Below are 56,509 nucleotides of genomic sequence, written 5' to 3' on the forward strand. Positions count from 1 at the left end.
GTGCACCCGAACGTCCGAGCAAGCTGTTCCGCCTGCACCGCAGTCGGATAGAAGCGGTACTTGAACGCCCGCTTCACCACCCTCCCCGCCATAACTCAGACACTAGCCACACGGTCCGACAAAACCAGGTCGGCTGTCCCGGACCTGAAGGACTGGGTATGCGCCGATAGATTCACGGATCAATCGAGGACGTGCGCGCCGCCGGTGTCGGTGATCCACTCGGCGGCAAGGGCGTCCAGCGTCCCGTCGGCGTAGAGGGAATCGACGGCCGCCGAGACGCACGCGGTGAGCGGACTGTTCTTCTCCAGCACGAGGCCGAAGAATTCGGTGACGGCGTTCGGGCGCGGGAACTGCCCGACGAGGACACTGTCCTTCACCTCGTTGGCGGTGATCTGAAATCCGGTCGGGATGTCCACCACCAACGCGTCGATGGCGCCCGCCGCCAGGGCGGCTTTGGCGTCGTCGGTGGTGGTGAAACTGACCGGCGCCTGGCGGGGCTGCACGGTCTGGGTGATGGCGTCGAAACTCGTGGACCCCACCTGCGCCCCGAGGCGGAACGGCGCGAGGTCGGCGAGCGATTTGGCTCTCGCAGCGGGAGAGTTCTTCAGCGCCAGCACCGACTGCGTGACGGCGTAGTAGGGCGAACTGAAATCGACCGTCTCGCGCCGGGTGTCGACGATAGTGAACTGGTCGATGGCGAAATCGAAGTTCTTCCCACCGGCCGCGAGCGCGTCGTTGAACGCGACGGTTTCGAATTGCACCTGGTCCGGACCGTATCCCAGCTTCTCGACCACTTCCCGGGCGACGGCGCCCTCGTAGCCCTTGCCGTTGGACGGGTCACCGCCGACGAACCACGGCTGGTACGACGGACTGTCGGTGGCGATGGTGACCACGCCGTCTTGCGCGGTGACGCCGCTGCCGGGAGCGCAGTCGCCGACTGCGCGGGTGGACGGAAGTTTGGTGAACGCTTCGGGAATCGTCGTGGCTTCGGCCTGTGCGTCGACCTCCGATGGGGTGTCGGTGGAGCAGGATCCGGCGAGCAATGTCAGTGCAGCGGATATGGCGGCGACGGCTGTCTTAGGTCCTCGGTGCACCCCGCCATCTTGCCTGGCGGGTAGCGATCCGGCCAGCGAAGCGGCCGCGCGGCGCACAATATGTATGTATTGGCGGAGGGAGGCGCGCGTGGCCACTGTGGGAACTCGGCAACTGACGGTCGACGGACATCGCCTGTCCCTGACCAATCTCGGCAAGGTCCTCTACCCGGAGTCGGGCACGACGAAGGGAGAGGTGATCGACTACTACACGCGGATCGCGCCCGCCATGCTCCCGCACGTCGTCGACCGTCCCGCCACCCGCAAACGCTGGCCCAACGGGGTGGACAGCGAGCCGTTCTTCGAGAAGAACCTCGCGGCCTCCGCACCGGGGTGGTTGGAGCGCCGCGCACTCGAGCACTCGGATCGGTCCGTGCACTATCCGCTCCTGAACTCGGTCGCGGCCCTTGTGTGGGCGGGGCAGCAGGCAGCACTCGAACTGCACGTGCCGCAGTGGCGGTTCGACGGCTCACATCGGGGTCCCGCCACCCGGATCGTCTTCGACCTCGACCCCGGTCCCGGTGTGGGCCTGGCCGAATGCGCGGAGGTGGCACGAGCCGTGCGCGATCTGGTCGCGAACCTCGGCTGGACCGCGTATCCGGTCACCAGCGGCAGCAAGGGTATTCACCTGTACGTGCCGCTCGACCGGAAGCTGGACGGTTCGGGCGCGTCGACCGTCGCGAAGCAGGTGGCGACGGGATTGGAGAAGCTCCGGCCCGAACTTGTCACCGCCACCATGGCCAAGGCGGTGCGCGCGGGAAAGGTGTTCGTCGACTGGAGCCAGAACAATCCGTCCAAGACCACCATCGCACCGTATTCGCTGCGGGGGCGCTCCCAGCCGTATGTCGCGGCGCCGCGGAGCTGGGACGAACTCGACGACCCCGACCTACGACAGCTGCGGTTCGAGGAAGTACTCGAACGGTGGGAGTCGGACGGCGACCTGCTCGCCGGACTCGATCCGCCGATCGAGGACGACGCAGCCCTCGCCGAGTACCGCCGTAAGCGTGATCCCGGACGGACACCCGAGCCGATGCCGGACACGGTGCAGCCGGGGGAGGGCAACAGTTTCGTCATCCAGGAACACCACGCTCGGCGCCTCCACTACGACCTGCGGCTCGAACGCGACGGGGTGCTCGTGTCGTGGGCGGTGCCGAAGAACGTGCCGACGACGACGGGGGAGAACCGGCTCGCCGTGCACACCGAGGATCACCCGCTCGAATACCTCACATTCTCCGGGACCATCCCGAAGGGCGAGTACGGCGGCGGCGAGATGACCATCTGGGACAGGGGAACGTACGACACCGAGAAGTGGCGCGACGACGAGGTGATCGTCCAAATTCACGGCGAGCAGGTGGAGGGCCGGTTCGCGCTGATCCGCACGAAGGGCGACCAGTGGCTGATGCACCTGATGAAGGACCAGACACCGGGTGGGTCGCACACCTCCGAACTGCCGCGCGGACTGTCGCCGATGCTCGCGAGCCCCGGCACCCTCGACGGACTGGACGCCGACGAGTGGGCCTTCGAAGGGAAGTGGGACGGGATCAGGGTGATCGCCGAGATCAGTGGCGGCGAGCTGAAGCTGACGAGCCGGGCGGGCAACGACAAGACACGCGACTATGCTCGATTGGGTTGGCTGGCAGACTCTCTCGGCGACCATGAGGTGGTCCTCGACGGTGAAGTGGTCGCGTTCGACGACCGGGGTGTCGCGAACTTCGGCCTGCTGCAGCAGGGCAACGATCCGCACTTTCTCGCGTTCGATGTGCTGTACCTCGACGGAGTGTCGTTGTTACGCAAGAAGTACACCGACCGGCGCCGCGTCCTCGAAGCCCTGGCGGCCAAGGTGGACGACTTGGTCGTTCCCCCGCAACTGCACGGGTCCGCGCAGGACGCTCTGGACGAGAGCCGCGGCAAGGGCTGGGAAGGTGTCGTGGCGAAACGCCGCGAATCCGTGTACCTGCCGGGCAAGCGGGGGTCGAGCTGGATCAAGGTGAAGAACTGGCGCACACAGGAAGCCGTGATCGGCGGGTGGCGCCGCGGTCAAGGGGGGCGGTCCACGGGAATCGGGTCGGTACTGCTCGGCGTCCCCGAGGACGGCGGACTGCGCTACATCGGGCGCGTCGGAACCGGCTTCACCGAACGGGATCTGCAGGAACTCGCGTCCACCCTGGGCCCGCTCGAAACCGACACCAGCCCGTTCGTCGAAGACCTGCCCACCGCCGACCGCAAGGGGGCCGTGTGGGTCACCCCGACACTGGTCGCGGAGGTGCGGTTCATGGATTGGACCGGCTCGAAGAGATTGCGGCACCCCAGCTGGCGGGGACTCAGGGACGACAAGGCACCCGAGGATGTCGAAGTGGAGGTCTCGTGATGACCGCTATCCGATTCCAATCGACCCCGGAGAACGAGATCCCCGTCTCCGTGCCGGTCGATACCGTGCTGGCCCGCACCGAGTCGCTCGTGCTGTGGCTGACCGACGTTCACGTGTACAGCTGTGGTGTCGAATTCACGATCCAGGCACGCAGGCCCGAGTCCACGGTGCTGCTCGACATGTTCGGATTCGGCAAACCCGCGTCGCCGAAGAGCAGCGGACCGTTTCTGTTCGGAATCGAGTACGCGGACGGCAGGGTGTTCACGAACCTTCCCGGCGCCCGCATGACCGACGGCCTGCACGGCGGGGCAGGGCGCGGCGGACCACTGACCGCTGACAAGACGTATTTTCTCCAGCCGCTCCCGCCGCCGAAACGCTGGTCGATGATCACGGCGTGGCCCTACTTCGGTGTCCCCGAGTCTCGGACCGACCTCGATTCCGCCGTGTTCGCCGAAGCCGCGGAGCGGGTGGAAACTCTGTGGCCGGAACCGGTCCACGCGCTCGTCGAGGCACCGGACGGTCGAGAGCAGCCGCCGGCGCTCGAGTTACCGCCAGGGGGCTGGTTCGAATGGGCCGGCCGACGCGGTGTCGAATGATCCGGGCGGTTCCTGTGTCGGGGTGCGCAGCGCCGGGGGCGTGAAGACCGGCAGGGGTGCGGACGTCGTGTCCTCCTCCTGGTGCTGCTCGGAGACACTCACGTCGGCGATCGGTGACGCCGTGCCGTTGGCGACGGCGATCCCGGCGGCGCCGACGACCGAGAGGACGAAGGCCGCGCCCGAGCCGATCGCGATGCGGGTCTTGGTGTGGGACATGATGTGAATTTCCTCCGGTGATCAGGGACCGACGACGGTTCCGCCGTCGACGGGGCCGACTCCGCCGGGCGTCTGCGGGGCCGCGGGCGGGGCAGGCTTCGGGCCGCCGCCGACGGGGAAGGGATTGGTTTCGGGTTCGAGAACGCCCGGCTCGACCTGGCCCGGTCCTTCGAACGGACCCTTCGGCGGGTGAACGGGGTCGACCACGACGGGCGGATCGACCACGACGGGCGGGTCCACCACGACGGGCGGCTGGGCGTGGGGCTGGGCGATGGGCTGCTGGGCAACCGGCGGCTGGGCGATCGGTGCCCGGACGATGGGCGGTGCCGCCACGATGGGCGGAACGACACCCGGTCCCGGCGCCGCCGTTTCGGTGTCGGCCGAATAGCCGGGCTCCGCCGAGTATCCGGGATTCACTGAATAGCCGGGGTCTGCGACGACGATCCGACTCGGGGTCGGCGCGATCGCCGGAGCCGGCTGCTGCTGCGAGACGGCCCCCTCCGAGCTCGGGGTCGGAGCACCCTCGGTATGTCCACCGGCAATAACGATCACGGCGGCTCCTGCGAGGGAGAACGTGAGGGCGGCGGTTGCGCCGATCGCGATGCGGGTTGCGGTGTGGACGATGGGGTGCCTCCGATGGATTGGGGTGTCTAGCTGGGCTGATAAACCAAGCTTGCGCCGGACGCGAGCCTTTCGACAGGCACCCCAGGGTGCCCATCTCCCACCCCGCGGCGGAACCGCGGGCAAACCTGCACAGAATCTTCACAAGCTCTGACGGGGATCCGCACGTGCGCGCAATACAGTCGGGGAATGAGCCAGCGAAGAGTGCTCGTCGTCGACGACGAGGCGACGATCTGCGACGCGGTCGCGGCACGGTTGCGTGCGGAAGGCTTCGACGTCGTGACAGCGTCGGACGGTCCCTCCGCCGTCGCGGAGTGCGAGGCCTCGTCACCCGACGTGCTGGTACTGGACGTGATGCTGCCGGGATTCGACGGCCTCGAGGTGTGCCGGCGCGTCCAGGCGTCGCGGCCCGTGCCGGTGCTGATGCTCACCGCGCGCGCCGACGAAACGGACATGCTGATCGGTCTCGGCGTGGGCGCCGACGACTACCTGAGTAAGCCGTTCAGCATGCGGGTGCTGGTGGCGCGGGTGCACGCGCTGCTGCGGCGGGCCGATCGTGCCACCGAGACCGTGCCGGCCGAGCGGGACGGACTGTCCGTCGGCGACATCGAGGTGGACCTCGTGGAGCGTTGCGTCCGGCGCGGCGCCGACGAAATTCATCTGACACGAACCGAATTCGACCTTCTGGCCTATTTCGCCTCCCGACCGCGCGCGGCGATCGCACGGGAGTCGCTCCTCGCGGAGGTGTGGGGGTGGGGTGACGGGGCGGGTAGCCGGACCGTCGACAGTCACGTCAAGGCGCTGCGCCGAAAACTCGGCGGCGACCTGATCCGCACCGTGCACGGAGTCGGCTACGCGCTGGACGTGCAGCGGTGAGCGCGGGCCGGATCCTGGACCGGATGCCCCGACCTCTCGATCCGCTGCGATCGTTCAAGGTGAAGACCGGTCTTCTCGTGGTGGCAGCGCTGTTCTTCGCTTCGCTGACGTTCTGGGTCACCGCTCGCTGGCCCTTCCGATACGCACTGGTCCTGGCGTTGCTGGTGTCGTTGGCCGTGACCCAGATCCTCGCGCACGGCATGACGTCTCCGCTCCGCGCGATGACCGCCGCGGCCCGTGCGATGGCGACCGGCGACTATTCACGCCGGGTGCGCTCGACTTCGCGGGACGAGATCGGGGAACTGGCTCGCGCGTTCAACCAGATGGCCGAGGACCTCGAGGCCGCCGACCGGTATCGCCGCGAACTCATCGGCAACGTATCGCACGAACTCCGCACACCGATCTCCGCTCTGCAGGCGCTCCTCGAGAACGTCGTCGACGGGGTGGAGGAACCCGACCCCGCCCGGATGCGGGTTGCGCTCGACCAGACCGAGCGGCTCGGCCGCCTCGTCGCCGAACTGCTGGACCTGTCGAGGGTGGAAGGCGGTGCGGTGCAACTCGAACGGGAGAACTTTCCGGTCCGCGAGTTCCTGGAGGACGTGGTGCGGCAGTCGGAGGATCCGCGGCGGCCACGGCGGGTGAACATCGACGTGCAGCCGCCGCACCTACGCGCCGACGCGGACACCGCACGGTTCCACCAGGTGGTGACGAATCTGGTGGACAACGCGTTCCGGCACGGCCCCGCGCGCACCCGGGTGGTCGTCCGTGCCAGACCGGACGCCGACGGCGTGATCATCGAGGTGGAGGACGACGGCCCCGGTATCGCGCCCGGCGAGCGGTCGCGGGTGTTCGAGCGGTTCACCCGCGGCGGCTCCACCGACGGTGGGACCGGCCTCGGCCTCGCTATCGCCCGCTGGGCGGTCGATCTCCACGACGGCCGCATCGAGGTCGTCGACACGGCCGAAGGCTGCTGTATCCGGGTGAGCCTGCCCGCCGCCTGAGTACCGATCCACAACCGGGACGCGACGTCCCGCGATGACGCCTGCCTTCATCCGGCAGCGACAACCAGGGAGGGAACCATGACCATCGCACCCCCACAACCCGCCACACCCACGTCGGGCGACTTCTGGCCGAGACGTGTGTGGCGCCGCGACCGGACGGCGATGGCTCCACGCCCGACCGTTCTCGCGGCGTTGGCAGCAGGCGTGGTCGCGGCGCTGACGCTGCAGGTCACGGTGGTCGGTCTCGGCTACGTCGTCACCGGCGCCGCGGTGGCGGTCGCGGTGTTCGCGACACGCAGGACGATGCCGACGGCTGCGCAATCCGTCGCACTCGTCGGCGCCCTCGCCCTGCTGGCGGTGCTCAGCGTGCGCGGTGCCGGGTGGCTGGCCGCGGTCTGTGTGGCGCTGAGCTGGGTGGTCGGATCGTTCGCCCTCGTCGGCGGACGCACGTGGACGGGGTTGGCAGCCGGGTCGTTCGCGCTGTGGTTCACGCCGCTGCGGGTCGCGCGGTGGACCCGTCGAGGCGCGAGGCGGTGGCGTTCGACCGGGACGGTGCCCGTGGGCCGGGCTCTCGGTGTCGCGGCCGTGACGGCCGTGCTGCTCCTGGTCTTCGGATCGCTGTTCGCCGGCGCGGACGCGGGTTTCGCCGCCTTGCTCGGGAGGGCCGTGCCGACCGTCCACGTGTCGAATCCGTTCGGACGGTTCGTGCTCGGCGTCCTGGTGTGCGGGGGCACCCTGGGGGCCGCGTACCTGCTGAGGCGAACGCCCCGGGTCGATGCACTCGCACCCAGGCCGGGGCGCCCGGTTGCCCGGTGGGAGTGGGCGTTTCCGCTGGCACTGCTGGATCTGTTGTTCCTCGGATTCGTCGCGGTGCAGTTGACGGTGCTGTTCGGTGGCAGCACGCACGTGCTGACCACGGCAGACCTGACATATGCCGAGTATGCGCGACAGGGATTCTGGCAGTTGCTGGCGGTGACCGCGCTGACACTGGTGGTGATCGCCGTCGCGGTCCGGAAGGCGGCGCGAGTGGAGGTGGTGGATCGCGTCCTCGTGCGGGTGCTGCTCGGACTGCTATGCGTGTTGACGCTCGTCGTCGTGGCCTCGGCGATCCACCGGATGTCGCTGTACGAGAACCAGTACGGGTACACGCGGTTGCGGGTGACGGTCTTGGTGACGGAACTGTGGCTGGGGTTGGTGTTCGTGTTGCTGATCGCTGCAGGCGTGCGGTTGTCGGGGCGGTGGTTGCCGCGTGCCGTCCTGGCCTCCGCGGTGGGTGGGGTGCTCCTCCTCGCCGCGCTCGATCCGGACGCGTACGTGGCCAGGAAGAACGTGGAGCGGTTCACCGAGACCGGGCGGATCGACGTGAGCTACCTCGGTTCGCTGTCCGTCGACGCCGTCCCCGCTCTCGATCGGCTGCCCGAACCGGAACGGTCGTGCGCCCTGTACCGACTCGACCGGCAGGTCAGGGGAGAGTCGGAGTGGTACGAGTACAACGCGGCACGCAGCCGCGCGAAGGAGTTGCTGGCCGCGCATCCCGTCGGCTCGTGTGAGCAGGTGAGGTCGTAGCGGCTCCCGCGCTGTTTGCGGACGGATTTGCTGGAATCACAGGCAATTGCGCGAGAATCCGGCCAATGTCCGTGCGGCTGTGGCGCGCTGAGCGCTACCCACTCACGACAGGTCGCGGAACGTCATGACGAAGCCGGCCATTGCGGCGAGCACGGCCAGGATGTAGACCGGTACCTGCACCCAGACGGGTGCGGTGCGGTTCGCGATCATCGCCGCCGCCAGTGCGACGACGATGAGCACCACACCGTAGAACGGGGTGCGCTGAGGGTGGTCGCCTCGTGCCATACCCACCAGTGTGCACCGCGTCGGCGGCTATCCGACCGCCTCGGGCACCCGCGTCTGCGCGACCCACCGGCCGCGTTGCCGGGTGATCTCGATCGGGTGGTCGAAGCATTCGCTGATGTGCTCGGTGGTGAGAACGTCCGCGACGGGGCCCTGTGCGATCACCCGGCCGTCGCGGATGAGGACGGCGTGGGTGGTGGTGGTGGGGATTTCCTCGAGGTGGTGGGTGACGAGGATGCTGGCGAGGCTCGGGTACGTTTCGCGCAGTTCGTCGAGTGCGGTGAGGAGTTGTTCTCGCGCAGCCAGATCCAGGCCGGTGGCGGGCTCGTCGAGCAGGAGGAGTTGCGGCTCGGCCATGAGGGCCCGCGCGATCAGGGCCCGTCCGCGTTCGCCCTGGGACAGGTTGGGCCACAGGGCATCCGCATGCTTCTGCATGCCGAGGGAAGCGATGAGCTCGTCGGCCCGGGCGACCTGGCCGGCGGTCGGTGACCACCTCGGCACGAACTCGGGTGTGTTGGTGAGGCCGGTGAGCACGACGTCGCGCACGGTCAGCGGCGCGTCGATCCGGTGTCGCGGGTTCACGTGCCCGATGTGGGCGCGCAACTCGCGCATGTCGACTCGCCCCAGCTGATGGCCGAGGACGTGGACGGTGCCGTGGGTCGGGTGCGCGAAAGCGCCGAGCATGCTCAGCAGCGTGCTCTTGCCCGCACCGTTCGCGCCGAGCAGCACCCAGTGCTGTCCGCGTTCGATGCGGAGGGTGATGTCGCTGAGCAGATACCGTCCGCTCCGCACGAGGTCGACGTGGTCGGTGCTGACGACCGAGTTCGGGGTGGTCACTGATGTTCGCCTTTCCGCAGAATCGACATGGTCGGATCGAGGTTGGCGGCGGCGGCGGCGACGGCCGCCTCGGCATCGCCTGCTTCCAGCGCGCGAACCAGGTCGTCGTGTGCGCAGCTGGTGTCGGGTCTGCCGGGTTCGTGGTCGACGAGTTCGGCGAGCGCGTCGACGAGGAGCGGCCGGATCGAATCGAACAGGGCGGACAGGATCGAGTTGCCGGCGATCTCCAAGATCGCGGCGTGGAAGTCGAGGTCGGCCGCGACGAACACGGCGGTCGACTCGGTGGTGCTGTCGTGCCGGGCCGACAGCTGCTCTCGCAGTCGCCGAAGATCCTCGGGGCGTGCACGTTCCGCGGCGAGCCGGGCGGCCTCGATCTCGAGGGCGCGCCGCACCTCGTACACCTCGAGCAGGCGGGCGCGGCGCAGCAGCTTCTCGAGTCCCGCACCGCCCGTGGGTGGCCCGGCGACGAACGTGCCGACGCCGTGCCGCACGTCGAGCAGGCCGTCGCGGGCGAGCAGCCGGACCGCCTCGCGTACCGAGGAGCGGCCGACGCCGAGTTCGGTGGCCAGTTCGGCCTCGCTCGGGATGCGACTGCCGAGCGTCCACCGGCCTTCGCGGATCCACGCGGTGAGGACTTCCTCGAGCTGGGGAACCAGCGGTCCGCTGCGGAGGGTGTGACGTCCGGCCATTCGGCGACGCTAGCACAGTCCTCAGACGTCTGAGGACTGCGGTGGAGCCTATGGTGAACCGGAGAGAACCAACGCAGCAGAGGAGAGGTGCACCATGGCCATCGCCACCGCAGACCGTGTCACGCGGGAAGAGTTGCTCGAGTTCGTCCGTCCGCGCCATCGCAGCGTGCTGATCACCCGGAAGCGCTCCGGCGGTTTGCAGATCTCCCCGGTCACGTCGGGGCTCGACTCGGAAGGCCGGATCGTCGTCTCCACCTACCCGCAGCGCGCCAAGGCCGCGAACGTGCGACACGATTCCGCCGTGAACGTGTGCGTGCTCTCCGACGAGTTCAACGGCGCCTACGTGCAGATCGACGGCACGGCCGAGGTACTGGACATGCCCGACGCACTCGAGCCGCTGGTGGAGTACTTCCGCGGCATCTCCGGCGAGCATCCCGACTGGGACGAGTACCGGGACGCCATGCGGAAGCAGAACAAGAGCCTGATCCGGATCACCATCGAGGAGTGGGGACCCATCGCGACCGGTGGCTTCCCGCCGGACGCCGATCGCGGATAGGTCCCCGTCACCTACTCGACGGCACCCGCCGAGCGCAGGTGCTCGATGCCCGCCGCGTCGTAACCGGCCTGCGCGAGGATCGCATCGGTGTCCTGCCCGGGCCGCGGGGCCGGCCGGGGAACGGGCGCCGGGGTGCGGCTGAAGCGCGGTGCCGGTGCGGGCTGGCGGATGCCACCCACCTCGACGAACGTCTCCCGCTCCTTGTTGTGGGGGTGCTCGTGCGCCTCCCACGGCGAGAGGACGGGCGACACGCACGCGTCGGAATCGGCGAAGAGTGCCGCCCATTCGTCCCGCGGTCGGGTCGCGAACACCTCGGCGAGGCGCTTCTTCAGTTCCGGCGCCGCATCGAGGTCGTACTGCAACGGCAGTTCCTCGCCGCTCAACCGCAGCACGTCGAGGAGTTCACCGTAGAAGTGCGGTTCGACGCACCCGACCGCCACGTGCAGACCGTCGGCGCACTCGTAGGTGTCGTAGAACGCGGCGGCCCCGTCGAGGACGTTCTGCCCGCGACCCTCCTGCCACAGCCCGGCGGCGTTCATGCCGTGAACGAACGCCGTCAGCAGCGCCGCGCCGTCGACCATCGACGCGTCCACCACCTGTCCGCGGCCCGACCGGGAACGCTCGTGCAGCGCGGCCAGGATTCCCATCGTCAACATCAGGCCGCCACCGCCGAAGTCGCCCAACAGGTTCAGTGGCGGCACCGGCCGCTCGCCGGCGCGCCCGATGGGTTCGAGCGCGCCCGCGAGCGCGATGTAGTTGATGTCGTGCCCGGCCCGCGGTGCGAGGGGTCCGTCCTGGCCCCAGCCGGTCATGCGCCCGTAGATCAGACCGGGGTTGCGGGACAGGCAGTCGTCGGGGCCGATGCCCAAGCGTTCCGTGACGCCGGGACGGAAGCCTTCGACGAGGATGTCGGCGCCTTCGACGAGTGTCAGAACGGCCTCGAGGCCCTCCGGAGTCCGCAGGTTCGCGGCGATCGACCGTCGTCCGCGGTCGAGCACACCGGACGGCGCCATCAGCCCGGTGCCGCCGTCGCCGCCCCGCTCGACGCGGATCACGTCCGCGCCGAGGTCGGCGAGGATCATGCACCCGAACGGGGCGGGCGCGAGGCTCGCGATCTCGACGACGGTCAGCCCGCTCAGCGGTCCGCCGGTCACGACATCCCCTGCGCGTCGCGGGGCAGTCCGAGCATGCGTTCCCCGATCACGTTGAGCTGCACCTCGGTGGTGCCGCCGTAGATGGTGGTGGCGCGGCCGGCGATCAACTGCTCCATCGCCTTGTCGCTCGGCTCCCCGGGAATGCTCACGGCGCCCGCCGCCCCCAGTTCGGCGACGACGAATTCGGCGATCGACTGTCCGAGCCCCATGCCCAGCAGCTTCCCGACGCTCGACGTGGTGCTCACGTCCGCCCCCGACAGTTGCTTCAACACGATCCGTGAGCCGATCAGATCGATTGCCTGGCTCTCGGCCACCAGTTCGCCGACGCGGAAACGTGCCAGCGGGCCGAGGTCCCGGCCGCGGGCGAACTGCAGCAGATCCTTGTCGGTGGCGTAGGCCTCCATTTTCTGGCTCAGGGCCACCCGCTCGCCCGCGAGGGTCGTGCGGGCCACGTTCCAGCCGTCGTTCACGGTCCCGACCACGTTCTCGTCCGGGATGAACACGCCGTCGAGGAAGACCTCGTTGAACAGGGCCGACCCGGTCATCTCGCGCAGCGGCCGGACGGTGACCCCCGGCGTCGACATGTCCAGCACGAAGTACGTGATGCCCTCGTGTTTCGGCTTGGACGGGTCGGTGCGGGCGATCAGCATCGCCCAGTCGGAGAACTGTGCCACCGTGGTCCAGATCTTCTGGCCGGACACCGTCCAGCCGCCGTCGACCTTCTCGGCCTTCGTCGTCAGCGACGCCAGGTCGGAACCGGCCCCCGGTTCGCTGAACAGCTGGCACCACACCAGATCTCCGCGCAGCGTGGGAACGGCGAGATCCCGCTTCTGCGCGTCCGTGCCGTGGGCGACGACGGCCTGCACCGCCCAGCCGCCCATCAGCAGCTGCGGCATCGGGATGCCGGCTGCCTTGATCTCCTGGGCGATGACGATCTGCTCGAGCGGGGACGCGCTGCGCCCGTACGGTTTCGGCAGGTGTGGCTGCACCCAGCCGCCGTCGCCGAGGGCGATCAGCTGGTCGTCCTCGGCGAGGTCGACCAGCGGCGCGAGTTCCGCCCGCACCTCGGTGCGGATCGGTTCGGCATCGCCGGGCAGTTCCAGTTCGGAGGTGCGGGCGGTGCCTGCGAGGGACTGGTCGGCCACCCGAGTGGCCCGCTCCTCGCGGGTGCCGAGGAGCCCCCGGATGGCCAGCGCCCGGCGGTAGTACAGGTGCGCGTCGTGCTCCCAGGTGAATCCGATGCCGCCGTGGACCTGGATGCAGTCCTGTGCGCACTGCACCGCGGCATCGGGAACGACGACGGCGGCGATGTCCGCGGCGAAATCGGCGGTGTCGTCGCCGTTGTCGAGGGCGGAGGCGGCATCCCATAAGACGGCGCGCGCCTTCTCCAGGGCGATGCCCATGTGGGCGCATTTGTGCTTGACGCCCTGGAACTGGCCGATCGGACGCCCGAACTGCACCCGCGTCTTCGCGTACTCGGATGCGGTGGACACGCACCACGACATCACGCCGATCGCCTCGGCACCGAGGACGACGGTGGCGACGGACCGGACGCGCTGCTCGCTCAACCCGTCGAGGATCCGGTCGGCGCCCACCTGGACGGCGTCGGCGGCGATTCGTGAGGAACCGCGGAGCACGTCGATGCTGTCCTGCACCGTGACGGTGACGTCCGCGGAATCGACGACGGCCCAGCGGACGTCGTCGCCGACGGTGATCGGGAGTAGCACGATGTCGGCGTGTTCGCCGCCGAGAACGGCGTCCGCGACACCGGTGACGCGGTATCCGCCCTCGCGCGCCGACGCGTCGAGTGGTCGGCCCAACGCGACTGCGGCGGTGTGTGATCCGTCGAGGAGACCGGGCATCAGTTCGATGCCGACCTTGGAATCCGCGGCCGCCACGAGGGCGGCGGACAGCGCGGTCGGGACGAACGGGCCCGGAGCGGCCGTCCGCCCCAGCGCTTCGAGCGCCACCGCCAACGTGAGGAGCCCGGCGCCGTGACCGCCCTTGTCCTCGGGGATGTGCAGTCCCAGCAGGTCCTGGCTCACGAGTGCATCCCAGAACGGCGGGAACTTGTCCTCGCTCGTGGACTCGACCGCGGACCGGACGTGATCGGAGGTGATGGTGCGTTCGGCGAATGCGCGGACCGAGTCGGCGAGGGCCCGGTGTTCCCCGGTCAGCCCGAGCCCGAGCTCGTACGTGTTCTTGGCCACGTCGGGGCCCTTCAGCCGAGCCGGTCGGCGAGGTCGGCGACGGTCCACGGGCCGTCACTCTCGATGGTCGTGACGTCGTGCCAGCCGGCGAGCTCGGAGATGGCCCCGCCCTGCACGGCGAACACCTTGCCGGTGATCTTGCAGTTCGCGTCGGCGAGACGCGCGACGAGCGGAGAGATGTTGGCGGGGCTGAATGCGTCGAACTCGCCCTCCGGCATGTCCTCGGCGAACAGCGCGCCCATTCCCGGTGTGGCCAGCGTGAGCCGGGTGCGGGCGATCGGGGCGATCGCGTTGACCCGGACGCCGTAGCGTTCGAGCTCGTCCGCGGCGACCAGGGTGAGTGCGGCGATGCCCGCCTTCGCGGCACCGTAGTTGCCCTGGCCCGCGTTGGGCATGAACGTGCCCGACGCGGACGCGGTGTTGATCACGGACGCGTTCACGGTCTCGCCGACCTTGGTCTGTGCCTTCCAGTACGCCGCCGCGTGGTGCAGGGTGGCGGCGTGGCCCTTGAGATGCACGGCGATGACGGCGTCCCACTGGCTTTCGGTCATGCCCGCGATGAAGGCGTCCCGCAGGATGCCCGCGTTGTTGACCAGGACGTCGAGTCGGCCGAACTCGCTCACCGCTTGGTTGACGAGTCCTTCGGCGCCGTCCCAGGACGCGACGTTGTCGGTGTTCGCGACTGCCCTGCCGCCCGCGGCGACGATCTCGTCGACGACCTGCTGCGCCGGGCCCGCGTCCGCGCCGGTGCCGTCGTTCGCGCCGCCGAGGTCGTTGACGACGACGGCAGCGCCCTCACGGGCGAAGAGCAGTGCGTGCTCCCGGCCGATTCCGCGTCCGGCGCCGGTGACGATGGCCACCCGTCCGTCGAGTGTTCCCATGTGCGTACTCCTAGGTTTCTGTGTCCGCGATGACGGCGAGGCCGTCCTTGATGACCAGTTCGTCGCCGACGGTGGTCTCGTAGGCGTACGACGTTGCCCCGCCCGTGGACTCGGCGACCTGCCGGAACTGCGTGGCGATGTCCTGGCCGGGCAGGACGGGTTTCGCGAACCGCACCGCGAGTCGTCGCAGGCGTTCGACCCTGCCGTCGGTGAGTTCGGTGAGCGCCGCCCACGACGTGAACGCCATGGTGCACAGGCCGTGGTTGATGATTCCGGGAAGTCCGGACATCCGGGCGATCTCGTCGTCCAGGTGGATCGGCATCGGATCACCGGAGGCGGGCGAGTACCGGAACGTCTGGTCGTCGTCGATGTGCTGGGTGATCGACGCCACCGGGGCCTGCCCGCGTAGGGACTCGTCGAACCGGTGCGCGGGTGCCCGGTCACCGAGACCGGCCCCCGCATCGACCTTTCGGAAGAACGCGGTCATCCACTGCTCGTTGACCAGTTCACCGTCTTCCGTCGTGGTTTCGACGTAGACGACGACGGTGGAGCCGTTGTCCCGGCCCTCGAATCCGATCGGCTTCGCGCGGACCACGAGGTTGTCGCCGGGGCGGATCGGACGGTGGAAGTGGAAATCCTGCTCCCCGTGCACCAGCTTCATGAGCAGTTCGACCGGGGCGACGGACAATGCCGCCGGCGCCATCGACGTGAACGCGGGGACCACCGCGAACACCGGGGGTGCCACCTCGCCTGCGAGGTGGCGTTCGATGGGATCGTTGGTGGCCGCGGCGTATTCGGCGATGCGCTCGGCGGTGACCTCGAACCGCTGCGGATCGGTCCACTCGCCGAGGCCGCTCGTGTCGAATTCGACTGCGGGGGTAGTCATGCAGATCAGCCCACCATGTCGGCGAACCCGGCCAGGGACGTCTCCAGATCCGCCTTGGCGTTCTTGGCGACGGCCTTGCCGATGGGGCCGACGATCATCGTGCCGGTGAAGCTCGCGTCGATGATCGCCTTGGATCCGGCGCCGTCCGGCTCGACCTTCAGCGTGAATTCGACGGTCACCCCCGCCATGCCGGTGCCGGAGATCTTGACCATCTCGGGCACCTGCACCTCGGTGACGGTCCACTCGATCTTGTTGGCCATGCCCATCACGGAGACGACCTCGGTGAACTTCGATCCGAGTGCCACCTCGGCCGGGATCTCGCTCTTCCACGACTGGTGGATGGTGAGCCACTCTTCCCAGCGGGACAGGTCGGAGAGCGCGTCCCACGCCTTGTCGGGGGAGGCGGGCAGGGACGCTGCGACGGAAACGGAAGCCATGATGTACTCCTGGTGTTCGAGGTGAAAGAAATTGTGAGAGAGAAAAATCAGAGTGCGCGGTAGGCGGTGACGACGACTGCGCCACCGAGCCCGATGTTGTGCTGGAGGGCGACCGCGGCGCCGCCGACCTGACGCTTGTCGGCCGTGCCGCGGAGTTGCCAGGTGAGTTCGCTGCACTGGGCGAGTCCGGTGGCGCCGAGCGGGTGTCCCTTGGAGATGAGACCGCCGGACGGGTTGACCACCCAGCGTCCGCCGTACGTGGTGTCGTCGTTGTCGACGAGTTTGCCGCCCTCGCCCTCGCCGCACAGGCCGAGCGCCTCGTAGGTCAGCAGTTCGTTGGTGGAGAAGCAGTCGTGGAGTTCGATGACGTCGATGTCGTCCGGTCCGATGCCCGCCTGTTCGTACACGCGGGCCGCGGCGGTTCGGGTCATGTCCGCGCCGACCAGGCTGATCGCGCTCCGGTCCTCGAACGTGCTCGGGAGGTCGGTGACCATGGACTGGCCGACAATCTCCACGGCCTGCCCGGCGAGGTCGTGCTTGTCGACGAACTCCTCGCTCACGACGACGACGGCACCGGAGCCGTCCGAGGTGGGGGAGCACTGCAGTTTGGTGAGGGGCCCGTAGATCGGCTTCGAGCCGAGGATCTCGTCGAGCGTGTACTCGTCCTGGAACTGGGCGTACGGGTTGTTCTGTGAGTGGCGGTGGTTCTTCACGCCGATCTTGGCGAACTGTTCCGCCGTGGTCCCGAAGCGTTCCATGTGTTCCTTGCCCGCGGCGCCGAACATGTACGGGGCCGGCGGCATCGCGAACTCCTGAAGCTCGGCGAGGGCGAGGAGGTGGCGCATCATCGGCTGTTCTCGGTCGTCGTACGTGGACCCGAGCGAACCGGCCTGCATCTTCTCGAAGCCCAGCGCGAGTGCACAGTCGACCTGACCGCTCCGGACGGCCTGCGTGGCGAGGAAGAGCGCGGTCGACCCCGTCGAACAGTTGTTGTTGACGTTCACGATGGGAATGCCGGTGAGGCCGAGTTCGTAGACGGCCCGCTGTCCCGACGTGGACTCGCCGTACACGTATCCGACGTACGCGTGCTCCACGAGCCCGTACTCGATCCCGGCGTCCTCGAGTGCCCTGCCACCGGCCTCACGCGCCATGTCGGGGTAGTCCCACTCGCGTGCACCCGGCTTCTCGAACTTCGTCATCCCGACGCCGACGACGAACACCCTGTTACCCATTGCGGCTCCCTGAGTCCGGAGAAATGTGTGTGTAACACCCTGTCTCACCAAAGTATGTGAGACAGCGTGTCCAGTCAACAGTCGGATGGGTAACGTGTGCGTGATGCCGGACAAAGTGGAAACCGCCGCGTCGCCCCAGGGCGACGGCCGCGCCACGCGCTGGGAGGACCACAAGGCGGAACGCCGAAGCCGGATTCTCGAAGCCGCGATGGACGCCATCAACGAGGACGGTCCCGACGTGGGCGTCCAGCAGATCGCGAACCGGGCCGACGTGCCACGGTCGGTGGTCTACCGGATCTTCACCGATCGCGGCGACCTCGACGAGCAGTTGCGCGGACGCATCATCGAACGACTGATGGCAGACCTCGCGCCCACATTGACGCCGGAGGGGACCGTGGGCGAGGCGATCGCGCGCGCGGTCGAGACGTACCTGCGGTGGATCGTGGAATATCCACGGCTCCACCAGTTCCTCGGTACCGGGTCGCCGAGCAGGCGCACGACCGGCTCGCGTGTGGTGACGGGAACGAAGACCGCGATCGCGCTTCAGCTGTCGGGTCTACTCGCGACGGTCCTCGACACGGTGGCCGGCAATTCGGATCTGGCCGAGTCGCTGGCCTTCGGGTTGGTGGGACTCGTGGATGCCAGCGTCAACCGGTGGCTGAGTAACCCGCAGTCGGCGCTCGGCAGCGACGAGTTGGCCGAGTTCCTCGAGGTGTCGATCTGGCAAGTGCTGCACGGCAATCTGGCGCGAATCGGCGTCACAATCGACCCGTCGACCCCGGTGTCGGAACTGCAGTAGTCCGCTGGGCGTGGCCAGCTACCATGGCTTGCATGCCCTCCCGGCGAGGTTCACCGGCCGCTTCCGAGCAGGCCTGGGTGTCGGACACGGCGGTCGGCGACGCCGTCGCGCGCTTCGCCAGTGCCTGGGAGTCCTCGGCGTCCGCGCCCGACCTGGTGGCCTACCTGCCCGCGTCCCCCGCTCTCCGCCGGGTCACGCTCATCGAACTGGTCAAGGTCGACCTGGAAAACCGCTGGCTGCGCGGCGACCACCCGAAGCGGCTCGCCCAATACTGTGAGGAGCTGCCCGAACTGCGGCGGTGGCCGCTGCCACCGGACCTGCTGTACGAGGAATTCCATATCCGGCGGCGCAGCGGGGAGTCGGTCGAGGCGAGCGAATACACGCAGAATTTTCCGGGTCAGGCCGGTCAGCTCGACGAACTGCTCGGCACCGGCGAGTACCAGAGCACCTCGCTCCACCACGGGGAGACGACCTTGACGGTGTCTGCGGGAAGCGCAGGCACCCTCGACGATCTCGAGGTGGGCCAGCGGATCGACGACTTCGATCTGATGACCGGTCTCGGCCGGGGCGCGTTCGCGCGGGTGTTCCTCGCCCGGCAGCGGTCGCTGCAGAGGCTGGTCGCGGTGAAGATCTCCCAGGATCGCGGCACCGAGCCGCAGACCCTGGCCCAGTTCGACCACGACTACATCGTCCGGGTCTTCGATCAACGACTCCTCGCGGGCCGCGACCTGCGACTGCTGTACATGCAGTACGTGCCGGGGGGAACCCTGCTCGACGTGGTCGGGCGGGTCCGTGAGACTCCGCCGGAATCGCGCAGCGGCGCCGTGCTGCTGGACGCGATCGACCGGGCGCTGGTGGGCCGGGGCGAGATCCGGCCCAGCGAATCCGGCGTGCGTCAGGAGATCGCGACGCTGACCTGGCCCGAGACGGTGGCCTGGCTCGGCCGCCGGCTGGCGCAGGCGCTCGATTACGCCGGCAGGCACGGCGTCCTCCACCGCGACGTCAAACCGGCAAACGTGTTGCTGACGGCCGAGGGCGTCCCGAAGCTCGCCGACTTCAACATCAGTTTCAGCCGCAACGTCGCCGGGTCGAGTCCGGTCGCGTACTTCGGCGGCTCGCTGGCCTACATGTCACCCGAACAGCTCGAGGCGATCCACCCGGACCGGCCGGGCACACCCGGCGATCTCGACACCCGCAGCGACCTGTATTCGCTCGGTGTCGTTCTCTGGGAGTTGCTGACCGGCAGAAGACCTTTCGACGACAGCGACGCCGAACTACACTCCCACCCGCCCGGCGACCGCACCACTCTCGACGCGATGCTCGCGCGGCGGCGCGGACCGGACGAACCGGCCGCCGACGCGCTGCCCGCCGACTGCCCGAACGCGCTGCGGCGGGTGTTGCTGAAATCGCTGGCGCCGGAACCGAAGGATCGGTTCTCCTCCGGTGCCGAACTCGCCCAGCAACTCGACGTCTGCCTCGACGCGCATGCCCGCGATCTGGTCGATCCGCCGCCGGGAAGCTGGCGGCTGCGGATGCGGCGGTGGACGCACCTGATCATGTTCCTGGCCATCGCGGTTCCCAATCTGCTGGCGATTCTCTACAGCTACCAGCACAACAGCACCCTGATCATCAGCAAGCTGCCGCCCGCCGCGCAGGAGAGCTTCGAGCGGATCACCCGGATCGACTACACGGTCGCGTTCCTCATCGGAGCCGTGGGCACGGTGTCGATGGTGATCTACCTGACGGTGGTGGCCGGCGGCCTGCGCCGGGGGAGGGTGTACACCGGCGCCCAACTCGCCCGCGCCCGCCGGGACACCCTGCTGCTCGGTCAGCGGTGCGCACTGCTCTGCCTCGGTCTGTGGATCGTCAGCGGCCTCGTCGTGCCGATCACGTTGGAGGTGAGCGGCAGTCAGGTTCCGTGGAACACGATCGTCCACTTCACCGCCTCTCAGCTCGTCTGCGGAGCGATCGCGGTGGTCTACCCGTTCTTCTTCGTGAACTTCTACGCCGTCCGCTGCCTCTATCCGGTGTTTCTGCGGCACGGCGAGATCAGTGCGTCCGACGCCCGGATGTTGAAGCGGCTGGGGCGCCGCAGCACGTTCTTCCTCGCCGCGGCCGCCGCCGTGCCGCTGCTCGGAATCGCGGGGGCCACGTTCATTCCCCCGGAGGACCTGCCCCGGGTGATCGTCGCGCTCCGCGTGCTGTGCGTCGGCAGTGTCGTCGCGTTCGTCGGGGCCTACTGGATGTTCCGGATGCTGTCCGAGGACCTGCAGGCGCTGCACCGGGTCGTGTCCGGTGCGCCGCGGCACGAGTGATCAGGTCGAACCCGTGAACGTCAGCCACAGCAGCGACACGTTGAGCACGACGATCAGCGACGCGGCCACCCAGGCGGCGACCGTGATGGCCGTCGCGTTGCGGTGGACGCCCATCAGGTCGCGGCTCGACGTCATCCGTACGAGTGGAATCACCGCGAACGGGATGCACAGGCTGAGAACCACCTGACTGAGGACGAGCGCGAAGGTGGGATCGACGCCGATCGCCAGCACGACCAGTGCGGGGATGAGGGTGACCACCCGGCGCAGCAACAGCGGGATGCGCATCGACAGCAGGCCGTACATGATCTCGGAGCCGGCGGCGCAGCCGATCGACGTGGAGGCCAGGCCGGAAGCCAGCAGGCCGACGGCGAAGACGACGGCGACGGTGGGGCCGAGCGAACTCTGAATGGCGGCGTGTGCGCCGTCGATCGAATCGGTGCCGGGAATGCCGCGCAGGGCCGAGGCGGCGAGAAGCAGCATGCCGATGTTCACCGCGCCCGCCACGATCAGCGCACCGACCACGTCCCACTTGGTCACCCGCAGCAGTCGCGCGAGGCGGGGACCTTCCAGGTCGTTCCCGTGCCGGTCGCGGGCGAGAGCGGAATGGAGGTAGATCGCATGCGGCATCACGGTGGCACCGAGCATGCTGGCGGCGAGCAGCACCGTCTCGGTGCCCTCGAAACGCGGCACGAGACCGGTGAGCGCCTCCGTGCCCGACACGTCGGTGAACGCGAGACCGGTGAGGAACCCGACGGTGATGATCGTCAGGAGTCCCATCACTACGAACTCGAACGTCCGCTGACCGCGGCGGCTCTGGATCGACAGAATGCCCATCGACACGACGCCCGTGATCAGGCCTCCGACGAAGAGCGGGACGCCGAACAGGAGATTGAGTGCGATCGCTCCGCCGATCACCTCGGCGAGGTCGGTGGCGATCGCCATCGCCTCCGCCTGCAGCCAGAACGCGCGGCGGTTGCCGGTCCGGAGGCGGGTCCCCAGCATCTCAGGCAGTGACTTGCCGGTGACCAGCCCGAGTTTCGCGGACAGGTACTGCACCAGCACGGCCATGGCGTTGGCGAGCACGAGGACCCAGACGAGCAGGTACCCGTACTTCGCGCCCGCGGTGAGGTTGGCGGCCACGTTTCCGGGGTCGACGTACGCGATGGCCGCCACGAAGGCGGGCCCGAGGAGCGCGACCGTTCGGAGATTGCCCTTGCGGGGCGCGCGGTGCGGGAGGAGAGGGCGGGGGGCCTCGATGCTCACGGAGCTCCTGATCGTGGTCGCGTGGATCTACCTGCTGATTCGTATCTCCGCACTATAGATTTAGGTGATACGAACTTTCAAGTGTGGGGTGCGGATCGGCTCGGAATTGCCACCCCGGGGCTATATTGACTAGAACGTGTTCTACTCACGGTGGAAGGGAGTCCCGATGGGTCAGGTTCTCGACAGAATCGAAGGCGTCGCCGAGGAGATTCGCGGGCAGGCCGTCCAGTCGGAGGCGGCCTGCCGGCTCACTGACACCGCCGCCGGCCTCCTGCGCGACTCCGGGGCGATCCGGTTGCTGCAGCCCAAGCTCTACGGCGGCTACGAGGTCCACCCCCGCGAGTTCGCCGAGACCGTCATGGGAGTCGCCGCACTCGACGGTGCGAGCGGATGGGTCACCGGGATCGTCGGCGTGCACCCGTGGGAACTGGCGTTCGCCGACCCACAGGTGCAGGAGGAGATCTGGGGCGAGGACAACGACACGTGGATGGCGTCGCCGTACGCGCCCATGGGCGTCGCGACCCCGGTCGACGGCGGGTACGTCCTGAAGGGGCGGTGGTCGTTCTCGTCCGGAACCGACCACTGCCAGTGGGCCTTCCTCGGGGCGATGGTCGGCGACGGCGAGGGCGGCATCGCGATGCCGCCCTCGTCTCTGCACGTGATTCTGCCGCGCACCGACTATCAGATCGTCGAGGACACGTGGGACGTCATCGGACTGCGCGGATCGGGAAGCAAGGACCTGATCGTCGACGGTGCGTTCGTCCCGGGCTACCGGACGTTGAACGCGTCGAAGGTGATGGACGGACGCGCGCAGAAGGAGGCGGGCAGGCCGGAGCCGCTGTTCAACATGCCGTACTCGTGCATGTTCCCGCTCGGCATCACCGCCGCCGTCATCGGCATCACCGAGGGCGCGCTGGCCTGTCACATCGCGGTGCAGAAGGACCGCGTCGCGATCACGGGCCAGAAGATCAAGGAGGATCCCTACGTGCTCAGTGCGATAGGAGAGTCCGCCGCCGAGATCGATGCGTCGCGGGTCTCCCTCATCGAGACCGCCGACCGGTTCTACGACAAGGTCGACGCGGGCAAGGAGATCACGTTCGAGGAGCGTGCGATCGGACGCCGCACCCAGATCGCCGCGGCCTGGCGTGCGGTGCGTGCCGTGGACGAGATCTTCGCGCGCGCCGGCGGTGGCGCGTTGCACTACAAGACGCCGATGCAACGGTTCTGGCGGGACGCGCATGCCGGTCTGGCGCACGCGGTCCATGTTCCCGGATCCACCAACCACGCGAGCGCGCTCACCCAGCTCGGCGGCGAACCGCAGGGGATGATGCGCGCAATGATCTGACAGCGCCGGGAGACCGAGGCGCACGCCTCGGCCTCCCGGCATCGGATCAGACTGCAGCTGCGGCGAATCCGGTCTCGAGGTCGGCGAGGATGTCGTCGATCCCCTCGATGCCGACGGCGAGCCGGACCAGTCCGGGCGTCACACCGGCGGCGAGCTGCTCCTCCGGGGTGAGCTGCGAGTGCGTCGTCGACGCGGGGTGGATCACCAGCGAGCGCACGTCGCCGATGTTCGCGACGTGGCTGTGCAGGGTGAGCGCGTTGACGAACTTCTTGCCGGCATCGACACCGCCGGCCAGTTCGAACGTTACGATCGCGCCCGGACCCTTCGGGGTGAGCTCCTGTGCGCGCTCGTGCCACTGCGAGGACGGCAGACCCGCGTAGGCCACGGACGTGACCTCCGCGCGGGCCTCGAGGAACTCGGCCACCTTCTGGGCGTTGGCGACGTGCCGCTCCACGCGCAGGCTGAGGGTCTCGATGCCCTGCGCGATGAGGAATGCGTTGAACGGGGCCACCGCGGAACCGAGGTCGCGGAGCAACTGCACGCGCGCCTTCAGCGCGTAGGCCGGGGCGCCGAGGTCCGCGAAGACGACGCCGTGGTAGCTCGGGTCCGGGGTGGTGAAGTTGCCGTGGCGGCCCTGGGTCCAGTCGAACGTGCCGCCGTCGACGATGACACCGGCGATCGCCGTGCCGTGGCCGCCGAGGTACTTGGTGGCCGAGTGCACGACGATGTCGGCGCCGTGCTTCAGCGGCTGCAGCAGGTACGGGGTGGCCACCGTGTTGTCGACGATCAGCGGGATCCCGTTGTCGTGGCCGACCTTCGAGATTCCCGGGATGTCCAGGATGTGGTTCTTCGGGTTGGCGATCGTCTCACCGTAGAACGCCTTGGTGTTCGGGCGGACGGCGCTGCGCCACTGCTCGAGGTCGTCGGGGTCCCCGACGAACGAGACCTCGATGCCGAGCTTGGGCAGCGTGTAGTGGAAGAGATTGTAGGTGCCGCCGTACAGGTACGGGCTGGAGACGATGTGGTCGCCCGCCTCCGCGAGGTTCAGCACCGCAAAGGTTTCCGCGGCTTGCCCGGAGGACAGCAGCAGTGCGGCGACGCCGCCTTCGAGGGCGGCGATGCGCTGCTCGACCGCGTCCTGCGTGGGGTTCATGATGCGGGTGTAGATGTTGCCCGGTTCCGCCAGACCGAACAGTGCGGCAGCGTGATCGGTGCTGTCGAACGTGTACGAGGTGGTCTGGTAGATCGGCAACGCCCGCGCCTTGGTGGTCGCGTCGGACGTCTGCCCGGCGTGGATCTGCTTGGTCTCGAACGACCAGTTGACGGTGGGGTCGATGCTCTCGGTCACGAGTGGTGTCCTCCGGATTCGGTAGGGTGGATGTGGTGAATCAGTTGTCGCCGGCAGCTGTTTCGACGACGGTGTGGACCGGGGTCTGATTGCGGGTCAGGTCGAGGACGGGGCAGTGCGCATCCACCGCTTCCTGCAGTTCGAGGTAGCGCTCGCGCGATTCCGGACCGGTCAGCGTCACGACGACGCGCACCTCGCCGAACCCTGCACGGACGGCGTCGTCGAAGCCGAAGAACCCGCGCACGTCGAGGTCGCCCTCCGCACGCGCCGAGATGTCGTCGACGCGGACACCGAGCTTCTCGGCCCAGAAGCGGTACGTCACCACCTGGCAGGAGAGCAGCGATGCGAGGTAGTACTCCACGGGATTGGCGGCAGAGTTGTCGCCGCCGAGCGCCGGCGGCTCGTCCACCTCGACGCTGTACTTGCCGAGCGTGACGGTGCTCGCGACGGCGTCGTGCGCCAGCGCGGAGGCGCGGAAGACGACGTGGGCGTTCGCTGAATCCTGGGAAACGGCGTCGCGGGTGGCGCCAATGACGGACGTGAGGTGCGAAACGGATGCAGTGGTCATGACAGTACGAATCCTTCGAAAACGAGGGTGTGCAGGAAGAACCCGGCGTGGACGAGGTCACGCCGGGAGGGGTCCGATCAGGAGATCGGACACCTCGAGGTACACACCAGTGCGAAATCGACATGGCGACGCCGCGTCAGCAGCTGCCCTGAGTCGATCACGCCGGATTCGGTCACGGATCAGACTGTAACCGCACGACACGCATTCCGACCAGTCCCATAGGAAATTCTGCTCACGGAGTGGGCAGCGCCCGGCACAGGGCGTCGAGAGTGGCCGAGAAACGCGCGGACGACGGCGTGCTGTAGCCGACGACGAGCCCGTCGGGCCGGTTCGCGGGACCGTCCGGATGACGGAACGTGCGCAGACCCTCCACTGCGAGCCCGAGGGCCGCGGCCCGGTCGACGGTGGCCGACTCGGTCCCGTCGGGAAGTTCGAGTACGGCGTGCAAACCGGCCGCGATGCCGGTGACGTGCACGTGTGGTGCACGGGCAGCGAGGGTTTCGACGAGGGTGTCGCGCCGACGGCGGTAGAGGGTGCGCATCCTGCGGACGTGCCGGTCGAATGCGCCCCGATCGATGAAGTCGGCCAGGGTCAGCTGGTCCGTCGCGCTGACCCATCTCTCGTATCCGCCCTTGACTGCCAGGACGCGGTCGATCAGCCGTTCCGGCAGCACCATCCATCCCACGCGGATCGCGGGGGAGAGGGTCTTGCTCACCGTGCCCAGATAGGCCACTTCATCCGGGGCCAGACCCTGCAGGGCGCCGACGGGTTGGCGGTCGTACCGGAACTCCCCGTCGTAATCGTCCTCGATCACGATCGCCCCCGTCGAGCGCGCCCATTCCACGAAAGCGGTTCTCCTGCTCGGATGGAGCGGCCCGCCGGTGGGGAATTGGTGGGCCGGCGTGAGCAATGCCGCGGAGAGTCTGTTGCCCGTCGTGTCCGGGGGTTGCGCTCCACGGTCGTCGAGTTGCAGGGGGGTGGTGGAGACGCCGGCATCGCGGAGAAGTTCACGATGCAGATGCAGGCTGTACCCTTCGACGGCGATCGGTCCCTTCACGGTGCGGGCGAGCAACCACAGTCCGTGCCCCGAGCTCGCACTGACCACGATGCGGTCGGGATCGGTGCGTACTCCCCTTGCGCGAGAGAGGTACTCGGCGAGCGCGCGACGGAGTTCGGGGCGCCCCCGCGGATCACCCGGACCGAAGGCGTCGTTGGGTGCCGCGGTGATCGCCCGGCGGGCCGACGTCATCCAGGCGGCACGCGGAAACTCCCCGACGTCGGGCGAACCGGGCATCAGGCTCAACGCCGGTCGGGGCGCGGCCGTGGAACGGGAGCGCGGACGTCGGTCGGGCCGGCCTGCCCGCTCGGCGACCCGGGTCCCCGACCCCTGCCGGGCGGTGAGCCAGCCCTCGGCCACGAGTTCGGAGTACGCCTCGGCGACGGTGTTGCGGGCGATGCCGAGGTCGAAGGCCAGCGTGCGAGACGGCGGGAGGGTGGTGCCGGCGACGAGCCGTCCCGACCGAATCGACTCGCGCAGAGCGGAAACCAGGTTTGCGCGCACCCCCGGCGTCCGTCCGCCACCGGACGCGGTGAGGTCGAGATGGAGGTCGCGGCCCAGACCTGAATTGGCCCAAGTTTCCATGCTCATATTGAACCATACAGATGGGCTATTCCGCGCCTACTGTTCTCGTATGACCACAACAGAGCGCAAGACCCGAGTCGATCTCGCCCGCAAGGCCCCCGCCGTCTACAAGGCGATGATCGCCCTCGACGCCGCCGCACGGCAGGGCCTCGACCCGGAGCTGGTCGAGCTGGTAGTCACCCGCTGCTCCCAGATCAATCACTGTGCCTGGTGCATCGACATGCACACCGCCGATGCCCGCAAGATCGGCATCAGCGAACAGAAGCTGTACCTGCTGGGCGCGTGGGAGGAGGCACACGGGCTGTACACCGACAAGGAGCGCGCCGCGTTCGCGCTCGCCGAGGCGATCACCGTGCTGACCGACGGCTTCGTCCCCGACTCGGTGTACGAGGAGGCGGAAGAGTACTTCGAGGAGACGGAACTGGCGCAGCTCATCTCGCTGGTGCTCACAATCAACGCGTGGAATCGCATCGCCGTGAGCACACGGAAGACCCCGCGGGTGCGCTGAGCGCGAGGCGAAGGCCTCGTGGTTCACGGGCCCTGCCGAGCAGGGAGCGTTCCTCGACGGACATGGCACGGTCGAATCCTGGGAGGCGGAAACGAACGCCCTGCTCGACGCGCTCGGTGCATCCCTGCAGAGCGAATCGTCCTTCGTCTGACGTCCGCTCAGGAGTTTTCTGCCGGACACGGTCGTGCAACCGCCTCCCGAACATCCAGCTGGCGCATGGGAGCGAACCGGGGGACCCCGACGGGCCACGCAGTCGTCGCTGCTGCGCGGCAGATCGAGAAGTCCGTTCCGCGCGACTGAGTCGCTCAGGCGATGTCGAGGGCGACGACCTGCGCCGATCGATGTTGCTGCGCCAGTTGACGGTAGACCGCGGCATTGGCGGCGTTGTGGGCCACCTCGTCGTCGGTGAGTTCTCGGCGAACCTTCGCGGGCACGCCGGCGACGAGTGATCGCGGCGGAATTCGGGTTCCTTCGAGTACCAGTGCGCCGGCCGCGATCAGCGACTGGCCGCCGATCACCGCGCCGTTGAGGATCGTGGCACCCATACCGACGAGGGCGCCGTCCTCCACCGTGCAGCCGTGCAGGACGGCATTGTGCCCCACGCTCACGTCCCTGCCGACTACGACGGGGAAGCCCGGGTCGACGTGAACAGCCACTCCGTCCTGGATGTTGCTTCCCTCGCCAAGGGTGATGGAATCGCAATCGGCACGCAGCACGGCGCCGTACCAGACGCTGGCCTCCGCGCCGAGGGTCGCGGCGCCGATCACCGCGGCGGTGGGCGCGACCCAGGTGGTCTTCTCCGCGCGCGGCGAACTTCCATTGATCGCAACGACGTGTGGTTCTCTCACCGTGTTCTCCTCCTGTCGAGAGCGGATTCCTGCTGCACTGCGCAGCGTCCTGTAGTCCATTGTCGTGTGGCGCGGACTCCGGGCATTGCCAATTGTGACTGCTACCGACGTGGCCGTGGCGGTGCAGACGTACCCGGAACGGAGTTTTCTCGGAGGTGCTCGACCGCGTTCGCCTTTCCGTTCGACACCCTCGGAACCGCCACACCGAGCAGGTGCTCACTCGGCCGGGGCGGTACGCATCGCGATCGTGCCGACGCCTGTCTAATGCTGACCGGCACGTCTCACGGTGTGGTGGCGGCCGCGGTGAACTTTGTGTACTTTAATCTTCATGTAATGGACTGTTGTCCAATAGTTTTCGATTCAACTGGGCGAAAAGCACTGTCACAGTGACACATGCCACAAGATCAGGTCCGTTTCGGGCGTTTCGTCGTTCTCCGCCCGTAAGGTGACGACATGTCGATCCTCGAGAACGAGAAAGCACCCCCATCCGGTGCCCCCGCCCCCGGACCGACCCTCGGCGAAAGGTTTCGAAATAACGCGCGATACGACCTACCCGCGTCGCTCGTCGTCTTCCTTGTCGCACTACCACTGTCGCTCGGCATCGCAATCGCGTCCGACGCCCCCATCATGGCGGGGCTCATCGCGGCGATCGTCGGCGGTGTGGTTGCGGGTTCCATCGGTGGCTCACCGCTCCAGGTCAGCGGTCCTGCCGCCGGATTGACCGTGGTGGTAGCGGAATTGGTCGCCACGTTCGGCTGGAAGGCCACGTGCGCGATCACCGTCGCGGCCGGATTCCTTCAAATCATCTTCGGAATCAGTAGAATTGCCCGTGCTGCCCTGGCCATCGCTCCGGTCGTCGTCCACGCCATGCTGGCGGGTATCGGAATCACGATCGCCCTCCAGCAGATTCACGTCCTCCTCGGTGGCAGCTCACACAGCTCGACCGTCGAGAACATCACTCAGCTCCCCGGACAGCTGACGTCCGCCCGGTACGGCGACGTCCTCGTGGGATCGGTGGTCATCGCCGTCCTGCTGTTCTGGAAGAAGATCCCCGGCAAGCTCCGGGTGCTCCCCGGCCCGCTGGTCGCGGTCGTCGCCGCCACCGTTCTGTCCCTGGTCTTCCCGCTCGACGTCGATCGAATTGCGTTGGACGGCTCCCTGTTCGATGCCGTGGCGCTGCCCTCGATGCCGGACGGCCCGTGGCTGGCGGTGGCCACCGGCGTACTCACGGTCGCGCTGATCGCGAGCGTCGAGAGCCTGCTGTCCGCGGTCGCCGTCGACAAAATGCACGGCGGGACGCGGTCGGAATTCAACCGTGAACTCGTCGGTCAGGGCTCGGCCAACATGATCTCGGGTCTCATCGGCGGCCTGCCGGTCACGGGTGTGATCGTGCGTAGCTCCACCAACGTCGCTGCCGGGGCACGAACCCGGGCGTCCGCCGTGCTGCACGGCGTGTGGATCCTCGTCTTCGCCGCGCTGCTGACTGCACTGGTCCAGCAGATTCCGATGGCAGCGCTCGCCGGCCTCCTCATCGTGATCGGCATCCAGCTCGTCAAACTGGCCCACCTGCGTACCGCGCGACGCACCGGCGACCTGTGGGTGTACGGCGTGACCGTGGCCGGCGTGGTCTTCCTGAACCTGCTCGAGGGCGTGATCATCGGTCTCGCACTCGCAGTGGTTCTGCTGCTGTGGCGGGTCATCCACCCCAAGATGCGGGCCGAACCCATCAGCGCCGAGGACTCCGGGCGGTGGCGCGTGACCGTCGAGGGGTCGTGCAGCTTCCTGTCCATGCCGGCATTGACGGGGCTCCTCGCGAAGGTGCCCGAGGGCGCGCACGTCACCGTGGAACTGGCGGTCGACTTCCTCGACCACGCCATGTTCGAAGCGATCGACGACTGGAAGCGTCACCACGAGCGAAACGGCGGAACGGTCGTGATCGACGCGCTCGGTCCCGTCGACATGGACGCCGTCGGTGCATCGCCGCCACGGCGCGGCATCGGCGTGGCAAGCCCCCGCGGCTTCGCCCCGTGGAAGAGCTGGCAGCCGCGGCACACCGACACCGATGAGAACACCACACCGGCGGCACTCCGACCGGTCCTCGCGGGAGTGTCGGAGTACCACCGGCGGAACGCGGCTCAGCTGCAACCGCACCTCGACGACCTGCACGACGGGCAGCGCCCCGACTCGCTGTTCCTCACCTGCTCCGATTCACGCATCGTGCCGAACGTCATCACCAGCAGCGGGCCCGGCGACCTGTTCACCGTGCGCAACGTGGGCAACCTCGTCCCGACCGGCAAACAGGACGTGTCCGTCGAGGCAGGCCTTGCCTTCGCACTCGATGAACTCGAGGTCAGCTCGGTGATCGTGTGCGGCCACTCCGGCTGCGGCGCGATGAAGGCCTTGCTCGCGAGTGCTCCGCCCGCAACCGACGGGTCCGACCGCGACGCCGTCGAACAGTGGCTGACGTTCGCGCAGCCGAGCCGGAACGCGTTCCTCAGCGGACATCCGGTAGCGCGGTCAGCGGCCGAACTCGGATTCGACGAGGTCGATCAGCTGGGCATGGTGAATGTGGCGGTCCAGGTACAGACCCTCGGGCGCCATCCCCTCGTCGGCGCGGCGGCGGCCGAGGGTCGAGTACGCGTCGCGGGAATGTTCTTCGACATTCCGTCAGCGCGCGTACTCGAGATCACCTCGACCGGTGTGTCCTACCTGGACCAGGTCCCCACATGATTCAGAGGAGATGGACCCTCTTGTAGAGGCGCTTCGACGGGCCGCCGACGAGGCCGACGCTATCGAGGAACTGCATCAACTTGGAACCGGACGTACGGACGGTGTCCTTGTAGTGCTGGTTGTTCTTGGCCTCGGCGGCGGCCCGCTTCGGGTCGAGACCGGCGTTCTCGTAGACCTCCTTGCGGATCATGCTCTTCATCACGAAGTACACGACCGCGGCGGTGTTGAGGCGCTCGATCTGGAGGCGTGCCCAGCTGGCACCCTCGATGCGGCGTCCGACCTCTTCGCGGGCGAAGCGGATGTGGCGGGCCTCTTCGAGGACGTGGATCTTGCTCACCGTGCGGGTGACGGGCTGCACCCGCTCGTCCTTCATGAAGTCGCGCTGCATCATGTCGAGGATCTCCTCGGCGGCCATCACGCTGGCGTACGCGTTGGCGCCCTTGAAGAATCCGCCCCAGATGCGTCCGAGCTTGTGGATCACGGGGTGCGGGCCGTAGCTCGGCATCCCGAAGCGCTCACCGGCGCGGGCGAACATCACCGAGTGGCGGCACTCGTCGGCCACCTCGGTGAGTGCGAACTGGACGTGGCGCGAGTGCTTGTCGCGGCCGTACACGTCGCGCAGCAGCATCTGCATGAGCAGGATCTCGAACCACAGTCCGACGCTGGAGACGCTGGCGGCCTCGTGTTTGGTGAGCTCGATCTTCTGCTCTTGGGGCATCTCGTCCCAGAGGGCCGTGCCGTAGAGCGTGCTCCATTCGGGGGTGAGACCGAACTTGTCGTCGGGAATCGGTGCTTCCCAGTCGACCTCGACCATCGGGTCGTAGGACTTGCGTGCCGACGACGCCAGCAGGCGCTGGGCGGTCTCTTCGCGGTCGGAGACGACGATCGATGCGGTCATCACTACCCCTTGATCTGTGACTAGGCGGTCAAGTAACTGTGACATTCAGTAACTGATACCGAACCTTACAGCGACGACGGTCACAGGGGCAACGTCCGCTCAGTCGACGTCGGCCAGTTCTTTCGGCGATTCGGCCTTCGGCGCGGAGCCCTTCCGCCCGGGAGCCCATACCGCGAGAAGCAGCGACGCGGCGAACAACACGCAGGCCAGCACGATGGATGCCTCGTCGAAACCCTTCAGGAACGAATCCCGAGCGAACGTCGCCAGCTGCTCGCCCTGGGGGCCGGCAACTTCGGCGACCTGCAGCGCCGCCGCCAGCGAACTGGACACCGGCTCCTTCGCGGCCTCCGGCACGGCGTCGACCGCCGGCTGCACATGTGTGCCGTACCCCGCGGCGAGGACGCTGCCCGCCAAGGCGACCCCGATGGCCGAACCGATCTCGCGCGCCGTGTCGTTGACGGCCGACGCGACACCCTGCTTCGCGTCGGGGGTGTTCTGCACAATGGCCGCTGTCGCGGGCGCCGTGCACAGTCCGATACCGAAGGCGGCCACGAGCAGCGGGCCGCACACCTCCGCGTAGCTCGAATGCGCATCGAGCCGGACCAGCAGGAGGATGCCCAGGCCGAGCAGTGCGGAGCCGGACGCGAGCAGCGGCCGGAGCCCGACGTGCGGGATGAGCATCGGCATGACCGCGGACATCGCCACGACCGGCACGGCGATGGGGGCGAGCGCCAGCGCGGACTGCAGAGGGGAGTAGTTCAGCACGAGCTGCAGGTACTGGACGACGAGGAAGAACAGGCCGAGAGAGGCCAGGAACTGCAGAAGGAGCGACATCGACCCCGAGCCGAAGGCGCGGTTGGCGAACAGCCGGACGTCGAGCAGCGGACGCTTTCTGTGCAGTTCCACGAGGGCGAACGCGGCCGCGGCGACGAGCCCGCCGACGAGCAGTCCGAGCACCACGGGATCCAGCCAGCCGCGCTGCGGCGCTTCGATGGTTCCCAGGACGAACAACCCGACCGCGGCGGCGATCAGCCCGGTGCCGGGCAGGTCGAGTGGTGGTCGTTCCGTCTCCCGGGACGAGGAGATGGTGAAGCCCGTGACGAAGATCAGGGCGGACACCACGGTGAGACTGATGAAGATGGCGTGCCACGACCACTTCTCGAGCAGGAGTCCGGAGACGAGCAGGCCCGCGATTGCGCCGGACCCCGCGACGCCCGACCAGATGCCCACGGCCCGACCCCGGTGTGCGGGCGGAAAACCGGCGGTGAGCAGCGACAATGTCGCGGGCATCACGAGGGCGGCACCGACGCCCGCTATCGCCCGGGAACCGATGATCCACTCGGGTGTGTCGTTGATGATGGGAATCGCGGTGGCAACGCCGAAGATCAACAGCCCGGCCATGAGCAGCCCACGCCGGCCGTACCGGTCGCCGAGCGCGCCCGCCGGAAGCAGCAGGGCGGCCAGGGTCAGGGTGTAGCCGTCGACGATCCACGTGAGCTGGCTCTGGCTGGCACCGGTGTCGCGCGCGAGGTCGGGGAGCGCGGTGTTGAGTGCCGCCATTGCCGCGACGACGAGGGCGACAGCGCAGCACGAGACCGTCAGCATCCAGAGCTGTCGAAGGGTCCAGCCGGTGGTGTTGCTCTGTTCGGTGTCCTGCGGTGGTGCGGAGTCCCGAGAGCGCACGATGTAGTCCCTCCATGGAAGTAACGAGACTGTCAGTATCGTTGGTAGACTGACAGTTCACAAGAGGTCGGGCAGTGGCAGGAACGGGCGGTGCAGATGACCGAGCAGGATCCCCGCAGGCAGCGCTCTCGCGCGAGACTTCTCGACGCCGCGACAACTCTTCTCGCGAAGGGTGGCACCGACGCCGTCACGATCGACGCCGTCACCAAGCTGGCGAATGTGGCTCGGGCCACGCTCTACCGGCATTTCGACAACGGCACCGAACTGGTCGCCGCGGCCTTCGGGCGGCTGATCCCACCCGCGCCGACAGTGCCCGCCGAAGGCGACCTCCGCGACCGGCTGGTCGAGTTGATGGTCAGTCAGGCGAAACTCATCGAGAGTGCGCCCATGAACGTGACGGCCATGTGCTGGCTCGGAATGGGCCCCGCGTTGGACGACTACTCGAGCGCGGCCGCTGCCGAGTCGGACAAACCGGAACTGCGGACCCTGAGGCAGACCATCGTCGAGCAGTATCGGGCGGCGTTCGACCAGGTCTTCGGAACACCCCAGGCGGCCGAACGCCTCGGCGAATTCGACTACGACCTCGCTCTCGCGCAACTCATAGGACCGCTCGTCTTCACCCGGCTCGCCACCCTCACCCCGCTGGGACGCGCCGCGTGTGAGCAGATCGTCGACGACTTCCTCGCCGCACGCGCAGCCCAGGTCGAAGCCGGTGCCGGCACGCCGACGCTGCTCGAGATACCGCCTGCTCAGGCGTTATGACGTCGACAGTTCAGCGAGTCGTCACTACCGTGGCGGTGCGCGCGGCACCCGATGCCGCGCATGTCGTATGAATGGTGTGGGAAGGTTTCTCGATGATCACTGATGCACTCAACTGGCTCCTCGGTGCGTGGGGCGGCGTCGCCGCCGGCAGCAGCGGATACTCCATCCCGCCCGGAACCCTTCCCTTCGGAAGCTGACGGTCGTCAGGCGTCCCGGTTACGGCGCAGCACGAACTGTTCGAGCCTACGTATCCCTCGAACGCGTCGTGGGCGTAGCTGCTTGAGGTAGTAGCCGGGAGCGTCGGCGAGTTCGTGGGCGAGCTCCTCGTCGATCAGCACCGTGCCGGGACGCGCCGAACCGGTGAGTCGCGCCGCGGTGTTGACCACGGAGCCGTAGAGGTCGCCGAACCGGACGAGAACCGGACCCATCGCGAGACCGACCCGCAGTTCGGGGTCCGTCTCGTCCGGCAGAACCTGCTCCTGCAGCTGCAGGGCGATCTCCGCCGCATCGGCCGGCGACTCGACGGCGAACATCACCTCGTCGCCGACCGTCTTCACCACCCATCCCTGATGCCGGCCGATGACGGACGTCGACGCCGACTCGAATCGTTCCAGAAGGTCGCTCAACTCCCGGGCGCCGAGCTGACGGGTCAACGACGTGTACCCGACGATGTCCGCGAAGCCGACCACCAGTTTCCGGCTCGCGACCTCCTCACCGGGGTTCCCCACGTTGCGTCCGGTGGTCGAGGCGACATGCCTCCGCCACACATAAGCCTGCAGCGACTCGACCGCCGGAAGGATCTCGGCGGTGAGTTCGCGCACCTGCTCCCGGATGGCCTGCTCGTCGCTGCCCGCCGAGTCCGCGAGCTGATCGACGATGTGGGTGCTGATCAGCGACACCTGCCATTCGGCGAGCCGCGACAGCGACTGACCGAGAGCGCGGGCCGCCGCCACTTCGCGTTCCGGTGAGATGATCCCCCGTTCGACGAGCGACGCCATGGTGCGCAGCGCGGCGGCGTCGCCCTCGGTGAACATGACGCTGTCCGGGTCGATGTCGACCGCGAAACCCATCGACACCCACAGGCGGTCCGCCCGCTCGAGTGATACACCCGCGACGTCGGCGATCTCGGCCCGCGTGAAGCGGCGGGGCCCGCCCAGAAGCGACTCCTCGAGATCGGCCTGGACGTCCCGGAGCAGGCTCGGCGAGATCTCCGTCGTCGCTACGGCCTCTCCGCCGTTGTCGGATGATTCCGAGGTCACGTCGTTCCTCTCGATACGTTCGATGCACGCGCTGTCGCTCGTGCGTCCATCGCCCTCAATCTGCCACTGTGCGAGCCCGTCCGATGCGAAAACGTCGGTGGCGTGTGCGAGAGTTGCGGTGCTCACGAGCGTAACCAGGAGACAGACCAGAAAGGACAGCGCATGCCGCCCCGTAGACGTTCCGGCGCCGCCGCACCGGATCACCTGACCGCGGAGAATCTCGAGACCCTCGCTGCCGCGATCGCGGAAGGCAAGCGGGCCACCGTGTATCTGCGCGAGGCGATGCCCAGCCTCGGGCTCGAGGCCGGAGCCTCGGCGAAAGTTATCTCCGTGCAAGGCAATACGGCCTTGATCCGCCCCAAAGGTGTCGACGACGAGCTCCCCTTCGAAGCAGAGGAGCTTCTGATGAGACGAATTCCCGCTCCCAAGCCTGCGCCCGCACGCACCGCCCCCGCAGCGCCGGTCGTGCACCAGGAGATCGAACCCGGTCCGCCCCCTGCCCCCAAGGCACCCGCCGCCAAGACCGTCGCGACGCCACAGCCCGCCGCCACCGCGGTCCCGAAACCCGCCACGGCACCGGCCAAACGCACCGGCAAGAAGGTGCCCGCGGGAGTCAGCGTCACCATCCACGCCGGCGCCGACAACGACTGGAGCGTCACCGTCGCGCACGGAGCCAAACGTCCCGGCAAGGCCGTCCCCGTCTCTCCGGACGCCGTCGAGCGCGCTGTCCGGGAACTCGGGGAGGAGACGGCGATCGAGGCCGTCGAGTCGATCATCGTGGCGGCACGCAACCTTGCGGCGGCCCGGGTCGACGAGCTGAGCCGGCAACTCGAGGACGCCCGCAAAGCACTGGAGGCACTCGGCGCCGTCGAGTAGCGCCCGGGTGAGCAACGGTCGCGGTCTCTACATCGGCATTCCCGCACGCAGGGCTTGTGCGGGTGGGATTCTTATGGGGAGACACGCGGCCGTCGGGGCTCATCCGGGAAGGTTCGAAAAATGTTGAAACGATTCGCGGCGGTTGTTGCGGCGACAGCGGGAATTCTGGGATTCGTTGCGGCGGGGTCCGCGACAGCAGCTCCGGCCGCCGTCTTGGGGGGCGGTTCGGGGATCGTGGTGAACGACGAACTCGTCTGCTCACTCACCACCATCGGGCACGACAACGCGGGCCGGCTCGTCGGCCTCACGGCGGGCCACTGCGGTGAAGCGGGCTCCTACGTGGTGCCCGAGGCCAGTCAGGACAGTGGCATCGTCGGCGAGTTCGTCGTCTCGAATCCCGCTCTCGACTACGCGGTGATCCAGTTCGACCCCAAGAAGGTCGTCCCGGTGAACCGGGTCGGCGGTGTCACCATCACACAGATCGGCGCACCGGCAGCCTTCCCGCAGGTGGCATGCAAGGAAGGCCGTACCACGGGAAACACCTGCGGCATCGTCTACGGCGACCTGATGCAGACGGGCGAAACATGGACCCAGGCCTGCGTGATCGAGGGTGACTCGGGCGCACCGATGGTCGTCGGCACCACTCTGGTGGCCATGGTCAACGCCTATCTCGCGGCGCCGTGCATCGGCCCGGAAATCGGCACCAACCTCAACTCGATCATCGCCGACATGAACGCGAGCGGCGGTCCCGGCGCCGGGTTCCGGCCCATCTAGGCGCCTCCGGCGCCCGTGCGCCTTTTTGGTAGCCAGGACGACCAGAAAGGCGCACGGGCGCGGAGCGCCTAGCCGCAGACGGCGCCTCCCGAGGCGGAACCGACGAGCTTCGTGTACTTGGCCAGGACACCTCGGGTGTAGCGCGGGGGCAGAGGCTCCCACCCGTTCTTACGGCCCGCGAGTTCCTCTTCGTCGACGAGCAATTCCAGCGTGCCCGTCCCGACGTTCAATCGGATCTGGTCGCCGTCGCGGACGAACGCGATGGGACCGCCGTCGACGGCCTCCGGTGCCACGTGGCCGACGCACAGGCCGGTGGTGCCGCCGGAGAATCGGCCGTCCGTGAGGAGGAGGACGTCCTTCCCCAGTCCGGCACCCTTGATCGCGCCGGTGATTGCGAGCATCTCGCGCATGCCGGGACCGCCCTTGGGGCCCTCGTAGCGGATGACCACGACGTCGCCGTTCGTGATGGTGCCGTCCTCCAGGGCGTCCATCGCGGCCCGTTCCCGTTCGAAGACGCGGGCGGTGCCGGTGAAGACGTCGGAGTCGAACCCGGCCGACTTCACCACCGCGCCGCCCGGGGCGAGGGAACCCTTGAGGATCGTGATTCCGCCGGTCGGGTGGATGGGCGAGCTCATCGCGCGGAGCACCTTGCCGTCCGGGTCGGGAGGTGCGATGGCCGCCAGGTTCTCGGCCATCGTCTTTCCGGTGACGGTGAGGCAGTCGCCGTGCAGCATCCCGGCGTCGAGCAGGGCCTTCATGATGACGGGGACGCCGCCGATGTGGTCGACGTCCTTCATCACGTGCTTGCCGAACGGTTTGACGTCCGCGAGGTGCGGGACGCGGGCGCCGACGCGGGAGAAATCGTCGAGGGTCAGTTCGACATCCGCTTCGCTCGCGATCGCCAAAAGGTGCAGGACGGCGTTGGTGGAGCCGCCGAACGCCATGACCACGGCGATGGCGTTCTCGAACGCCTCCTTGGTGAGGATGTCCCTGGCGGTGATGCCGCGGCGGAGCAGTTCGACGACGGCTTCACCGCTGCGCCTCGCGAATCCGTCGCGACGACGGTCGGTGGCGGGCGGCGACGCGCTGCCGGGCAACGACATGCCGAGTGCCTCGGCGGCACTGGCCATCGTGTTCGCGGTATACATCCCGCCGCACGCGCCCTCGCCGGGACAGATGGCACGCTCGATGGCGTCGACGTCCTCGCGGCTCATCAGTCCGCGCGAACAGGCGCCGACCGCCTCGAACGCGTCGATGATGGTGACGTCGAGTTCGGTGCCGTCGGACAGTTTGGCGACACCCGGCAGGATCGAACCGGCGTAGAGGAACACGCTCGCGAGGTCGAGGCGGGCCGCGGCCATCAGCATGCCGGGCAGCGACTTGTCGCAACCGGCGAGCAGCACCGATCCGTCGAGGCGTTCGGCCTGCATCACCGTTTCCACACTGTCGGCGATCACCTCACGGGAGACGAGGGAGAAGTGCATGCCCTCGTGTCCCATCGAGATGCCGTCGGACACCGAGATGGTGCCGAACTCGAGGGGATACCCGCCTGCGGCGTGGACGCCGTCCTTGACGGCCTTCGCGAGCCGGTCGAGCGACAGGTTGCAGGGGGTGATCTCGTTCCACGACGATGCCACGCCGATCTGGGATTTCCCCCAGTCGTCGTCGCCCATGCCCACCGCACGGAGCATTCCGCGCGCTGCGGTCTTCTCCAGTCCGTCGGTGACGTCGCGGCTGCGGGGTTTCGGATCCGGGGTACTCATGTATCTCAGCGTAGGCGGGACCCTCGGCGGCGGTTGGTTAAATGCGTTGCCGGGGATCGCGCCCGGTCAGGGCGATCAGACGATCCTGTAGTGGTGCGTCGTCGGGAACGTCGACGGGGTCGGCGAACAGCCCGCTCTCGGAGAGCATCTCGCGTTGGCCGTCGAGGTCCGACCAGACGCCGGCGACGAGTTGCGGGTCGAGTGTGTCGTCGGATCCGGTGGCCTTGGCGAGGTCCCATGCGTGGATGGTGACGTCGGCGATCTGCTGCCGCAGATACGGCTCGAGCGGCACCGTGCCGTAGGACAGGTGCACCTGCGTCTGCGGGTCGGTCGACGACCACGAGTGGATGGCCGCGTCCGAATACCGCTGCCATTCCGACCGCATGTCGCCGTGCAGGGGCTCGATGTCCGGGGTTGCTTCGCCGACCGTCTTCCCGGCGAGCAGTGGGGGAACCCACTGCTGTTCCTCGATGACGTGCCGCACCAGCTCTGTGACGTCCCATTCGCGGTCCGGGGTCGGCGCCGACCAGTCGGTGATCGCGGCGACCCGTGCACCGAACTCGCGGTGGGCGATGCGGGCGAGTTCGAACCAGTCGAATGCCATGCCTTCAGGGTAGAGGCAGCCGGGTCACGATCAGCGCGATTCCAAACGATGCACCTGTCGGGGTGCTCGGGAAGGATGGGGCGCATGACCAACATTCCCACCGTGCAGTTGTCCGAAGGCCTCACCGTCAGCGCGCAGGGCTACGGCGCCATGTCCGTCGCCCCCGTGTACGGCCCCGTCGATGCCGCGGAGGCGCTCGCGACCCTCCACCACGCCATCGACATCGGAGTGACGTTCATCGACACGGCCAACGTGTACGGCGACGGCGCGAGTGAGATCGCGGTGGGCACGGTGCTGAAGGAACGCCGCGACGAGGTGCAGCTGGCCACCAAGTTCGGTCTCGTCGGCAACATCGCGAACGGCCGGCGCAGCATCAACGGCAAGCCCGAGTACGTGGCGCAGGCCCTCGACGAATCGCTGTCCCGGCTCGGCGTCGACACCGTCGATCTCTACTACCTGCACCGCGTCGACCCCGAGGTGCCCATCGAGGACACCGTCGGTGCGATCGCGGAACAGGTGAAGGCCGGGAAGGTCCGCAACATCGGACTGTCGGAGGCGACCGGCGACGAGTTGCGTCGCGCGTCGCGCGTGCACCCCATCGCCGCGATCCAGAGCGAGTGGAGCATCTGGAGCCGCGACGTCGAGAAGCACGTGGTTCCCGCGGCGGCGGAACTGGGCATCGGCTTCGTGCCGTACTCGCCGGTGGGCCGGGGCTTCCTCACCGGAACGTACGACCCGGCCACGCTGGGCGACAAGGATCTGCGTCGCCGGTTCCCGCGTTTCGGCGACGATGCGCTGCCGGCGAACCTGAAGGTGCTCGACGTCGTCCGCGAGGTCGCTGCCGAACTCGACGCGACGCCCGCCCAGGTGTCGCTGGCGTGGCTGGACGCGAAAGGCCGCGAGTTCGGGTTGCCGTCCGTGTCGATTCCCGGCACCCGGTTCGCGGCCCGTGTGACGGAGAACGCAGGCGCGGTCGCACTCACGCTGACCGAGGGGCAGATCGCCCGCCTGGACCTGCTGGCGGACCTCACCGTCGGCGAGCGCACGGCCGATCCGACCTGGGTGTCACTGGGCCGCGAGTGACTTCAGCCAGCGGGTAATACCTGCTGGGGGGTAGTTTGATCTGCGATGAGCAGAGTGTGGTTGGTGTGGGGCGTCGGGGTTGTCGCATATATCGTCGCCGTCCTGCATCGAACCTCGTTCGGTGTGTCGGGCCTCGCGGCGACGGAACGATTTTCGATCAGTCCGAGTGTGTTGTCGGGTTTCGTCGTACTCCAGATCGTGGTGTACGCGGGGATGCAGATCCCGGCCGGTGTGCTCCTCGACCGGTACGGGTCGCGGATCATGATTTCCGCGGGCGCCCTCATCATGGCGTCGGCGCAGATGCTCCTCGCGCTGACCGAATCGCTGCCCCTGGCGGTCGCCGCGCGCGTTTTCGTCGGCGTCGGCGACGCGATGACGTTCATCTCCGTGCTGCGTCTGGTGCCGCAGTGGTTCGCGCCGAGGCGGGTCCCGCTCGTGTCGCAGCTGACCGGCATCTTCGGTCAGATCGGTCAGATCCTGTCGGCGCTGCCGTTGATGCTGTTGCTGAACGGGCCGGGCTGGAGTTTCGCCTACGGCAGTGCGGCGTCGCTCGGTTTGCTGTCCTTCGTGCTGGCCGTCTCCTGCATCCGCAATGCCCCTCCCGGTCTGGAGGTGGTGGCCGCGCCCGCCGGACTGCGGGAGGTGGGCAAGCAGATCCGCGCCGTGTGGGGTCGTCACGGCACCCGACTCGGGTTCTTCACCCACATGGGCACGCAGTTCTCGATGACCACGTTCGCCCTGCTGTGGGGTGTGCCGTACCTGAGGTCGGCGCAGGGGTTGTCGCCGGCGGAGGCCGGTTCGCTGCTGACCCTGTCGGTGATCTCGGCGATCGTGGCCGGTCCGATCATCGGCATCCTCAGCGGCCGCTTCCCGATGCGCCGCTCCTATCTGGTGCTGGCGATCATGATCAGCAACGCGGCGATCTGGACCGTCGTCCTGTCGCTGCCGGGTCCGGCGCCGATCTGGTTGCTGATCGTGCTCGTGATGGTGATCTCGGTGGGTGGCCCCGGTTCGATGATCGGCTTCGACTACGCCCGGATGTTCAACCCCAGCACCAGCATGGGAACGGCGCAGGGAATGGTCAACATCGGCGGCTTCCTGGCGTCGTTGCTGGTCATCCAGGCGATGGGTCTCATCCTCGACGCGATGGGCGGGTACTCGTTCGAGGCGTTCCGGGTGGCCTGGCTCGTGCAGTACCCGGTCTGGGTCGTGGCGATCACGGGTGTTCTGGTGACGCGTGGGAAGACACGGAAGCAGATGGGGTTGGTGCTGCGGCCCATCCGTCAGGTGTGGCGGGAGCGGGGCGGTCGCTGAAAGGGCTAGTTACACTCTTACATGATGTGTAACACTATAACGCATGAGTAATGAGCGATCGGAAGATCATGCCGTCCTGACGGCACCCCCGATGCAGTGGGACGCCTGGGGCGCGCCGGAGAAGCACAAGGTCCTCTCGGACGGCATCAAGGGACTGCTGCAGCAGGCCCTCGGCGTCACGATCAGGGAGCCGTCCGACCGTGCGGCCGGCGACGTCGTCCTGGTTCCGAGCGCACTGTCCGGCCAGCAGGTCGCCGCGCTCGCGGGCATCGTCGGAGAACAGTTCTGCAGCACCGCGCACTCCGACCGGCTACTGCGTTCCGGCGGCAAGAGCACGCTCGACCTGCTGCGTCGCCGCAGCACCGAACCGCAGAACGCGCCCGACGCCGTGATCACTCCCGGCACGGACGCCGAGGTCGCCGACGTGCTCCGATACTGCGCAGACCACGACATCGCCGTGGTGCCGTTCGGCGGCGGAACGAGCGTGGTCGGCGGGCTCGACCCCGTGCGCGACCGATTCGACGCCGTCGTCTCGCTGGACCTGCGCCGGTTCGACGCGCTCATCGACCTCGACACCGACTCCGGCATCGCGACGCTGGGAGCCGGCGTGACGGGTCCGCTCGCCGAGGAACTGCTCGGCGCCCACGGCTTCTCGCTCGGGCACTTCCCGCAGAGCTTCATGTTCGCGACCATCGGCGGCTTCGCGGCCACCCGGTCGTCGGGGCAGGCGTCCGCGGGGTACGGGCGGTTCGAGGACATGGTGCAGGGACTGCGGGTGGTGACCCCCACCGGGACTCTCGACACGGGGCGCGCCCCGGCCTCCGCGGCGGGTCCGGACCTCGGCGAACTGTTCGTCGGGTCGGAGGGAACGCTCGGCGTCATCACCCGGGTGCGGGTACGGGTGCACGCGGTCCCCGACGCCACCGTCCGGGAAGGGTGGAGTTTCCCCGACTTCGAGACGGGCGCGGCGGCGCTGCGTGCGTTGCGGCAGGAAGGTGCGGTCCCGACCGTGCTGCGACTGTCCGACGAGGCGGAGACGGGGGTGAACCTCGCGACCACCGACAAGATCGGTGAGGAGACCGTCACCGGCGGCTGCCTGGCGATCACGACGTTCGAGGGCACCGCCGAGCACACCGCGGAGCGGACGGCGGAGGCTCGCGCCGTGCTGGTGGCGCACGGCGGCACGTCCCTGGGCGAGGGGCCCGGAAACGGCTGGGAGCACGGACGTTTCGATGCGCCGTACCTGCGCGACGCGCTGCTCGACGCGGGAGCGCTGTGCGAGACGCTGGAAACCGCGACCACCTGGGGCAACCTCGCTGCGCTCCGCGCGGCCGTGACCACCGCGCTGACGGAGTCGCTGTCCGGGCAGGGCACCCCGCCGCTCGTTCTCTGTCACATTTCACACACGTACCCGACCGGCGCCTCGCTGTATTTCACCGTCGTGTCCGCGCAGGCGGAAGACCCGATCGAACAGTGGCGTAAGGCCAAGACCGCCGCCGGTGATGCGATCGTCGCCGCCGGCGGAACCATCACGCACCACCACGCGGTCGGAGTCGACCACCGCCCGTGGATGCGGGACGAGATCGGCGACCTGGGTGTCGCGATTCTGCGGGCAGTGAAGGACACGGTCGATCCGGCGGGAATCCTCAACCCCGGCAAGCTGATTCCGTGAGCACGCAGCAGGTGATCGAGAAGGTCACCGTCCTCGTCAACCCGCTCGCCGGACACGGTCACGCCCCCGTCGCCGGCCGCAAGGGGGTGGCCCGCCTGCGTGAGCGCGGGGTAGCCGTCACCGAGATCATCGGGACGGACGCCGATCACGCGCGCATGCTGGCCCGCCGGGCGATCGACGACGGCACCGACGCGCTCGTCGTCGTCGGCGGGGACGGCGCCATCAGCATCGGGTTGCAGGCGGCCGCGCAATCCGGAACCCCGGTCGGGCTGATCCCGGCCGGCACCGGCAACGACCATGCGCGCGAATTCGGTATCCCCGTCGGCGATCCCGTCGCCGCGGCCGACGTGATCGCCGACGGGGAGGTGCAGGAGTCCGACCTAGCCAGGATCACGCTCACGGACGGCGCGGTGGTGTGGGCGGGCACCATCGTCGCGAGCGGATTCGACTCGCTCGTCACGGACCGCGCCAACCGGATGTCCTGGCCGAAAGGCCCGATGCGGTACAACCTCGCGATGCTCGCCGAACTGACGCGGCTCCGCCCACTGCACTACACCATCGAACTGGACGAGGAGACGTTCCAGGTGGACGCCACCCTCGTGGCGGTGGGCAACGGACGCTCCTACGGCGGCGGCATGCAGATCTGCCCGGGCGCCGACAAGACCGACGGCCTGCTCGACGTCACGGTGGTCGACTACGGTCGCCGGTCGAGGCTGGTCCGGTTGTTCCCCCGGGTCTACAAGGGCACACACGTGGATCTCCCCGACGTGCAGACCTACCGTTCGCGGACGGTGCGACTGCAGTGCGACGGCATCACGGCCTACGCGGACGGCGACCGGGTCGGTCCGCTGCCGGTCACCATCGAGGCGGTGCCGGCCGCCCTGCGCATCCTCAGCCACACCCCGGCCTGAGCGGTCACAACCCGCGCAACCGGTCCATCTCACGGCGTTCGCGTTTGGTGGGCCTGCCGGCGCCGCGGTCGCGCTGCGGTATCGACGCGAGGACTTCGCGCGGTGGGGGCGGTGGGGTGTTGTCGGCGTAGCACTCGACCGCCACCACCGCGCCGACCCGTTTGGTGATGGGCCGGACGACCTCGACGATGCGTTCGACACTCGCCGCGCGAATGCGGACCTCGTCCCCGACCTTGACCGGCTGCGCGGGTTTGGCGGTGGTGCCGTTGACCCGCACGTGCCCCGACCTGCAGGCGGCCGCCGCCGCGGAGCGCGTCTTGAACAGCCGGACCGCCCAGGTCCAACTGTCGACCCGGACGCTCGCGGGGTCGGTACCGGAAATCGCCACCCGACCAGGATACGAAAGCGCGCGACTCAATTGCTGATCGCGGGTGCCGCCTTCCGCACGATAAACGGAGTGCGTATTCCACTTCGGGTAGCATCGGGTTCATGGTGAAGTCGGGACCGAAGGAGGCACGGGATGCGTGCAGGCACGCGTTGCGCACCGACGCCGAGCGCAACCGCTCGCGCGTCGTAGACGCGGCGCAGGAGGTGTTCGCCGAGCAAGGGCTGACGGCCTCCATGGCCGAGGTCGCCCGGCGGGCCGGGGTCGGCATCGCGACGTTGTATCGCCGTTTCCCCACCAGGGAGGATCTGATCACCGACGTCTTCGCTGACAAGATGAGCGCCTACGTCGACGCCATCGACGAGGCCGCGGCCGACCCCGATCCGTGGAACGGTTTCTGCGCCTACGTCGAGCGGGTGTGCGCCATGCAGGCGGAGGATCGCGGCTTCACTCACGTGCTCACGATGACGTTTCCCACCGCGAGCGAATTCGAGGCGAAGAGGGCCGAGGCTTACCGCGGCTTCGAGCGGCTGATCGAACGCGCCAAGGGCACCGGTCGGCTGCGCGCGGATTTTTCCTCGCAGGACCTGGTGTTGCTTCTGATGGCGAACGCGGGGGTCATCGAGGCGACGGGCGCCGCGGCCCCTGATGCGTGGCGTCGTCTCGTGGGCTACATGCTCCAGGCGTTCGCGGCCGACGGTGCCGCGCCGCTGCCCCCCGCTCCCACTCCGTCGGCGATGTACGAATCCATGGTGGGGGTGACGTGTGGAGCAGCGAACGGCCGATGACGTGACCGGACTGCTGAGTCTCCGAAACTCCGACGAGGGACGGGATTTCACCCGATTCCTGATGTCGTACAAATTCGGCATCGACGAGATGATGACCAAGATCAACATCTTGAAGGACGAGTTCACCTACATTCACGAGTACACCCCGATCGAGCACGTGAAGTCGAGGCTGAAGTCGGCCGACAGCGTCCTGGGCAAGGCCGCCCGCAAGGGTATTCCGCTCACTCTCGACTCCATCCGCGGCAACATCCACGACATCGCCGGAATCCGGATCACCTGCAGCTTCATTCAGGACGCGTACCGGATCAGCGACCTGTTGACGGGCCAGCAGGACATCACCCTCGTCGAGGTCAAGGATTACATCGCCGAACCCAAACCCAACGGATACCGGAGTCTGCATCTGATCGTGGAGGTTCCGGTGTTCATGTCCGACCGCGTCGAATCGGTGCGGGTGGAGATCCAGATCCGTACGGTGGCCATGGATTTCTGGGCAAGCCTCGAGCACAAGATCTATTACAAGTACGACAAGGCGGTCCCGGCCGCGCTGCTGGACGAGTTGAAGGATGCTGCCGACGTGGCCCGCAATCTCGACGTCAAGATGGAGGCCCTCCACGACGAGGTGCGCGAACACGGGGCAGCGCTGCGCGTCATCCCTTCGGGGGAGTAGGGCCAGGCCGGGCGAGGGTCGGTTGCACTGCCGGGCCGGTGACGTCGCAATGTGGTTTGCATGCAACCGAATCCGCGGTGGGAGCCGGTGGGGCGGGCGCGCGGATCAGGGCTGCGGCGATGGTCGCACCGATCAGCAGCAGTGCGATGCAGATGAACATCGCGATGCGGAAGCCGTGCGAGAAGCTGGTGGGGTCGATCATGCTTTCGGCGTCGATCCCGGCGATACCGGGGAGTGCGGCCACCGCCAGCAGCTGACTTGTGCGCGCGACGGCGTTGTTCACTCCGGACGCGATGCCGGACTGTTCCACCGGGACCGACCCGAGCACGGCGGCGGTCAGCGGCGCGACCATGGCGGACAATCCGAGGCCGAAGACGACGACGCCGGGGAGCACGACCGTCCAATAGTTCGCACCCGGACCGATCCGTGTCATCAACAGCAGGCCGACCGCTGCGAGTGCGGGCCCGACGGTCATCGGCAGCCGGGGGCCGTGGGTCTGGGCGTAGCCGCCGGCGCGCGAGGAGAAGGCCAGCATCGCCAGCGTGATCGGGATGGTGGCGACCCCGGCTTCGATCGGCGAGTATCCGGCCACCAACTGCAACTGCAGGACCAGCAGGAAGAAGACGCCGCCGAGTGCGGCGTACACGGCGAGCGTCACGAGGTTCGCCGCCACGAACATGCGCGACGCGAACAGGCTCGGCGGTACCAGTGCGTTCGGTGAGCGCCGTTCCACCACGACGAACGCGACCAGCGCGACGGCTCCGACCACCCCGGCGATCAGGTTCATCTCGATCAGACCGTAGGTGAGCGCGCCGAGACCGACCACCGCGCACATCGACCCCAGCACGTCGAGGTGATCGGACGGATGCGGGTCCCGGCTCTCGGGGACGTGCCGCATCGACGCCCACACGACGACGACGGCGAGCGGAAGATTGAGCAGGAACACCGACCGCCAGCCGGCCACCTCCACCAGCCAGCCGCCCAATAGAGGTCCGATCGCCCCGGCCACCCCGCCGAGCCCCGACCACAGGCCGATCGCGGCACCCCGGTCGTCCTCGTGGATCGACGCCGAGATCAGAGCGAGGCTGCCGGGGGTCAGCATCGCAGCGCCGACACCCTGCAGAATCCGGGCGATCACGAGCATCGTGATGTCGGGTGCGATGCCGCACAGCAGTGACGCCACCGCGAACCAGACCGTCCCCCAGACGAAGACGCGGCGCCTGCCCCAGCGATCCCCGAGCGCCCCGCCCAGCAGGATCAACGACGCCAGCGCGAGGGTATAGCCGCTCAGTACCCACTGCATTCCCGCGACATCCGACCCGAGGTCCTCGCCGATGTGCGGCAGGGCAATGTTCACCACCGTGCCGTCCAGTAGCGCGAGGCTCGAGCCGAGAACGGTGGCGGTGACCACCCACCGCCCCTGACGGCTGCTCAGGCGCAGAACCGTGTCGGTCATCTCCCCATGGTGCGCTGCGGTCCAGACAGTGCGGTACTCGTTGCGATTTCTCGCGCCGGCTTCGGCATACTCGACATCGTTGCCCGGTCGAAACGGAAAGTCGAGAGCCTGCACGTGTACATCGAAGTCGACGACCTGTCCCGCGAGGACGTGCACGGACTGCTGGCCGAGCACCTGGCGGACATGCGTGCCACGTCGCCGCCCGAAAGTGTTCACGCCCTCGATCTGTCCGCTCTGCGGGACCCCTCGGTCACCGTGTGGACGCTGTGGGACGAGGAGGCCGTGCTGGGAACAGTGGCTCTGCGTGAGCTCTCGCCGGCCGAAGGCGAGATCAAGTCGATGCGGACGGCCACGGAGGCGCGCGGGCGGGGCGTGGCCACCCGGCTCCTCGCGCACCTGGTCGACGAGGCGCGGGCACGTGGGTACGCCCGGTTAAGCCTCGAGACCGGCACCGAGGATTTCTTCGCCCCGGCCAGGCGCCTGTACACCGAGCACGGCTTCACCGAATGTCCCCCGTTCGGGGACTACGGCAACGATCCGAACAGCATCTTCTTCACACTCGCCCTGTGACGGCTGTGCACGTGCGACACTTTCCGCCACGCACCTCGATATACGGAGAACTCATGGACATCATGCGCAAGGTCGCAGTCGGGGCCGTCGCGGTGGCCGGCCTGTCATTCTTCGCTGCGGGGACAGCCGCTGCAGACCCGGTGCCGGCGCCCATGCCACCGCCGCTACCCGTGCCCATGCCGGTCCCGTTGCCTGCCGGCACGTACCTCGGCACCACCAACGTTCTCGGTGGCGACCTGATCTGGAAGGGCAAGACGTTCGGACCCGGGTGGGTCATGGACAACTTCGGTGTGTTCTTCCCGTACATCTTCGGCATGACCACCCCGGAAGCGAGCGGATCCATCGTCACCGACTACAGCCCCTCCGGGCTTCCCTTCCTGACCGACCGGATCACCCCGAGGCCCGACGGGACCTACGAGGGAACGGTGTACATCAACGGCAACCCCGTTGCCGGATACGCCCTCCACAGGTAGGCAACCGGCAAAGGTCTACACCTTCGACGGCGCGAGCGGTTCGGTGGGAATCGAATTCGGCGCCTCGGGGGTGGCGCGGCGGGTGGGAATGGCCAGCGTGATGGCCGCGGCGACGAGTGCGACACCGCAACCGATCAACAGACCGGTTCGGAAGCCGCCCTCGGTGGGCAGGGTGTGACCGGCGACCTGGACGCTCATCTGGGCCAGGACCACACCGACGACGGCCGCGGACACCGCGGTACCGACCGAGCGCATCAGGGAGTTGACGCTGTTGGCGGAGGCGGTCGCGGACTGCGGCACGGCGCTCATCACCAGGGCGGGCATCGCGCCGTAGGCCAGGCCGACGCCCGAGCCGCAGATGCAGGTCACGACGACCAAGCCCCACGTCGACCCCATCAGGAATATCGACGATCCGTAGCCGAGCGCGATGACGAGGCTTCCGACGAGCAGGGTGACCTTCGGTCCGCGAGTGGACGACAGCTTGGCGCCGAAGGGGGAGACCGCCATCATCATCAGGCCCGAGGGAGCCATCCACAGGCCCATGGCCAGCATCGACTGTCCCAGGCCGTATCCCGTGGACGCCGGTAGCTGCAGCAGCTGCGGAACGATCAGGGACTGGGCGTACATGGCGAAGCCGACCACGACGGACGCGGCGTTGGTCAGCAGCACCTGACGGCCGGCGATCACCCGCAGGTCGACCAATGGTTCGGGAGTGCGGAGTTCCCACCAGCCCCAGGCCGTCAACGCGATGACCGTGGTCGCGAACAGACCGAGGGTGGTGCTGCTCGCCCAGCCCCAGTCGGCGCCCTTGGACACAGCCAGCAGCAGGGACACCAGTCCGACACCCAGTCCGACTGCCCCGATGGGATCGAAGCGGGCCTTGGGTCCGTGGACAGGCGTGGCAGGCACGAAGAACCAGAGCAGCACGGCGATCAGCGCGCTGAGCCCGGCGGCGCCCCAGAACAGCACGCGCCAGCTCGAATTCTCGGCGACCGTTGCCGCGAGTGGCAGACCGAGGGCGCCGCCGATGCCCATGGACGAGCTCATCAAGGCGATGGAGGAGTGCAGGCGCTCGGGCGGCAAGAGGTCCCGCAGTGCGCTGATTCCCAGCGGAATCATGCCCACACCGATGCCCTGCAGCCCTCGGCCGATCACCATCGGGGCCAGGGATGTGGCGAGCGCACAGACCACCGAGCCGAGGACGAGCGGCACGGTGCAGATCAGCATCATTCGCCGCTTGCCGTACAGGTCGCCGAGACGTCCGGTGACCGGTGTCGCCACTGCGCCGGCGAGCAGCGTCGCGGTGATCACCCAGGACGCGTTGGAGGCGGTCGTGTCGAGCAATCGGGGGAGGTCGCCGATCAGCGGCACCACGAGGGTCTGCATGAGCGCGGCGACGATGCCGGTGAATGCCAGCACGGCGACGAGGCCGCCCGGGCGGACGGCGGGCGTCGGACTGTCCACACGAATCTCCTCAACTCTGCGAAACACAATTTGTGCACCATACACAGCATATGCATGGTGCACAAGATATGTATCGTGCAATAAGCTCAGGAGGAGCGTTTTCCGAGGTGGACAGCGGTGAGACCGCACGCGACCACGGCCACCACGGACAGTCCCGTCGATGTCCACGCCCACGAGTCCGGCCGCAGCGTGCTCTCGGATTCGACGAGCGGCGCGTACGCCGTCCACCCGTAGTCGGCGATCAGCGGGACGGCCAGCGCGGCCGGGGCGGCCAGCGACGTCGCGGTGACCGGATCGCTCGACGGCAGACTCGACGCGACCGTGTACGAGGCCGCGAGCGGAAGGAGGAGCCACGTCGCACCGACGTGCAGGTTGTCCCACGGCGGGTGCTCGAACAACGCCGACGCCGCCACGACTGCGAGTGCCGCGATGCCGGACACCGGCTGAGGGAAACGTCTGCCGAGCACGGCACCGGTCAGCACGAGCGCTGCGGGCACCAGCAGCCACGGCCACGAGTCGGGGAACGCCGCCGTGCCGATGTCCCCCGCGGCGACGAACGCCATCACGGCGAGCAGCACGATCCCGGTGCGGCCCTCCAGCCACAGCGAGGCGCCGATCACCACCACGACGAGGATGAGTCCGAATATCCACCGGTCCTGCATCGCACCGTAGGTGCCCACGTTCCAGACACGACGAACGAACCACCAGTACAGCACCAGCCCGATCAGCGGCAGAACGATCCCGACGACGAGGACGCGTCCGCTCACCGCGACATCCGTCGGCTCACCGAAGTCGCCGGACGCCAGCGTGACGGCCAGAATCACGGCCGTGAGCGCGAGGACGGTCAGCACCACCGGATCGAATGCGGGTTCCGGAAGGTAGTCCGCGTAGCGCCGGGGAGCGGACGTCCGGAAGTGCTCGATCGGTCCGGCGAGGAGGAGTCCGGCGAGAACCCCCGCCGCGAGTGCGGTCTGCAACCACGCCCGGTCGGCGGTCGCGCACAGTCCGACGAGACCGCCGAGCAGCAGGCCCGCACCGACTCCACTGGCATACATCTCGAAGTGCCACGGCCCGATCGACGGTGCGACACCCAGCAGCGCGAGGCCGGCGAACGACGCCACCGACAGGCTCCGCCGGGCCCGATTGCGCGCCGCCACGAGAACCGCGACGATCGCCGCGAGTGCCCCGCGCGCAGCGGGTCCCAGATAGAACACGTCCAGACGGTCGCCGTTCGTCACGAAGGCGAACCCTCCGGACATGCTGGATCTCAACGCAATTCCGGCGACGAATCCGCCCAGCACCAAACACAGGTGCGAGATCCTGAAAGTCATCCCCTGAGCATCGCGTAAGGGCACCGGCCTTGAAGTGACCGACGCGCAGGAGAAGGCTGGAGTCGTCGCTGTGCCGTCGGCAGAGAAGGGGTGGTCCGCTTGGTCATCGACAACGATGTCTACAACCGTGTGGGGGAGTCGTGGTGGGAGGAAGACAACCCACTCAACCTGCTGCACGGAAGCCTGACGCCGGGACGATTCGCCTACTTCCGCAAGGTGCTCGGCGAGACGGTCGGTCGTGACCACCGCGGACTCCGCGCCCTCGACGTCGGTTCGGGCGGCGGGTTCCTCGCGGAGGAGTTCACCCGCATCGGTTTCCGGGTGACGGGCATCGATCCGTCCCCGGTGTCGGTCGACACCGCGCGTCGGCACGCAGCCGGCTCGGCACTCGACATCGAGTACCGCATCGGGTCGGGCGAGCACCTGCCGGTGCCGGATGCCGCGTTCGACGTCGTCTACTGCTGCGACGTCCTCGAGCACGTGTCGGATCTGGACGGGGTGATCGCCGAGACGTCCCGTGCGCTGAAACCCGGCGGTCTGTACCTGTTCGACACCATCAACCGCACGTTCGCCAGCAAGCTCGTCGCGATCAAGATCATGCAGGAGTGGCGGATGACCCGGATGTTCGACACTCCCATCCACGACTGGTCGATGTGTATCCGTCCCGCGGAGCTGGCGCCGATCATGGAGCGGCACGGTCTGTGGCTCGGCGAGTTCGTCGGGCTCGGGCCGCGGTCGAAGAATCCTCTCCGGCTGCTCGACCTCGCCCGGGCAGGCGGAACACGGCTCAGTTACGGGGAGTTGAGCCGCCGGCTCGACTTCGGGCAGATCAGGAGCACGGCCATCTCCTACATGGGATTTGCGGTCAAGAATGGTGAAAGCCCGCCGCGACAACGCGACGGGCTTCCGGAGGGGCGTGGCTAGCTGTAGTCGTAGAAGCCCTTGCCGCTCTTCTTGCCGAGGTGTCCGGCGTCCACCTTGCGCTTGAGCAGCGTCGGAGGAGCGTAGTGCGGCTCGGCGAACTCCGCGTACAGCGACTCCGCCGCGGCGAGGGTGATGTCGAGGCCGACGGTGTCGATCAGCGTCAGCGGGCCCATCGGGTAGCCGCAGCCGCCCTTCATCGCCTCGTCGATGTCCTCGGCGGTGGCGTAACCCGACTCGAGCATCCGGACCGCCGACGTGAGGTACGGGATGAGCAGCGCGTTCACGATGAAGCCCGCGCGGTCACCGGCCCGCACCGTCTTCTTGCGCAGCGTGTTCTTCGCGTAATCGGTGACCGCGAGGACGGTCTCCTCCGACGTGACAAGGCTGACCACGATCTCCACCAGCGGCATCACCGGCACCGGGTTGAAGAAGTGGACACCCACGACCTGCCCGGGACGCTGCGTGGCGTTGGCCATCTTGATCAGCGGGATGGACGACGTGTTGGACGCCAGGATGCCCGACGGCTTCACGATCTTGTCGAGCTTGCCGAAGATGTCGACCTTGAGCGACTCGATCTCCGGCGCCGCCTCGATCACGAGGTCGCGGTCCGCGAAGTCCTCGATAGCGAGGGTGACCCGCACGCGGGCGAGTGCGGCGTCCGCGGCGGCCTGGTCGAGCTTGCCCGCCTTGACCCCGCGAGCCAGGGACTTCTCGATCCGGGCCTGTGCGGCCTCGGCGAATTCCGGCTTGGTCTCGAGGATGAGAACCGAGCTGCCGGCCTTGATGCATACCTCGGCGATGCCGGCACCCATGGTGCCGCCGCCGATCACGCCTACTAGTTCCACAAATTCTCCTCACGTAGCCGTGCGCCTTTCTGGTAGCGGGAACTACCAAAAAGGCGCACGGGCGGCGTAGCCGCCTACTTCAACAGTGCACGCGACATCACGACGCGCTGGATCTGGTTGGTGCCTTCGTAGATCTGAGTGATCTTCGCATCACGCATCATCCGCTCGACAGGGAAGTCGGTGGTGTAGCCGGCGCCACCGAACAGCTGCACGGCGTCCGTGGTGACCTCCATCGCGACGTCGGAGGCGAAGCACTTGGCGGCCGCGGAGATGAAACCGAGGTTCTTCTCGCCGCGCTCGGCGCGCGCCGCGGAGGTGTAGACCATGAGGCGTGCGGCCTCGACCTTCATCGCCATGTCGGCGAGCATGAACTGCACGGCCTGGAAGTCGCTGATCGACTTGCCGAACTGCTTGCGGTCCTTGGTGTAGGCGAGAGCGGCGTCGAGGGCGCCCTGCGCGAGGCCGACTGCCTGCGCGCCGATGGTGGGACGGGTGTGGTCGAGCGTCTGCAGCGCCGTCTTGAAACCGGTGCCGGGCTCGCCGATGATGCGGTCGCCGGGGACCTTGCAGTTCTCGAAGTAGAGCTCCGCGGTGGGCGAACCCTTGATGCCGAGCTTCTTCTCCTTCGGTCCGACGACGAAGCCCTCGTCGTCCTCGTGGACCATGAACGCGGAGATGCCGTTGGCGCCCTTGTCGGCGTCGGTGACGGCCATGACGGTGTACCAGCTGGACTTGCCACCGTTGGTGATCCAGCACTTGGAGCCGTTGAGGATCCAGTCGTCGCCGTCGGCCTTGGCGCGGGTGCGCATGCCGGCGGCGTCCGAACCGGCCTCACGCTCGGACAGAGCGTAGGACGCCATGGCCTCGCCGGACGCGAGCTGCGGCAGGACTTGCTGCTTGAGTTCCTCGGAGCCGTTGAGGATGAGGCCCATGGTGCCGAGCTTGTTGACGGCGGGGATCAGGGAGGAGGAGCCGCAGACGCGGGCGACCTCTTCGATCACGATGCAGGTGGCGACGGAGTCGGCTCCCTGGCCGTCGTATTCCTCGGGGACGTGGATGGCGTTGAACCCGGAGTTCACGAGGGCGACGCGGGCCTCCTCGGGGAAGCGCGCATCCTCGTCGACCTCCTTCGCGTAGGGTGCGATCTCCTTCTCGGAGAGCGCGCGGATCGCGGACCGAAGTTCATCGTGCTCTTCACCGAGCTTGAACAGATCGAAGTCCGGATTTCCGGCCATGGGGCGCTCCTTGCTGAGTCTCGACGGCACCGAGTCTGAATAGGCACTCCGTGCCAGGGTTGTTGTCGTTCAGGTGGGCCGCAATGTTCGTGGTCGGCAAACTTCTGCCACTACAGTGCAGTCAACCACGGCACTGAGTGCCAGTCAAGGGTGGGAGTCGTCACCCCGGCCGCTCAGCGTCGGCGCCGGGACAGCTGGGCCTGGATACGCCCGGTGATCTCGTCCACCGGCGTTCCCGGTGGGTACGACACCACCAGCACAGCGTCCTGGTCCTGCGTCGACGCCCCCGGAGCGACGCCGAACGTCCGGCGCACGTCGAGGAGGGCCCGTTCGAGTTCCTCGGCGGTGGCGTCGGGGTCGCCCTTGATCATGTTCCGGAGCAGGAAGTTGTGGCACGCGGTGACGGCGGCCGCGAATCCGATGACCTTCAGCACCGGTTCGGTGGGTACGACACCGCGCAGGTAGTCGACGAACAACCGCTCGTAGCGGAAGCCGGTGACGATCTCCCGGTCGCGCAGCGCGGGCACGCGCTGGACCACCTGGTATCGGCGAGCCGACAGCTCCCGATTCTCGCGAAACCTGTCGAAGACCAGGCCCGCCGTCCTGCAGACCGCCGCCCACGGGTCGTCGGAATCCGTCGACAGATAATCGCCTGCCTGCTGCAACAGCGATTCGTGATCGGCGAAGATCACGTCTTCCTTGGAGCGGAACTGGCGGAAGAACGTCCGCCGGGACACGCCCGCGGCCGACGCGATCTGCTCTACTGTCGTCGCCTCGTACCCGTTCTCGGAGAACAGCCGGATGGCCTGCGCCACGACGTGGACGCGGAAGTCCGCGGGATCGATGCCGGGTGTGTCGACGCGCTCGGTCATGAGGCCCAGTATCCATCGGCGGCATTGGGCGCGCAGTGCCCTGGACCCGGCGCGCCTTGCGGGCGGATACTCGAAACAGTGCGTCCGTCCTGGTAGGGCGGGGCGAGGTCGAGTTCGAGTGTGCCCTGGACAAGGTGAAGGACCCGTTCCGGGGGCGGGAGAAACGCGCCGCCCCGCGGACCTGCGTGTTCCGGGCGGCGGCGAACCGATTCCGCTCTCGGCGGCCCAGCGGGCCACCTGGTTCGCGCAGCAACTCGAACCGCAGGTTCCGATCTCCATCGCCCAGTACGTCGAGTTTCACGGTGCGCTCGACATCGACCTGCTCAAGCAGGAGACAGTGGAAGCGGCCCGTGAATTCGAATCGCCCTTCCTCAAGGTGTACGACGTCGAGGGCCGGCCGCTGCAGTACGTGGACTATCGGACGGACACGTCGATCGCGTACGTCGACTTCCGCGCGGACGAGGACCCCGTGGCGGCGGCGCACGAATGGATGGAACGTGACTACGTCACACCGCTCGACCTGAGCGCCGACCGGCTGGTGGAGACGTCGATCCTGCAGACCGGCGACACGCACTTCCTGTGGTACAGCAGGATTCACCACGTCGCCCTCGACGGTTACGGGGCCATGACGATGCTGCGCCGCATCGCGCACCGCTATTCCGCGAAAGTCGCGGGACGCGAACCGGATCCGAACCGGGCGGTGAGCCTGCGGCAGTTGTACGACATCGACAGCCGGTACCGCGCCTCCGAGCGTTTCGTGACCGATAGGGAGTACTGGGCGGGGCGGGTCGCCGGGCTCGAGGGCACCACGCTGGCGCGGACGGCGGGGCACGTGTCGGCCACCAGCACGGTGGAGAGTGCCATCCTCTCGGACGACGTTGTGGCCGTTCTCGATTCCCGCGACAGCCTGTCGGCGGCGACCATCATCGCGGCCGCGGCGTGCTACCTGTCGCGACGTACCGGCAGAACCGATGTGCTGGTGACCATTCCGGTGTCGGCGCGCACGACGGCGGTGCTGCGCAATTCCGGCGGCAT

The 56,509-nt window shown here is 68.0% G+C and carries 54 protein-coding genes (1 of these 54 cut by a window edge); 24 read left to right on the forward strand and 30 right to left on the reverse strand.

Translation table 11 applies throughout. The features are described from left to right. Positions 1–92 (reverse strand): helix-turn-helix domain-containing protein (locus ACFVJ3_RS17455; protein ID WP_378453313.1); only part of this gene is annotated, 92 nt, incomplete at its 3' end. 87 nt (positions 93–179) lie between these two features. Beyond that, positions 180–1,094 carry a transporter substrate-binding domain-containing protein gene (locus ACFVJ3_RS17460; RefSeq protein ID WP_378453218.1) on the reverse strand — a complete coding sequence of 305 codons (915 nt, stop codon included), beginning with the start codon at positions 1,092–1,094 and terminating at the stop codon, positions 180–182. Positions 1,095–1,158: 64 nt separating this feature from the next. On the opposite strand from ACFVJ3_RS17460, the gene ACFVJ3_RS17465 reads away from it, so the two are divergent. Both ACFVJ3_RS17465 and ACFVJ3_RS17470 read left to right on the forward strand, forming a co-directional pair. After that, positions 1,159–3,459: an ATP-dependent DNA ligase gene (locus ACFVJ3_RS17465; RefSeq protein WP_378453219.1), complete on the forward strand. Its 2,301-nt coding sequence runs from the start codon at positions 1,159–1,161 to the stop codon at positions 3,457–3,459. Then, positions 3,459–4,055, forward strand: coding sequence for a hypothetical protein (locus ACFVJ3_RS17470; RefSeq protein WP_378453220.1), 597 nt, complete (start codon positions 3,459–3,461; stop codon positions 4,053–4,055). The genes ACFVJ3_RS17465 and ACFVJ3_RS17470 overlap by 1 nt, the downstream gene beginning before the upstream one ends. Here ACFVJ3_RS17470 and ACFVJ3_RS17475 read toward each other — a convergent pair. After that, positions 4,005–4,271, reverse strand: coding sequence for a hypothetical protein (locus ACFVJ3_RS17475; RefSeq protein ID WP_378453221.1), 267 nt, complete (start codon positions 4,269–4,271; stop codon positions 4,005–4,007). The genes ACFVJ3_RS17470 and ACFVJ3_RS17475 overlap by 51 nt on opposite strands. 21 nt (positions 4,272–4,292) lie before the next feature. Further along, entirely contained in the window at positions 4,293–4,823 is a 531-nt protein-coding gene (locus ACFVJ3_RS17480; protein WP_378453222.1) for a hypothetical protein, read from the reverse strand. 258 nt (positions 4,824–5,081) lie between these two features. Between ACFVJ3_RS17480 and ACFVJ3_RS17485 the strand changes: the two genes are divergently transcribed. From ACFVJ3_RS17485 to ACFVJ3_RS17495, 3 genes are all read left to right on the forward strand, one after another. Beyond that, positions 5,082–5,768 (forward strand): response regulator transcription factor, encoded by a 687-nt coding sequence (locus ACFVJ3_RS17485; RefSeq protein WP_378453223.1) that lies wholly within the window; start codon positions 5,082–5,084, stop codon positions 5,766–5,768. Between the two features lie 23 nt (positions 5,769–5,791). Further along, a complete protein-coding gene (locus tag ACFVJ3_RS17490) occupies positions 5,792–6,769 on the forward strand; it encodes an ATP-binding protein (protein ID WP_378453224.1) in 978 nt (325 codons plus the stop codon). 78 nt (positions 6,770–6,847) lie between these two features. Then, positions 6,848–8,335: a DUF4153 domain-containing protein gene (locus ACFVJ3_RS17495; protein ID WP_378453225.1), complete on the forward strand. Its 1,488-nt coding sequence runs from the start codon at positions 6,848–6,850 to the stop codon at positions 8,333–8,335. A 102-nt stretch (positions 8,336–8,437) separates the two neighbouring features. Here the strand turns inward: ACFVJ3_RS17495 and ACFVJ3_RS17500 are convergent, their stop codons facing one another. The 3 genes from ACFVJ3_RS17500 to ACFVJ3_RS17510 are packed head-to-tail and all read right to left on the reverse strand — an operon-like array spanning position 8,438 to position 10,143. Then, complete coding sequence (locus ACFVJ3_RS17500; RefSeq protein ID WP_378453226.1) at positions 8,438–8,620, reverse strand: hypothetical protein; 183 nt, start codon at positions 8,618–8,620, stop codon at positions 8,438–8,440. A 27-nt stretch (positions 8,621–8,647) separates the two neighbouring features. Continuing rightward, positions 8,648–9,454 (reverse strand): ABC transporter ATP-binding protein, encoded by an 807-nt coding sequence (locus ACFVJ3_RS17505; protein ID WP_378453227.1) that lies wholly within the window; start codon positions 9,452–9,454, stop codon positions 8,648–8,650. Further along, a complete protein-coding gene (locus tag ACFVJ3_RS17510) occupies positions 9,451–10,143 on the reverse strand; it encodes a FadR/GntR family transcriptional regulator (RefSeq protein ID WP_378453228.1) in 693 nt (230 codons plus the stop codon). The genes ACFVJ3_RS17505 and ACFVJ3_RS17510 overlap by 4 nt, the downstream gene beginning before the upstream one ends. Before the next feature lie 94 nt (positions 10,144–10,237). On the opposite strand from ACFVJ3_RS17510, the gene ACFVJ3_RS17515 reads away from it, so the two are divergent. Further along, positions 10,238–10,699 carry a PPOX class F420-dependent oxidoreductase gene (locus ACFVJ3_RS17515; RefSeq protein WP_378453229.1) on the forward strand — a complete coding sequence of 154 codons (462 nt, stop codon included), beginning with the start codon at positions 10,238–10,240 and terminating at the stop codon, positions 10,697–10,699. 11 nt (positions 10,700–10,710) lie between these two features. Here the strand turns inward: ACFVJ3_RS17515 and ACFVJ3_RS17520 are convergent, their stop codons facing one another. The 6 genes from ACFVJ3_RS17520 to ACFVJ3_RS17545 are packed head-to-tail and all read right to left on the reverse strand — an operon-like array spanning position 10,711 to position 17,499. Next, a complete protein-coding gene (locus ACFVJ3_RS17520) occupies positions 10,711–11,853 on the reverse strand; it encodes a CaiB/BaiF CoA transferase family protein (protein ID WP_378453230.1) in 1,143 nt (380 codons plus the stop codon). Then, the gene (locus tag ACFVJ3_RS17525) at positions 11,850–14,063 is read right to left on the reverse strand and encodes an acyl-CoA dehydrogenase (protein WP_378453231.1); all 2,214 of its coding nucleotides are present in this window, start codon (positions 14,061–14,063) and stop codon (positions 11,850–11,852) included. The genes ACFVJ3_RS17520 and ACFVJ3_RS17525 overlap by 4 nt, the downstream gene beginning before the upstream one ends. Positions 14,064–14,074: 11 nt before the next feature. Beyond that, the gene (locus tag ACFVJ3_RS17530; protein ID WP_378453232.1) at positions 14,075–14,944 is read right to left on the reverse strand and encodes an SDR family oxidoreductase; all 870 of its coding nucleotides are present in this window, start codon (positions 14,942–14,944) and stop codon (positions 14,075–14,077) included. Positions 14,945–14,954: 10 nt separating this feature from the next. After that, positions 14,955–15,830: a MaoC/PaaZ C-terminal domain-containing protein gene (locus tag ACFVJ3_RS17535; RefSeq protein ID WP_378453233.1), complete on the reverse strand. Its 876-nt coding sequence runs from the start codon at positions 15,828–15,830 to the stop codon at positions 14,955–14,957. 5 nt (positions 15,831–15,835) lie between these two features. Next, a complete protein-coding gene (locus ACFVJ3_RS17540) occupies positions 15,836–16,267 on the reverse strand; it encodes an SRPBCC family protein (RefSeq protein ID WP_378453234.1) in 432 nt (143 codons plus the stop codon). Between the two features lie 47 nt (positions 16,268–16,314). Continuing rightward, positions 16,315–17,499 carry a lipid-transfer protein gene (locus tag ACFVJ3_RS17545; RefSeq protein WP_378453235.1) on the reverse strand — a complete coding sequence of 395 codons (1,185 nt, stop codon included), beginning with the start codon at positions 17,497–17,499 and terminating at the stop codon, positions 16,315–16,317. Between the two features lie 103 nt (positions 17,500–17,602). On the opposite strand from ACFVJ3_RS17545, the gene ACFVJ3_RS17550 reads away from it, so the two are divergent. Beyond that, positions 17,603–18,298, forward strand: a complete 696-nt coding sequence (locus ACFVJ3_RS17550) for a TetR/AcrR family transcriptional regulator (RefSeq protein WP_025431932.1) — start codon at positions 17,603–17,605, stop codon at positions 18,296–18,298. Between the two features lie 23 nt (positions 18,299–18,321). Next, positions 18,322–20,613, forward strand: coding sequence for a serine/threonine-protein kinase (locus tag ACFVJ3_RS17555; protein WP_378453236.1), 2,292 nt, complete (start codon positions 18,322–18,324; stop codon positions 20,611–20,613). On the opposite strand, the gene ACFVJ3_RS17560 is transcribed toward ACFVJ3_RS17555, so the two are convergent. Continuing rightward, positions 20,614–21,876: an Nramp family divalent metal transporter gene (locus tag ACFVJ3_RS17560; RefSeq protein ID WP_378453237.1), complete on the reverse strand. Its 1,263-nt coding sequence runs from the start codon at positions 21,874–21,876 to the stop codon at positions 20,614–20,616. A gap of 166 nt (positions 21,877–22,042) precedes the next feature. Between ACFVJ3_RS17560 and ACFVJ3_RS17565 the strand changes: the two genes are divergently transcribed. Then, on the forward strand, positions 22,043–23,221 hold the full coding sequence (locus ACFVJ3_RS17565) for a hydroxylase (RefSeq protein ID WP_378453238.1): 1,179 nt from the start codon (positions 22,043–22,045) through the stop codon (positions 23,219–23,221). A gap of 46 nt (positions 23,222–23,267) precedes the next feature. Here the strand turns inward: ACFVJ3_RS17565 and ACFVJ3_RS17570 are convergent, their stop codons facing one another. From ACFVJ3_RS17570 to ACFVJ3_RS17580, 3 genes are all read right to left on the reverse strand, one after another. Beyond that, positions 23,268–24,569, reverse strand: a complete 1,302-nt coding sequence (locus tag ACFVJ3_RS17570; RefSeq protein WP_378453239.1) for a bifunctional o-acetylhomoserine/o-acetylserine sulfhydrylase — start codon at positions 24,567–24,569, stop codon at positions 23,268–23,270. 40 nt (positions 24,570–24,609) lie between these two features. Next, positions 24,610–25,137 carry an OsmC family protein gene (locus ACFVJ3_RS17575; protein ID WP_378453240.1) on the reverse strand — a complete coding sequence of 176 codons (528 nt, stop codon included), beginning with the start codon at positions 25,135–25,137 and terminating at the stop codon, positions 24,610–24,612. Between the two features lie 232 nt (positions 25,138–25,369). Then, the gene (locus ACFVJ3_RS17580) at positions 25,370–26,779 is read right to left on the reverse strand and encodes a PLP-dependent aminotransferase family protein (protein WP_378453314.1); all 1,410 of its coding nucleotides are present in this window, start codon (positions 26,777–26,779) and stop codon (positions 25,370–25,372) included. A 49-nt stretch (positions 26,780–26,828) separates the two neighbouring features. Here ACFVJ3_RS17580 and ACFVJ3_RS17585 point away from each other — a divergent pair, with 49 nt between their 5' ends. Further along, positions 26,829–27,287, forward strand: a complete 459-nt coding sequence (locus tag ACFVJ3_RS17585; RefSeq protein ID WP_164065663.1) for a carboxymuconolactone decarboxylase family protein — start codon at positions 26,829–26,831, stop codon at positions 27,285–27,287. Positions 27,288–27,592: 305 nt separating this feature from the next. Here ACFVJ3_RS17585 and ACFVJ3_RS17590 read toward each other — a convergent pair whose 3' ends face one another. Further along, the gene (locus ACFVJ3_RS17590) at positions 27,593–28,135 is read right to left on the reverse strand and encodes a gamma carbonic anhydrase family protein (RefSeq protein WP_378453241.1); all 543 of its coding nucleotides are present in this window, start codon (positions 28,133–28,135) and stop codon (positions 27,593–27,595) included. A 453-nt stretch (positions 28,136–28,588) separates the two neighbouring features. On the opposite strand from ACFVJ3_RS17590, the gene ACFVJ3_RS17595 reads away from it, so the two are divergent. Further along, on the forward strand, positions 28,589–30,865 hold the full coding sequence (locus ACFVJ3_RS17595; protein ID WP_378453242.1) for a SulP family inorganic anion transporter: 2,277 nt from the start codon (positions 28,589–28,591) through the stop codon (positions 30,863–30,865). A gap of 1 nt (position 30,866) precedes the next feature. Here ACFVJ3_RS17595 and ACFVJ3_RS17600 read toward each other — a convergent pair whose 3' ends face one another. Together ACFVJ3_RS17600 and ACFVJ3_RS17605 are read right to left on the reverse strand one after the other, a co-directional pair. Then, the gene (locus ACFVJ3_RS17600) at positions 30,867–31,763 is read right to left on the reverse strand and encodes a diiron oxygenase (RefSeq protein ID WP_378453243.1); all 897 of its coding nucleotides are present in this window, start codon (positions 31,761–31,763) and stop codon (positions 30,867–30,869) included. A 99-nt stretch (positions 31,764–31,862) separates the two neighbouring features. Continuing rightward, a complete protein-coding gene (locus ACFVJ3_RS17605) occupies positions 31,863–33,446 on the reverse strand; it encodes an MFS transporter (RefSeq protein WP_378453244.1) in 1,584 nt (527 codons plus the stop codon). A gap of 90 nt (positions 33,447–33,536) precedes the next feature. On the opposite strand from ACFVJ3_RS17605, the gene ACFVJ3_RS17610 reads away from it, so the two are divergent. Continuing rightward, positions 33,537–34,208 (forward strand): TetR/AcrR family transcriptional regulator, encoded by a 672-nt coding sequence (locus tag ACFVJ3_RS17610; protein ID WP_378453245.1) that lies wholly within the window; start codon positions 33,537–33,539, stop codon positions 34,206–34,208. A 203-nt stretch (positions 34,209–34,411) separates the two neighbouring features. Here the strand turns inward: ACFVJ3_RS17610 and ACFVJ3_RS17615 are convergent, their stop codons facing one another. Further along, positions 34,412–35,467, reverse strand: a complete 1,056-nt coding sequence (locus ACFVJ3_RS17615) for an adenylate/guanylate cyclase domain-containing protein (RefSeq protein WP_378453246.1) — start codon at positions 35,465–35,467, stop codon at positions 34,412–34,414. A 162-nt stretch (positions 35,468–35,629) separates the two neighbouring features. Between ACFVJ3_RS17615 and ACFVJ3_RS17620 the strand changes: the two genes are divergently transcribed. Together ACFVJ3_RS17620 and ACFVJ3_RS17625 are read left to right on the forward strand one after the other, a co-directional pair. Beyond that, complete coding sequence (locus ACFVJ3_RS17620; protein ID WP_378453247.1) at positions 35,630–36,343, forward strand: DUF6319 family protein; 714 nt, start codon at positions 35,630–35,632, stop codon at positions 36,341–36,343. Positions 36,344–36,463: 120 nt separating this feature from the next. Further along, positions 36,464–37,117 carry a S1 family peptidase gene (locus ACFVJ3_RS17625; protein ID WP_378453248.1) on the forward strand — a complete coding sequence of 218 codons (654 nt, stop codon included), beginning with the start codon at positions 36,464–36,466 and terminating at the stop codon, positions 37,115–37,117. Positions 37,118–37,185: 68 nt separating this feature from the next. Here the strand turns inward: ACFVJ3_RS17625 and ilvD are convergent, their stop codons facing one another. Next, positions 37,186–38,880: a dihydroxy-acid dehydratase gene (gene ilvD / locus ACFVJ3_RS17630; protein WP_378453249.1), complete on the reverse strand. Its 1,695-nt coding sequence runs from the start codon at positions 38,878–38,880 to the stop codon at positions 37,186–37,188. A 37-nt stretch (positions 38,881–38,917) separates the two neighbouring features. After that, the gene (locus tag ACFVJ3_RS17635) at positions 38,918–39,484 is read right to left on the reverse strand and encodes a TIGR03086 family metal-binding protein (protein ID WP_378453250.1); all 567 of its coding nucleotides are present in this window, start codon (positions 39,482–39,484) and stop codon (positions 38,918–38,920) included. 84 nt (positions 39,485–39,568) lie between these two features. Between ACFVJ3_RS17635 and ACFVJ3_RS17640 the strand changes: the two genes are divergently transcribed. The 4 genes from ACFVJ3_RS17640 to ACFVJ3_RS17655 all read left to right on the forward strand — a co-directional run bounded on the left by ACFVJ3_RS17640 (position 39,569) and on the right by ACFVJ3_RS17655 (position 44,464). Next, entirely contained in the window at positions 39,569–40,567 is a 999-nt protein-coding gene (locus ACFVJ3_RS17640; protein WP_378453251.1) for an aldo/keto reductase, read from the forward strand. Positions 40,568–40,612: 45 nt separating this feature from the next. Beyond that, positions 40,613–41,881 (forward strand): nitrate/nitrite transporter, encoded by a 1,269-nt coding sequence (locus tag ACFVJ3_RS17645; RefSeq protein WP_378453252.1) that lies wholly within the window; start codon positions 40,613–40,615, stop codon positions 41,879–41,881. Positions 41,882–41,972: 91 nt separating this feature from the next. After that, a complete protein-coding gene (locus tag ACFVJ3_RS17650; protein ID WP_378453315.1) occupies positions 41,973–43,553 on the forward strand; it encodes an FAD-binding oxidoreductase in 1,581 nt (526 codons plus the stop codon). Continuing rightward, entirely contained in the window at positions 43,550–44,464 is a 915-nt protein-coding gene (locus ACFVJ3_RS17655) for a diacylglycerol kinase (protein ID WP_378453253.1), read from the forward strand. The genes ACFVJ3_RS17650 and ACFVJ3_RS17655 overlap by 4 nt, the downstream gene beginning before the upstream one ends. Positions 44,465–44,468: 4 nt before the next feature. On the opposite strand, the gene ACFVJ3_RS17660 is transcribed toward ACFVJ3_RS17655, so the two are convergent. After that, entirely contained in the window at positions 44,469–44,852 is a 384-nt protein-coding gene (locus tag ACFVJ3_RS17660) for an RNA-binding S4 domain-containing protein (RefSeq protein WP_378453254.1), read from the reverse strand. Between the two features lie 101 nt (positions 44,853–44,953). Between ACFVJ3_RS17660 and ACFVJ3_RS17665 the strand changes: the two genes are divergently transcribed. Both ACFVJ3_RS17665 and ACFVJ3_RS17670 read left to right on the forward strand, forming a co-directional pair. Then, a complete protein-coding gene (locus tag ACFVJ3_RS17665) occupies positions 44,954–45,637 on the forward strand; it encodes a TetR/AcrR family transcriptional regulator (protein WP_378453255.1) in 684 nt (227 codons plus the stop codon). 1 nt (position 45,638) lies between these two features. Continuing rightward, a complete protein-coding gene (locus ACFVJ3_RS17670; RefSeq protein WP_378453316.1) occupies positions 45,639–46,304 on the forward strand; it encodes a GTP pyrophosphokinase family protein in 666 nt (221 codons plus the stop codon). Here the strand turns inward: ACFVJ3_RS17670 and ACFVJ3_RS17675 are convergent. Next, positions 46,285–47,760: an MFS transporter gene (locus ACFVJ3_RS17675; protein ID WP_378453256.1), complete on the reverse strand. Its 1,476-nt coding sequence runs from the start codon at positions 47,758–47,760 to the stop codon at positions 46,285–46,287. The two genes, ACFVJ3_RS17670 and ACFVJ3_RS17675, sit on opposite strands and share 20 nt — an antisense overlap. 6 nt (positions 47,761–47,766) lie before the next feature. Here ACFVJ3_RS17675 and ACFVJ3_RS17680 point away from each other — a divergent pair, with 6 nt between their 5' ends. Both ACFVJ3_RS17680 and ACFVJ3_RS17685 read left to right on the forward strand, forming a co-directional pair. After that, positions 47,767–48,330: a GNAT family N-acetyltransferase gene (locus ACFVJ3_RS17680; RefSeq protein ID WP_378453257.1), complete on the forward strand. Its 564-nt coding sequence runs from the start codon at positions 47,767–47,769 to the stop codon at positions 48,328–48,330. Between the two features lie 53 nt (positions 48,331–48,383). Beyond that, positions 48,384–48,803 carry a hypothetical protein gene (locus tag ACFVJ3_RS17685; RefSeq protein WP_378453258.1) on the forward strand — a complete coding sequence of 140 codons (420 nt, stop codon included), beginning with the start codon at positions 48,384–48,386 and terminating at the stop codon, positions 48,801–48,803. A 15-nt stretch (positions 48,804–48,818) separates the two neighbouring features. On the opposite strand, the gene ACFVJ3_RS17690 is transcribed toward ACFVJ3_RS17685, so the two are convergent. Together ACFVJ3_RS17690 and ACFVJ3_RS17695 are read right to left on the reverse strand one after the other, a co-directional pair. Next, positions 48,819–50,267, reverse strand: a complete 1,449-nt coding sequence (locus ACFVJ3_RS17690; RefSeq protein WP_378453259.1) for an MFS transporter — start codon at positions 50,265–50,267, stop codon at positions 48,819–48,821. Positions 50,268–50,353: 86 nt separating this feature from the next. After that, the gene (locus ACFVJ3_RS17695; RefSeq protein WP_378453260.1) at positions 50,354–51,598 is read right to left on the reverse strand and encodes a hypothetical protein; all 1,245 of its coding nucleotides are present in this window, start codon (positions 51,596–51,598) and stop codon (positions 50,354–50,356) included. A gap of 90 nt (positions 51,599–51,688) precedes the next feature. On the opposite strand from ACFVJ3_RS17695, the gene ubiG reads away from it, so the two are divergent. Then, on the forward strand, positions 51,689–52,522 hold the full coding sequence (gene ubiG / locus ACFVJ3_RS17700; protein ID WP_378453261.1) for a bifunctional 2-polyprenyl-6-hydroxyphenol methylase/3-demethylubiquinol 3-O-methyltransferase UbiG: 834 nt from the start codon (positions 51,689–51,691) through the stop codon (positions 52,520–52,522). Here the strand turns inward: ubiG and ACFVJ3_RS17705 are convergent. From ACFVJ3_RS17705 to ACFVJ3_RS17715, 3 genes are all read right to left on the reverse strand, one after another. Further along, positions 52,519–53,367 carry a 3-hydroxybutyryl-CoA dehydrogenase gene (locus ACFVJ3_RS17705; protein ID WP_378453262.1) on the reverse strand — a complete coding sequence of 283 codons (849 nt, stop codon included), beginning with the start codon at positions 53,365–53,367 and terminating at the stop codon, positions 52,519–52,521. The two genes, ubiG and ACFVJ3_RS17705, sit on opposite strands and share 4 nt — an antisense overlap. A 74-nt stretch (positions 53,368–53,441) precedes the next feature. Then, on the reverse strand, positions 53,442–54,602 hold the full coding sequence (locus tag ACFVJ3_RS17710) for an acyl-CoA dehydrogenase (protein WP_378453263.1): 1,161 nt from the start codon (positions 54,600–54,602) through the stop codon (positions 53,442–53,444). Between the two features lie 173 nt (positions 54,603–54,775). Further along, on the reverse strand, positions 54,776–55,474 hold the full coding sequence (locus ACFVJ3_RS17715) for a TetR family transcriptional regulator (RefSeq protein WP_378453264.1): 699 nt from the start codon (positions 55,472–55,474) through the stop codon (positions 54,776–54,778). A gap of 118 nt (positions 55,475–55,592) precedes the next feature. On the opposite strand from ACFVJ3_RS17715, the gene ACFVJ3_RS17720 reads away from it, so the two are divergent. Beyond that, a protein-coding gene (locus ACFVJ3_RS17720; RefSeq protein WP_378453265.1) for a non-ribosomal peptide synthase/polyketide synthase crosses the window boundary here: on the forward strand, positions 55,593–56,509 show its 5' end (the start). Its footprint extends 25,813 nt past the window's final position; only the first 917 of its 26,730 coding nucleotides appear in the window; it begins with the start codon at positions 55,593–55,595; its stop codon lies beyond the right edge, outside the window.

This window comes from Rhodococcus sp. NPDC127593 (assembly GCF_042671975.1).
Classification (GTDB): domain Bacteria; phylum Actinomycetota; class Actinomycetes; order Mycobacteriales; family Mycobacteriaceae; genus Rhodococcus_F.

Bases quoted from the DNA above. Each gene is read 5' to 3' on its own strand.
- ACFVJ3_RS17465 (WP_378453219.1), top strand. From the start codon at position 1,159: ATGTATTGGCGGAGGGAGGCGCGCGTGGCCACTGTGGGAACTCGGCAA.
- ACFVJ3_RS17470 (WP_378453220.1), top strand. From the start codon at position 3,459: ATGACCGCTATCCGATTCCAATCGACCCCGGAGAACGAGATCCCCGTC.
- ACFVJ3_RS17475 (WP_378453221.1), bottom strand. From the start codon at position 4,271: ATGTCCCACACCAAGACCCGCATCGCGATCGGCTCGGGCGCGGCCTTC.
- ACFVJ3_RS17485 (WP_378453223.1), top strand. From the start codon at position 5,082: ATGAGCCAGCGAAGAGTGCTCGTCGTCGACGACGAGGCGACGATCTGC.
- ACFVJ3_RS17490 (WP_378453224.1), top strand. From the start codon at position 5,792: ATGCCCCGACCTCTCGATCCGCTGCGATCGTTCAAGGTGAAGACCGGT.
- ACFVJ3_RS17495 (WP_378453225.1), top strand. From the start codon at position 6,848: ATGACCATCGCACCCCCACAACCCGCCACACCCACGTCGGGCGACTTC.
- ACFVJ3_RS17500 (WP_378453226.1), bottom strand. From the start codon at position 8,620: ATGGCACGAGGCGACCACCCTCAGCGCACCCCGTTCTACGGTGTGGTG.
- ACFVJ3_RS17510 (WP_378453228.1), bottom strand. From the start codon at position 10,143: ATGGCCGGACGTCACACCCTCCGCAGCGGACCGCTGGTTCCCCAGCTC.
- ACFVJ3_RS17515 (WP_378453229.1), top strand. From the start codon at position 10,238: ATGGCCATCGCCACCGCAGACCGTGTCACGCGGGAAGAGTTGCTCGAG.
- ACFVJ3_RS17530 (WP_378453232.1), bottom strand. From the start codon at position 14,944: ATGGGAACACTCGACGGACGGGTGGCCATCGTCACCGGCGCCGGACGC.
- ACFVJ3_RS17535 (WP_378453233.1), bottom strand. From the start codon at position 15,830: ATGACTACCCCCGCAGTCGAATTCGACACGAGCGGCCTCGGCGAGTGG.
- ACFVJ3_RS17540 (WP_378453234.1), bottom strand. From the start codon at position 16,267: ATGGCTTCCGTTTCCGTCGCAGCGTCCCTGCCCGCCTCCCCCGACAAG.
- ACFVJ3_RS17545 (WP_378453235.1), bottom strand. From the start codon at position 17,499: ATGGGTAACAGGGTGTTCGTCGTCGGCGTCGGGATGACGAAGTTCGAG.
- ACFVJ3_RS17550 (WP_025431932.1), top strand. From the start codon at position 17,603: ATGCCGGACAAAGTGGAAACCGCCGCGTCGCCCCAGGGCGACGGCCGC.
- ACFVJ3_RS17555 (WP_378453236.1), top strand. From the start codon at position 18,322: ATGGCTTGCATGCCCTCCCGGCGAGGTTCACCGGCCGCTTCCGAGCAG.
- ACFVJ3_RS17565 (WP_378453238.1), top strand. From the start codon at position 22,043: ATGGGTCAGGTTCTCGACAGAATCGAAGGCGTCGCCGAGGAGATTCGC.
- ACFVJ3_RS17575 (WP_378453240.1), bottom strand. From the start codon at position 25,137: ATGACCACTGCATCCGTTTCGCACCTCACGTCCGTCATTGGCGCCACC.
- ACFVJ3_RS17580 (WP_378453314.1), bottom strand. From the start codon at position 26,779: ATGGAAACTTGGGCCAATTCAGGTCTGGGCCGCGACCTCCATCTCGAC.
- ACFVJ3_RS17585 (WP_164065663.1), top strand. From the start codon at position 26,829: ATGACCACAACAGAGCGCAAGACCCGAGTCGATCTCGCCCGCAAGGCC.
- ACFVJ3_RS17595 (WP_378453242.1), top strand. From the start codon at position 28,589: ATGTCGATCCTCGAGAACGAGAAAGCACCCCCATCCGGTGCCCCCGCC.
- ACFVJ3_RS17600 (WP_378453243.1), bottom strand. From the start codon at position 31,763: ATGACCGCATCGATCGTCGTCTCCGACCGCGAAGAGACCGCCCAGCGC.
- ACFVJ3_RS17620 (WP_378453247.1), top strand. From the start codon at position 35,630: ATGCCGCCCCGTAGACGTTCCGGCGCCGCCGCACCGGATCACCTGACC.
- ACFVJ3_RS17625 (WP_378453248.1), top strand. From the start codon at position 36,464: ATGTTGAAACGATTCGCGGCGGTTGTTGCGGCGACAGCGGGAATTCTG.
- ilvD (WP_378453249.1), bottom strand. From the start codon at position 38,880: ATGAGTACCCCGGATCCGAAACCCCGCAGCCGCGACGTCACCGACGGA.
- ACFVJ3_RS17635 (WP_378453250.1), bottom strand. From the start codon at position 39,484: ATGGCATTCGACTGGTTCGAACTCGCCCGCATCGCCCACCGCGAGTTC.
- ACFVJ3_RS17640 (WP_378453251.1), top strand. From the start codon at position 39,569: ATGACCAACATTCCCACCGTGCAGTTGTCCGAAGGCCTCACCGTCAGC.
- ACFVJ3_RS17645 (WP_378453252.1), top strand. From the start codon at position 40,613: ATGAGCAGAGTGTGGTTGGTGTGGGGCGTCGGGGTTGTCGCATATATC.
- ACFVJ3_RS17650 (WP_378453315.1), top strand. From the start codon at position 41,973: ATGCAGTGGGACGCCTGGGGCGCGCCGGAGAAGCACAAGGTCCTCTCG.
- ACFVJ3_RS17665 (WP_378453255.1), top strand. From the start codon at position 44,954: ATGGTGAAGTCGGGACCGAAGGAGGCACGGGATGCGTGCAGGCACGCG.
- ACFVJ3_RS17675 (WP_378453256.1), bottom strand. From the start codon at position 47,760: ATGACCGACACGGTTCTGCGCCTGAGCAGCCGTCAGGGGCGGTGGGTG.
- ACFVJ3_RS17680 (WP_378453257.1), top strand. From the start codon at position 47,767: ATGGTGCGCTGCGGTCCAGACAGTGCGGTACTCGTTGCGATTTCTCGC.
- ACFVJ3_RS17685 (WP_378453258.1), top strand. From the start codon at position 48,384: ATGGACATCATGCGCAAGGTCGCAGTCGGGGCCGTCGCGGTGGCCGGC.
- ACFVJ3_RS17695 (WP_378453260.1), bottom strand. From the start codon at position 51,598: ATGACTTTCAGGATCTCGCACCTGTGTTTGGTGCTGGGCGGATTCGTC.
- ACFVJ3_RS17710 (WP_378453263.1), bottom strand. From the start codon at position 54,602: ATGGCCGGAAATCCGGACTTCGATCTGTTCAAGCTCGGTGAAGAGCAC.
- ACFVJ3_RS17715 (WP_378453264.1), bottom strand. From the start codon at position 55,474: ATGACCGAGCGCGTCGACACACCCGGCATCGATCCCGCGGACTTCCGC.